Source organism: Rhodopseudomonas rhenobacensis (assembly GCF_014203125.1).
GTDB lineage: Bacteria > Pseudomonadota > Alphaproteobacteria > Rhizobiales > Xanthobacteraceae > Rhodopseudomonas_A > Rhodopseudomonas_A rhenobacensis.
The window spans coordinates 1-57,671 of the sequence record NZ_JACHIH010000028.1; the positions used below are offsets into that span (position 1 = coordinate 1).

At 65.4% G+C, this 57,671-nt stretch carries 47 protein-coding genes and 1 tRNA gene (1 of these 48 running past the window's edge); 20 read left to right on the forward strand and 28 right to left on the reverse strand.

Going from position 1 to position 57,671, the window contains the following annotated elements; genetic code table 11:
• Positions 1–190: 190 nt before the first annotated feature.
• The 10 genes from HNR60_RS18375 to HNR60_RS18420 form a co-directional block, all read right to left on the reverse strand.
• Positions 191–1,330 carry a GNAT family N-acetyltransferase gene (locus HNR60_RS18375; RefSeq protein WP_184260378.1) on the reverse strand — a complete coding sequence of 380 codons (1,140 nt, stop codon included), beginning with the start codon at positions 1,328–1,330 and terminating at the stop codon, positions 191–193.
• Between the two features lie 247 nt (positions 1,331–1,577).
• Entirely contained in the window at positions 1,578–3,677 is a 2,100-nt protein-coding gene (locus HNR60_RS18380; RefSeq protein WP_184260381.1) for an ABC transporter ATP-binding protein, read from the reverse strand.
• Between the two features lie 217 nt (positions 3,678–3,894).
• A complete protein-coding gene (locus HNR60_RS18385) occupies positions 3,895–5,949 on the reverse strand; it encodes an FAD-dependent oxidoreductase (protein ID WP_184260533.1) in 2,055 nt (684 codons plus the stop codon).
• Between the two features lie 286 nt (positions 5,950–6,235).
• Positions 6,236–10,441 carry a DNA-directed RNA polymerase subunit beta' gene (gene rpoC, locus HNR60_RS18390; RefSeq protein ID WP_184260384.1) on the reverse strand — a complete coding sequence of 1,402 codons (4,206 nt, stop codon included), beginning with the start codon at positions 10,439–10,441 and terminating at the stop codon, positions 6,236–6,238.
• Positions 10,442–10,580: 139 nt separating this feature from the next.
• Complete coding sequence (gene rpoB / locus HNR60_RS18395; protein WP_184260387.1) at positions 10,581–14,702, reverse strand: DNA-directed RNA polymerase subunit beta; 4,122 nt, start codon at positions 14,700–14,702, stop codon at positions 10,581–10,583.
• Between the two features lie 460 nt (positions 14,703–15,162).
• Positions 15,163–15,534 carry a 50S ribosomal protein L7/L12 gene (gene rplL, locus HNR60_RS18400; RefSeq protein ID WP_184260390.1) on the reverse strand — a complete coding sequence of 124 codons (372 nt, stop codon included), beginning with the start codon at positions 15,532–15,534 and terminating at the stop codon, positions 15,163–15,165.
• A gap of 54 nt (positions 15,535–15,588) precedes the next feature.
• Entirely contained in the window at positions 15,589–16,107 is a 519-nt protein-coding gene (rplJ, locus tag HNR60_RS18405; protein ID WP_011473887.1) for a 50S ribosomal protein L10, read from the reverse strand.
• 989 nt (positions 16,108–17,096) lie between these two features.
• Entirely contained in the window at positions 17,097–17,750 is a 654-nt protein-coding gene (locus HNR60_RS18410) for an Isoquinoline 1-oxidoreductase subunit (RefSeq protein ID WP_184260394.1), read from the reverse strand.
• On the reverse strand, positions 17,747–19,954 hold the full coding sequence (locus HNR60_RS18415) for a xanthine dehydrogenase family protein molybdopterin-binding subunit (RefSeq protein WP_184260397.1): 2,208 nt from the start codon (positions 19,952–19,954) through the stop codon (positions 17,747–17,749). Before HNR60_RS18415 ends, HNR60_RS18410 begins: the two co-directional genes overlap by 4 nt.
• A gap of 3 nt (positions 19,955–19,957) precedes the next feature.
• On the reverse strand, positions 19,958–20,422 hold the full coding sequence (locus tag HNR60_RS18420) for a (2Fe-2S)-binding protein (protein ID WP_184260400.1): 465 nt from the start codon (positions 20,420–20,422) through the stop codon (positions 19,958–19,960).
• A gap of 233 nt (positions 20,423–20,655) precedes the next feature.
• On the opposite strand from HNR60_RS18420, the gene HNR60_RS18425 reads away from it, so the two are divergent.
• Complete coding sequence (locus HNR60_RS18425) at positions 20,656–20,988, forward strand: DMT family transporter (protein ID WP_430694990.1); 333 nt, start codon at positions 20,656–20,658, stop codon at positions 20,986–20,988.
• Positions 20,989–21,394: 406 nt separating this feature from the next.
• On the opposite strand, the gene HNR60_RS18430 is transcribed toward HNR60_RS18425, so the two are convergent.
• The 6 genes from HNR60_RS18430 to HNR60_RS18455 all read right to left on the reverse strand — a co-directional run bounded on the left by HNR60_RS18430 (position 21,395) and on the right by HNR60_RS18455 (position 24,881).
• Positions 21,395–22,342, reverse strand: coding sequence for a 2-hydroxyacid dehydrogenase (locus HNR60_RS18430; RefSeq protein WP_184260405.1), 948 nt, complete (start codon positions 22,340–22,342; stop codon positions 21,395–21,397).
• 84 nt (positions 22,343–22,426) lie between these two features.
• Positions 22,427–23,119 carry a 50S ribosomal protein L1 gene (rplA, locus tag HNR60_RS18435; protein ID WP_184260409.1) on the reverse strand — a complete coding sequence of 231 codons (693 nt, stop codon included), beginning with the start codon at positions 23,117–23,119 and terminating at the stop codon, positions 22,427–22,429.
• Positions 23,120–23,125: 6 nt separating this feature from the next.
• Positions 23,126–23,554 (reverse strand): 50S ribosomal protein L11, encoded by a 429-nt coding sequence (gene rplK, locus HNR60_RS18440; RefSeq protein ID WP_184260412.1) that lies wholly within the window; start codon positions 23,552–23,554, stop codon positions 23,126–23,128.
• 128 nt (positions 23,555–23,682) lie between these two features.
• A complete protein-coding gene (gene nusG / locus HNR60_RS18445) occupies positions 23,683–24,213 on the reverse strand; it encodes a transcription termination/antitermination protein NusG (RefSeq protein WP_184260415.1) in 531 nt (176 codons plus the stop codon).
• Positions 24,214–24,237: 24 nt separating this feature from the next.
• Positions 24,238–24,429 carry a preprotein translocase subunit SecE gene (gene secE, locus HNR60_RS18450; protein ID WP_011473901.1) on the reverse strand — a complete coding sequence of 64 codons (192 nt, stop codon included), beginning with the start codon at positions 24,427–24,429 and terminating at the stop codon, positions 24,238–24,240.
• A 376-nt stretch (positions 24,430–24,805) separates the two neighbouring features.
• A tRNA-Trp gene (locus HNR60_RS18455) sits at positions 24,806–24,881 on the reverse strand.
• 210 nt (positions 24,882–25,091) lie between these two features.
• On the opposite strand from HNR60_RS18455, the gene HNR60_RS18460 reads away from it, so the two are divergent.
• The 3 genes from HNR60_RS18460 (at position 25,092) to HNR60_RS18470 (ending at position 30,648) form a co-directional block, all read left to right on the forward strand.
• Complete coding sequence (locus HNR60_RS18460) at positions 25,092–27,041, forward strand: methyl-accepting chemotaxis protein (RefSeq protein WP_184260418.1); 1,950 nt, start codon at positions 25,092–25,094, stop codon at positions 27,039–27,041.
• A 218-nt stretch (positions 27,042–27,259) separates the two neighbouring features.
• A complete protein-coding gene (locus HNR60_RS18465) occupies positions 27,260–29,185 on the forward strand; it encodes a methyl-accepting chemotaxis protein (protein ID WP_184260421.1) in 1,926 nt (641 codons plus the stop codon).
• 233 nt (positions 29,186–29,418) lie between these two features.
• A complete protein-coding gene (locus HNR60_RS18470; RefSeq protein ID WP_184260424.1) occupies positions 29,419–30,648 on the forward strand; it encodes a serine hydrolase domain-containing protein in 1,230 nt (409 codons plus the stop codon).
• Positions 30,649–30,994: 346 nt separating this feature from the next.
• Here the strand turns inward: HNR60_RS18470 and HNR60_RS18475 are convergent, their stop codons facing one another.
• Positions 30,995–31,762 carry an SDR family NAD(P)-dependent oxidoreductase gene (locus HNR60_RS18475; RefSeq protein WP_184260427.1) on the reverse strand — a complete coding sequence of 256 codons (768 nt, stop codon included), beginning with the start codon at positions 31,760–31,762 and terminating at the stop codon, positions 30,995–30,997.
• A gap of 57 nt (positions 31,763–31,819) precedes the next feature.
• Positions 31,820–32,575, reverse strand: coding sequence for a histidine phosphatase family protein (locus tag HNR60_RS18480; protein ID WP_184260536.1), 756 nt, complete (start codon positions 32,573–32,575; stop codon positions 31,820–31,822).
• Between the two features lie 169 nt (positions 32,576–32,744).
• On the opposite strand from HNR60_RS18480, the gene HNR60_RS18485 reads away from it, so the two are divergent.
• A complete protein-coding gene (locus tag HNR60_RS18485; protein WP_184260430.1) occupies positions 32,745–33,530 on the forward strand; it encodes an SDR family NAD(P)-dependent oxidoreductase in 786 nt (261 codons plus the stop codon).
• Between the two features lie 315 nt (positions 33,531–33,845).
• Here HNR60_RS18485 and HNR60_RS18490 read toward each other — a convergent pair whose 3' ends face one another.
• Both HNR60_RS18490 and HNR60_RS18495 read right to left on the reverse strand, forming a co-directional pair.
• The gene (locus tag HNR60_RS18490) at positions 33,846–34,904 is read right to left on the reverse strand and encodes a phosphotransferase family protein (RefSeq protein ID WP_184260433.1); all 1,059 of its coding nucleotides are present in this window, start codon (positions 34,902–34,904) and stop codon (positions 33,846–33,848) included.
• 207 nt (positions 34,905–35,111) lie between these two features.
• Positions 35,112–36,350 (reverse strand): acyl-CoA dehydrogenase family protein, encoded by a 1,239-nt coding sequence (locus tag HNR60_RS18495; RefSeq protein ID WP_184260436.1) that lies wholly within the window; start codon positions 36,348–36,350, stop codon positions 35,112–35,114.
• A gap of 236 nt (positions 36,351–36,586) precedes the next feature.
• Between HNR60_RS18495 and HNR60_RS18500 the strand changes: the two genes are divergently transcribed.
• The 5 genes from HNR60_RS18500 to HNR60_RS18520 all read left to right on the forward strand — a co-directional run bounded on the left by HNR60_RS18500 (position 36,587) and on the right by HNR60_RS18520 (position 40,093).
• Positions 36,587–37,243, forward strand: a complete 657-nt coding sequence (locus HNR60_RS18500; protein WP_184260439.1) for a TetR/AcrR family transcriptional regulator — start codon at positions 36,587–36,589, stop codon at positions 37,241–37,243.
• A gap of 52 nt (positions 37,244–37,295) precedes the next feature.
• The gene (locus HNR60_RS18505) at positions 37,296–37,769 is read left to right on the forward strand and encodes a MarR family winged helix-turn-helix transcriptional regulator (RefSeq protein WP_184260442.1); all 474 of its coding nucleotides are present in this window, start codon (positions 37,296–37,298) and stop codon (positions 37,767–37,769) included.
• Positions 37,766–38,233, forward strand: a complete 468-nt coding sequence (locus HNR60_RS18510; RefSeq protein WP_184260445.1) for a hypothetical protein — start codon at positions 37,766–37,768, stop codon at positions 38,231–38,233. Before HNR60_RS18505 ends, HNR60_RS18510 begins: the two co-directional genes overlap by 4 nt.
• A gap of 331 nt (positions 38,234–38,564) precedes the next feature.
• Positions 38,565–39,113: a DUF2087 domain-containing protein gene (locus HNR60_RS18515; protein WP_184260448.1), complete on the forward strand. Its 549-nt coding sequence runs from the start codon at positions 38,565–38,567 to the stop codon at positions 39,111–39,113.
• 107 nt (positions 39,114–39,220) lie between these two features.
• The gene (locus tag HNR60_RS18520) at positions 39,221–40,093 is read left to right on the forward strand and encodes an alpha/beta fold hydrolase (protein WP_347339357.1); all 873 of its coding nucleotides are present in this window, start codon (positions 39,221–39,223) and stop codon (positions 40,091–40,093) included.
• Here HNR60_RS18520 and HNR60_RS18525 read toward each other — a convergent pair.
• Positions 40,053–41,342 carry a serine hydrolase domain-containing protein gene (locus HNR60_RS18525; protein ID WP_246433005.1) on the reverse strand — a complete coding sequence of 430 codons (1,290 nt, stop codon included), beginning with the start codon at positions 41,340–41,342 and terminating at the stop codon, positions 40,053–40,055. The genes HNR60_RS18520 and HNR60_RS18525 overlap by 41 nt on opposite strands.
• Before the next feature lie 182 nt (positions 41,343–41,524).
• On the opposite strand from HNR60_RS18525, the gene HNR60_RS18530 reads away from it, so the two are divergent.
• The 3 genes from HNR60_RS18530 (at position 41,525) to HNR60_RS18540 (ending at position 43,917) form a co-directional block, all read left to right on the forward strand.
• On the forward strand, positions 41,525–41,800 hold the full coding sequence (locus HNR60_RS18530; protein ID WP_184260459.1) for a hypothetical protein: 276 nt from the start codon (positions 41,525–41,527) through the stop codon (positions 41,798–41,800).
• 189 nt (positions 41,801–41,989) lie between these two features.
• Complete coding sequence (locus HNR60_RS18535) at positions 41,990–43,237, forward strand: DUF763 domain-containing protein (RefSeq protein ID WP_184260462.1); 1,248 nt, start codon at positions 41,990–41,992, stop codon at positions 43,235–43,237.
• Positions 43,234–43,917: an alpha/beta hydrolase family protein gene (locus HNR60_RS18540; protein WP_184260465.1), complete on the forward strand. Its 684-nt coding sequence runs from the start codon at positions 43,234–43,236 to the stop codon at positions 43,915–43,917. The genes HNR60_RS18535 and HNR60_RS18540 overlap by 4 nt, the downstream gene beginning before the upstream one ends.
• Before the next feature lie 37 nt (positions 43,918–43,954).
• Here HNR60_RS18540 and HNR60_RS18545 read toward each other — a convergent pair whose 3' ends face one another.
• Positions 43,955–44,383, reverse strand: a complete 429-nt coding sequence (locus HNR60_RS18545) for a GTP-binding protein (protein ID WP_184260469.1) — start codon at positions 44,381–44,383, stop codon at positions 43,955–43,957.
• Between HNR60_RS18545 and HNR60_RS18550 the strand changes: the two genes are divergently transcribed.
• Positions 44,376–44,567 (forward strand): hypothetical protein, encoded by a 192-nt coding sequence (locus HNR60_RS18550; RefSeq protein WP_184260472.1) that lies wholly within the window; start codon positions 44,376–44,378, stop codon positions 44,565–44,567. The genes HNR60_RS18545 and HNR60_RS18550 overlap by 8 nt on opposite strands.
• Positions 44,568–44,585: 18 nt before the next feature.
• Here HNR60_RS18550 and HNR60_RS18555 read toward each other — a convergent pair whose 3' ends face one another.
• Positions 44,586–45,998: an aminotransferase-like domain-containing protein gene (locus tag HNR60_RS18555; RefSeq protein WP_184260475.1), complete on the reverse strand. Its 1,413-nt coding sequence runs from the start codon at positions 45,996–45,998 to the stop codon at positions 44,586–44,588.
• Positions 45,999–46,154: 156 nt separating this feature from the next.
• On the opposite strand from HNR60_RS18555, the gene HNR60_RS18560 reads away from it, so the two are divergent.
• Genes HNR60_RS18560 through alr form a run of 4 tightly spaced genes read left to right on the forward strand, consistent with a single transcriptional unit; the run spans position 46,155 to position 50,375 of the window.
• Positions 46,155–47,351, forward strand: coding sequence for a benzoate/H(+) symporter BenE family transporter (locus HNR60_RS18560; RefSeq protein WP_184260478.1), 1,197 nt, complete (start codon positions 46,155–46,157; stop codon positions 47,349–47,351).
• Between the two features lie 45 nt (positions 47,352–47,396).
• Positions 47,397–48,572, forward strand: a complete 1,176-nt coding sequence (locus tag HNR60_RS18565; RefSeq protein WP_184260481.1) for an NAD(P)/FAD-dependent oxidoreductase — start codon at positions 47,397–47,399, stop codon at positions 48,570–48,572.
• A 37-nt stretch (positions 48,573–48,609) separates the two neighbouring features.
• On the forward strand, positions 48,610–49,032 hold the full coding sequence (locus HNR60_RS18570) for a Rid family detoxifying hydrolase (RefSeq protein ID WP_184260484.1): 423 nt from the start codon (positions 48,610–48,612) through the stop codon (positions 49,030–49,032).
• A gap of 59 nt (positions 49,033–49,091) precedes the next feature.
• Positions 49,092–50,375 carry an alanine racemase gene (alr, locus tag HNR60_RS18575; protein WP_184260487.1) on the forward strand — a complete coding sequence of 428 codons (1,284 nt, stop codon included), beginning with the start codon at positions 49,092–49,094 and terminating at the stop codon, positions 50,373–50,375.
• 196 nt (positions 50,376–50,571) lie between these two features.
• Here alr and HNR60_RS18580 read toward each other — a convergent pair whose 3' ends face one another.
• The 3 genes from HNR60_RS18580 to HNR60_RS18590 form a co-directional block, all read right to left on the reverse strand.
• A complete protein-coding gene (locus HNR60_RS18580; RefSeq protein WP_184260490.1) occupies positions 50,572–51,096 on the reverse strand; it encodes a TIGR02444 family protein in 525 nt (174 codons plus the stop codon).
• A gap of 27 nt (positions 51,097–51,123) precedes the next feature.
• The gene (locus tag HNR60_RS18585) at positions 51,124–51,732 is read right to left on the reverse strand and encodes a UbiX family flavin prenyltransferase (RefSeq protein WP_210313675.1); all 609 of its coding nucleotides are present in this window, start codon (positions 51,730–51,732) and stop codon (positions 51,124–51,126) included.
• Positions 51,733–51,904: 172 nt separating this feature from the next.
• Positions 51,905–52,654, reverse strand: a complete 750-nt coding sequence (locus tag HNR60_RS18590) for an SDR family NAD(P)-dependent oxidoreductase (RefSeq protein WP_184260493.1) — start codon at positions 52,652–52,654, stop codon at positions 51,905–51,907.
• Positions 52,655–53,037: 383 nt separating this feature from the next.
• On the opposite strand from HNR60_RS18590, the gene HNR60_RS18595 reads away from it, so the two are divergent.
• Entirely contained in the window at positions 53,038–54,054 is a 1,017-nt protein-coding gene (locus HNR60_RS18595) for a 2,5-dihydroxypyridine 5,6-dioxygenase NicX family protein (protein ID WP_246433006.1), read from the forward strand.
• Between the two features lie 159 nt (positions 54,055–54,213).
• On the opposite strand, the gene HNR60_RS24415 is transcribed toward HNR60_RS18595, so the two are convergent.
• Positions 54,214–55,224, reverse strand: coding sequence for a 2Fe-2S iron-sulfur cluster-binding protein (locus HNR60_RS24415; RefSeq protein ID WP_210313677.1), 1,011 nt, complete (start codon positions 55,222–55,224; stop codon positions 54,214–54,216).
• A complete protein-coding gene (locus HNR60_RS18605) occupies positions 55,200–56,474 on the reverse strand; it encodes a cytochrome P450 (RefSeq protein ID WP_184260499.1) in 1,275 nt (424 codons plus the stop codon). The genes HNR60_RS24415 and HNR60_RS18605 overlap by 25 nt, the downstream gene beginning before the upstream one ends.
• Positions 56,475–56,931: 457 nt before the next feature.
• On the opposite strand from HNR60_RS18605, the gene HNR60_RS18610 reads away from it, so the two are divergent.
• On the forward strand, positions 56,932–57,671 hold the 5' portion of the coding sequence (locus tag HNR60_RS18610) for a hypothetical protein (RefSeq protein WP_184260502.1). Its footprint extends 373 nt past the window's final position; only the first 740 of its 1,113 coding nucleotides appear in the window; the start codon lies at positions 56,932–56,934; its stop codon lies beyond the right edge, outside the window.

The following is a 57,671-nucleotide window of genomic DNA, read 5'->3' on the forward strand; positions in this document are numbered from 1 at the left end:
ATTCCTTCTCGGCCATCGCAGCAACTCCCTGATCGCTGCAAAATTGAATCATGCCAAAGCAGACATGCCAACCAAAATGAAAGATTCACAGGCTCCGAGGAGCGCGCACTTGCGCGCGTCTCGAGGGATGTGGCCTCATGGTTCGAGACGACCGCCAAGAGGCGGTCTCCTCACCATGAGGGATCCCGCCTCAGGCCTCTCGCGGCACTGCCGGCTTCTTCGGCGCCGGCGGCGCTGACCGCCAGGCCCGCAGCCGGTTGCGCCATTCGCGCAGCCGCGCCAGGCCGAGCTGACGCGCGGTCTCTACCGTAAAGCCGAACGACCGCCCCGGGCCGACGTCGACCACCAGGTCGACCATGGCGCGCCGGCCGCTCCACAGCTGCGCCATGAAACTCTCCTGCACCGAGCACGAATCGATGGTGTCGATCTCACCCGCGGCGAACAGCTGCTCGGCGAGCTTGTCGATCAGCAGCGCGCCCGGGGAGAACTTGGCGAATTCGGCGTCGTAGCCGGTCTTCCAGGTGTAGGCGCTGGTTCCGCAATACATCAGCACCTGGGCGGCGATCGCCCTGCCCTCGACCCGCAGCAGCGCCACGCTGGCGTCGCCGCGCGCCGCCAGCGCCCGCAGAAGCTCGCGGGTGAAGCCGGCGTGGCGCGGATCGCAGGTCAGTGCGGTGCCCCGCTTGCCCTTCCAGCCGCCCGCCTCCAGCTCCAGGAATGTCTCGAACGCCGCGGCGGCGCCCGCGACCGAGCGGTCGTTGACCAGGTCGACGGCGCCCAGCGCCGACAGCCGGTTCCAGTCCTGCCGCAGCTTCTTGCGGGTGGAGCCGGAGCGCTTGATGCCGTGGTCGCGGGTCGCCAGCGGCCGGGCGAATTGTTTCAGCTCGAGCTGCTCGCCGCCCTTCCCGCTCAGCGCGGTGCGCAGCGCCGCATAGCTCGGCGCTTCGGCATCGAGCGACTTCAGCGTGATCACCTTGGGCAGCGCCGGATCGCGCTCGATCGCCGCCAGGAACGCCGGCATCACCTCTACGGCGAACGCCGGATCAACCACCGGGCTCGACAGGAAGGCATAATAGAACGGCAGCGCCTCGAGGATCGCCGGCAACAGCGGCGCGACGACACGGCGCTGCAGCGCCCACAGCCCGACCAGGCGCCGCGGCGCGGCGGCCTCGTCCCAGGCCAGCAGCACCCGGACATCGGCGAAGCCGCAGTCCTGCGCCGCCCGCAACGCCGCCGGATTCATGAAGACGTTGGGCGACGCGCGCCGCACCAGATCGTCCCACGGCGCGGCCGCGGCCCGTTCTGGTGAACAAATCGTAACCGAAATCATCCGCGGCGATCCGATGAGACGTGACCTGCGAGTGTGCTCGCAACAGCCTTGCGATCCGGTTAAGCCGCGCCGGCGCCGTCAAGCTGTGAGCTGTCATTCCGGGGCGCGAGGCCGTAGGCCAAGCGAACCCGGAATCCAGTATTCCAGGGCGGTGATTACTGGATCCCGGGTTCAATCGCGGCTCGCGCCGCTCATGCCCCGGGATGACGCGTCATGGGCGGAGGATCCTTGAGCCACACGGCCCGCCCTACTCGTCGTCGTCCTCATCATCATCGTCATCGTCCGCATCGGACGGCGTGTCGGCCTGATGCGGCACGTGGTTCTGATCGTCCCACAGCTTGCGATACATGCCGTTGGCCGCCAACAGCTGCTTGTGCGAGCCGCGCTCGATGGCGCGGCCGCCCGAGATCACGATGATCTCGTCCATCTCCACCACCGAGGTCAAACGGTGGGTCGAGAAGATCATGGTGCGGCCCTTGGCGACCTTCAGCAGCGTGCGGTTGATCGCGGCCTCGGTGGTCTGGTCGAGCGCCGAGGTGGCCTCGTCGAGCAGCAGCACCGACGGGTTGCGGATGATGGCGCGGGCGATCGCGATGCGCTGGCGCTGGCCGCCGGACAGCGTGTCGCCGCGCTCGCCGACCTGGGTGTCGTATTTGTCCGGCAGGCTCATGATGTAGCGGTGGATCTCGGCCTTGCGCGCCGCCTGCTCGACTTCCTCGTCGCTGGCGCCTTCCTTGCCGAGCCGGATGTTCTCGCGGATCGAGACGTTGAACAGCATGTTCTCCTGGAACACCACCGCCATCGAGCGCCGCAGCGACTCCCGCGTCACCTTGCGGATGTCGACGCCGTCGATAGTGAGCCGGCCCTCGTCCGGCAGATACAGCCGCAGGATCAGGTTCAACAGCGTGCTCTTGCCGGAGCCCGACGGGCCGACGATGGCGATGGTCTTGCCGACGTCGAGCCTGAGGCTGAGATTGTCCAACACCGGGGTCTGGCTGCCCTCGTATTTGAAGCTGACGCGCTCGAACGAGATGTCATGAGTGATGCGCGGCAATTCCGGCGCCGCCGGCAGATCGGCGCCGCGGGTCGGCTCGTCCAAGAGCTCGTCGATGTGGCGCACCGCGGCGGCCGAGGCGATCGACACCGGGATGAAATGCATCACATGGGCGATGTTGTACGACACCTCCCAGAACGCGCTCTCGAAGGTGACGAAGGTGCCGACCGTGATCTGGCCCTTGGTGGCGAGGTAGGCGCCGATCGCCAGCACGACGAGGTGCAACAGCAAAACCGAGATGGTGACGGTGCGCTCCACCATGGTCGATAGAAACGTCGCCTCGGCGATCTTGCGCCTCGCGTCGTCGTTGCGCAGCCGGAAGAAGCCGAGCATCTTGCGCTGCAGGCTGAACGCCTTGACCACCGCTTGGGCGGCGACGTTTTCCTGCACCATGCCGAGCAGCGCGGATTCCTGCTGCTTCTGCTCGTAATTGGCCTGCACCGCCTTCGGCGTCAGGATCCGCGGCCCGATCAGCGTGATCGGGAACACCAGCAGCGCCACCGCGGCGAGCTGCCAGTTCAAGAACAGCAACAGCACGATGCCGGCGATCAATTCCAGGAAAGGCAGCGCCGCGCTGTTGGAGAAGCTCTTCACCGAGCCTTCATAGGCCGACAGGTCGATCGAGAACCGCGACAGGATCTCGCCGCGCTTGGTGCGGGCGAAATACGCCGAGGGCAGATTCTGGATGTGCTCGAACAGCCGGCCGCGCACGTCGGCGACCACCGCGGCGGCGAGCCGGGCGTCCCAGCGCTCGTACCAGACTGCGACGATCGAGGTGACAATGCCGGCCACCGCCAGCACCGACAGGATGGTGATCAGCGCCTCGAAATCCTCTTCGCCGAGCGCGTCGTCGATCAGGTATTTCAGCGAGAGCGGCATGATGACGTTGAACAACGTCTCGATCACCACGCCGATGCCGACGAAGACGATGATCTTCTTGTAATTGGTCAGGAACGGCTTGGTGAAGCGATAGATCGTCGCCAGCGCGCCGGCGGCCTCTTTGGCGGTGAAGACGACCAGTTCCTCGTCCTCGTCATCGTCGTCGAGCTCCGGGCCGTCGTCGTCCTCGTCATCATCATCGTCGTCGGGCGCAGGCTTCGCCGCGGGCTTTTTCGCGGGATCTGCGACCACCTTGGCGGGCGCTGCGGGCTTGCCCTGCCCCGGCGGCTTCAGGCCCTTCACCGGGCTCGCGGAAACCCCGATCGGAATCGCGAATTTGTCGTCGAGCGGCGACGTCGGATCGGGCTTCGCCGCGCGATCTTCACTGTCCGACGGGGGTCGCTTAGGCGCCATGAGTGAAACCGATCAAACCGATGCTGAACGGCGCTGGCGCCGCGAAAGGAAGACGTGATGGGGATCGCGAGTTGCGATGCTACGCGATCGGCGCGGCTTCGGCAAAGCGCGCCGCTGTTCCATCGTCTGTTTCCGTGACAGTTCGATGAAGCCCGACGCCGAGCGCTGAAACTCGCTCGACCTTGCGCCGGCGCAGCAGCGTTGCTGCGACGGCCGACTACTCGGCCGCCAGCTTGTCGAAGAACGAGTAACGCAGGCTGTCGGCGTCGGCGTACCAGTTGCCCGGCCCCTTGTTGGCCTTGAGCGTCGCCGCCCACACCGCGTCGGTGCAGTCGTGGCGGTGCATCGACAGGTCGAAGCCGTTGGCGAAGAACAGTTCCGACCATTCCCACCAGGTGCCGAGCTTCTTGACGCCGCGCAACAGGTCGTAGCGGTCGATCACCGCCGGCGCCATGTCGCTGGTCACCGAGCCGAACACCAGGCCGGTCTTCACCACGCGGTTGAGTTCGGCGATCGCGCGCGAGACGCGATTTTCCGAGACGTGGCACAGGCAGGTCTCGAACACGAAGTCGAACTCGCCGTCCTTGAACGGCAGATCGACCACCGATCCGAGGTGGTTGAACTCCTTCAACGCGTCGGGGGTCTGGGCGTGGATGCCGCGGTTGTTCTCGATGCCGTGGGCGTCGATGCCGCGTTCGCGCAGCGCACCGACCAACTCGCCGCTGGCCGAACCGGCCACCAGCATCCGGGCGCCGGGCGCCGGATCCCACACGATCTTGATCAGCTCGAGCAGATAGTCCGGATTGGTGAACTGGCTCCAGACGTCACGATACGGCCCCAGCCCGCGATAGGTCTTGAAGTAGTCGCGGTCGATCTTGTCGGAGACCGGCTTGCCCTCCTGCTGCGATCGCACCCGGCGCAGCTTGATCATCTCGGTGAGGATGATGTCGGTGGCGGCGTCGGAGGAATCGAACAGCCCGTTCAGCGTGGAGTCGAACAGATAGTCGCCGACCACCACCAGGCCGGGGTGATTCTTCGGCTCCGGGCGATGGTTGGTCATCACGTCGCGGGTCGGCAGGCCGCCGGGAATCGCGTTCACCGACGACATCCAGCGATGGATCTTGCCTTCCATGAAATGCGACCGCGCGTCGCCGAGCGACGCCGGCAGCGATTTGATCGCGGCGTCGATCAGCTCGTCGTCGCTGAGGTTGGAGTAGGCCAGCGCGTCGCAGCCCGGAATCAGCCAGTTCAGCACGCCGTATTTGCCGACGTCGTGGCGCGAGCCTTCGTTGTAGATGCAGCAGCCGCCGAACGCTTCCGACATGAACCAGGAGCCGGGGATCTGCTCGCCCCAGAACGGACTATCGAACAGGATCGAGACCCGCAGATAGTGCGCCGGGCGATCGAAATAGGAAACGTGCTTGACCATCGCGCGGCGCAACTGCTCGTTGCCCCAGCCGATCGTCGCCAGCCAGTTGTGCGGCAGGCACATCAGCACCAGGTCGAAATCCTTGGTCTCCGGCCCCTTGCCGTTCATCATGTTGAGCTGGTAGCGGCCCTGATCGGTCTTGCCGACCTTGAGCACGCGGTGGTTGAGCTTCACCGTGGCGTCGACTTCGGAATGCAGGCAACTCACCAGCTGCTCGTTGCCGTTCTGGATCGAATACAGCCCGATATAGCCGTCGATATCCATCACGAAGTTCTTCAGCGCGTTGAGGCCGTTGGTGTTGTGGCTCTCGGTGGCGATGTCGGAGCGCGCCATCGCCTTGAAGAAGCGCTTGGCGGTCGGGTCGGCGACCTCCTGGTCGAGCAGCTTCTCGCAATTGGTCCAGGCCCAGGGGTGCTCGTTGTCGTGGGTGCCGACGCCTTCGTAATATTCGATCGGCGTGATCATCTTGCCGCACAGCTTGCGGAACGCCTCGATGGCGTCGGCGGTGACGTCGCCGTATTTCTTGCGCATCCCGGGCACGTCGTTGAGCAACTCGCCGTCGAGCATCACCTGCTCGGCATCCATCGGGATGGTCTGCAGGCCGAAATGCTGCACCAGTTCGCGCAACGGGTCGGGGCCGCTCATCGAGTAATCGTACAATTCGGCGACGCCGGCTTCATACATCGCCGGCGCGGTATCGAAGGTTCGGGTGACGATTTTGCCGCCGATCCGATCCGACGCCTCGTAGATGGTCACGCGGCACAGATCGCCAAGCTTCTTCTTCAAGTACCAGGCGCTCATCAGGCCGCCCGGGCCACCACCGACAATTGCAAGATCGAACATGTTCATCTTTCGCCGCGTCATGGCCGCGCAGCCTTCGGCAACGCGGCGCTCCATCCATCAGCGGTCCGGAGAATTCGGTTTCGGAGCAGCAGCCCCGATTCTTCAATCGTTTACCCGGGAATTCCGGCGGATTGGAGCCGGTGATTCCGGATCGCGTGAGGTCGACGCTAGCAAAAGCCCTTTCCACCTGAAGGGAAGATGAACAAACGGTAATCCAGCGACAAAAAGCGCCAGAAACGCAAAAAGGCCGGCTTGCGCCGGCCTTTCGCGAACAATTCGCGTAAAACTAGCCCTGTTCGGGCGTCGGCAGCGCCAGCGGCTCCGGTTCCGGAGCGCTCGGCACGATGGTCGCCTGCTTCTCGCGCTCGTCGAGAATCAGCTTGTCGCGCTTCACCGCCACTTCGCGGATCTTGGCCATCGAGGCGCCGGTGCCCGCCGGGATCAGCCGGCCGACGATGACATTCTCCTTGAGGCCTTCCAGCGGATCCACCTTGCCGTTGACGGCGGCTTCGGTGAGCACCCGGGTGGTCTCCTGGAACGACGCCGCCGAGAAGAACGAGCGGGTCTGCAAGCTCGCCTTGGTGATGCCGAGCAGAACCGGCGTCCCCGTGGCGATCTTCTTGCCCTCTTCCTTGGCCTTGGCGTTGATCTGGTCGAATTCGATCTTGTCGATCTGCTCGCCCGAAATCATGTCGGTCTCGCCCTGATCGGTGATCTCGACCTTCTGCAGCATCTGGCGAACGATCACCTCGATGTGCTTGTCGTTGATCAACACGCCCTGCAGCCGATAGACCTCCTGGATTTCGTTGACCAGATAGGCGGCGAGTTCCTCGATGCCCTTGATCGCCAGAATGTCGTGCGGCGCCGGGTTGCCTTCGACGATGAAATCGCCCTTTTCGACGATGTCGCCGTCCTGCAGATGGATGTGCTTGCCCTTCGGGATCAAGTACTCGCGGGTCTCCTCGGTGGTGTCCACCGGCTCGATCGAAATCCGACGCTTGTTCTTGTAGTCGCGTCCGAACCGGATGGTGCCGGCGATTTCCGCGATGATGGCGGCGTCCTTCGGCTTGCGGGCCTCGAACAGTTCCGCCACCCGCGGCAGACCGCCGGTGATGTCGCGGGTCTTGGCGCTTTCGGTGGAGATACGGGCGAGAATGTCGCCGGTCTTCACCTTGGCGCCGACGTCGACCGACAGAATGGCGTCGACCGACAGCATGTAGCGGGCTTCACCGCCACGCGCGAGCTTGAGGATCTTGCCGTCCTTGCCCTTGATGACGATCGCCGGACGCAGGTCAGCGCCACCGCGCTGGCTGCGCCAGTCGATCACCACGCGCTTGGCGATGCCGGTGGATTCGTCCAGCGTCTCCGAGATCGACTGGCCTTCGACCAGATCCTCGAAGCCGATGACGCCTTCCACTTCGGTCAAGACCGGGCGGGTGTAGGGATCCCACTCGGCGATGCGCTGACCGCGCTTCACCATGTCGCCTTCGTCGACGCGCATCCGCGCGCCGTACTGGATGCGATGGGTGGCGCGCTCGGTGCCGTCGGCGTCGGTGACCGCAACGACCATGTTGCGCACCATCGCCACCAGATGGCCTTCGCTGTTCTTGGCGATGGCCTTGTTCTTCATCGTCACCTTGCCGTCGAAGTTCGACTCGATGAACGACTGCTCGTTGATCTGCGCCGCGCCGCCGATGTGGAACGTGCGCATCGTCAGCTGCGTGCCGGGCTCGCCGATCGACTGCGCGGCGATGACGCCGACAGCCTCGCCGTGGTTGACCGGGGTGCCGCGGGCGAGATCGCGCCCGTAGCACTTGCCGCAGATGCCGTTGACCAGTTCGCAGGTCAGAGCCGAGCGGATCTTGACTTCCTGGATGCCGGCCTGCTGCAGCGCGTCGACGTGGCTCTCTTCCATCAGCGTGCCGCGCTTCACCACCACCTTGTTGGTCAACGGATCGCGCAGATCCTCGCCCGCGGTGCGGCCGAGAATCCGCGACGCCAACGACGCCACCACGGTGCCGGCGTCGATGATGGCGCGCATCTTGATGCCGAGCTTGGTGCCGCAATCGTCCGCGGTGATGATGCAGTCCTGCGCGACGTCGACCAGACGCCGCGTCAGGTAACCGGAGTTCGCGGTCTTCAACGCGGTGTCGGCCAGACCCTTACGGGCGCCGTGGGTCGAGTTGAAGTATTCGAGAACCGAGAGGCCTTCCTTGAAGTTCGAGATGATCGGCGTCTCGATGATCTCGCCCGACGGCTTGGCCATCAGGCCGCGCATGCCGGCGAGCTGCCGCATCTGGTCCTGCGAACCACGGGCGCCGGAGTTCGACATCATGAAGATCGAGTTGATCTGGGCTTCGCCGCCCTTCGGATTCTTTTTGACGGCGGAAATTTCCGTCATCATGTCTTCCGAGATCTTCTTGGTGCACTTCGACCAGGCGTCGACCACCTTGTTGTACTTTTCACCGTGGGTGATCAGGCCGTCATTGTACTGCTGCTCGAATTCCTTGGCGAGCGCGCGGGTGTCCTCGACGGTCTTCCACTTCGACGCCGGCACCACCATGTCGTCCTTGCCGAACGAAATGCCGGCCTTGAACGCGTTGTAGAAGCCGAGCGCCATGATGCGGTCGCAGAACATCACGGTCTCTTTCTGACCGCAGTGGCGATACACCTGATCGATGACGCCGGAGATTTCCTTCTTGGTCATCAGCTTGTTGATGACGTCGAACGGCATCTTCACCGACTTCGGCAACACCTGGCCGAGCATGGTGCGTCCGGCCGTGGTCTCGTACCAGCGGCTGACCTGCTTGCCATTCTCGTCGAGGCCTTCCCAGCGATACTTGATCTTGGTGTGCAGGTGGATGACCTTGGCGTGCAGCGCGTGCTCGATCTCGGCGGCCTCGCCGAACAACTTGCCCTCGCCCGGCAACCCTTCACGCAGGATCGACAGGTAGTACAGGCCGAGCACGATGTCCTGCGACGGCACGATGATCGGCAGACCATTGGCCGGATGCAGGATGTTGTTGGTCGACATCATCAAGACGCGCGCTTCCAACTGCGCTTCCAGCGACAGCGGAACGTGGACCGCCATCTGGTCGCCGTCGAAGTCGGCGTTGAACGCCGCGCAAACCAGCGGGTGCAGCTGGATCGCCTTGCCCTCGATCAACACCGGCTCGAACGCCTGAATGCCCAAGCGATGCAGCGTCGGCGCGCGGTTGAGCAGGATCGGGTGTTCGCGGATCACCTCGTCGAGGATGTCCCAGACCTCGGGACGCTCTTTTTCCACGAGCTTCTTGGCCTGCTTCACCGTGGTCGACAGACCCTTGGCGTCGAGCCGCGAATAGATGAACGGCTTGAACAGTTCGAGCGCCATCTTCTTCGGCAGGCCGCACTGATGCAGCCGCAGTTCCGGACCCACGGTGATCACCGAACGGCCGGAATAGTCGACGCGCTTGCCGAGCAGGTTCTGCCGGAACCGGCCCTGCTTGCCCTTCAGCATGTCGGCGAGCGACTTCAAGGGACGCTTGTTGGCGCCGGTGATGACGCGGCCGCGGCGGCCGTTATCGAACAGCGCGTCGACGGCCTCCTGCAGCATGCGCTTTTCGTTGCGGATGATGATGTCCGGCGCGCGCAGCTCCATCAGCCGCTTCAAGCGGTTGTTACGGTTGATGACGCGGCGATACAGGTCGTTCAGATCGGAGGTCGCAAAGCGGCCGCCGTCGAGCGGCACCAAGGGCCGCAGGTCCGGCGGAATCACCGGGACCACGGTCAGGATCATCCATTCCGGCTTGTTGCCGGAGAAGCGGAACGCCTCGACGATCTTCAAGCGCTTGGCGAGCTTCTTGTGCTTGATGTCGGATTCGGTTTCCTGCATCTCGACACGCAGCGAGGCGTCGAGCTTTTCAAGCTCCAAGCCCTTCAACAGCTCGCGGATCGCTTCGGCGCCGATCATGGCGGTGAAGGAGTCCTGGCCGTATTCGTCCTGGGCGCGCAGATATTCTTCTTCGCTCAGCAGCTGGCGGTCCTTCAGCGCGGTCAGACCGGGCTCGAGCACCACGTAGTATTCGAAGTACAGAATCCGCTCGAGATCCTTCAGCGTCATGTCGAGCAACTGCCCGATCCGCGACGGCAAGGATTTCAGGAACCAGATGTGGGCGACCGGGGCTGCGAGCTCGATGTGGCCCATGCGCTCGCGCCGGACGCGGGACAACGTCACTTCGACCGAGCACTTCTCGCAGATGATGCCCTTGTACTTCATCCGCTTGTACTTGCCGCACAGGCACTCGTAGTCCTTGATCGGCCCGAAGATCCGGGCGCAGAACAGCCCGTCGCGCTCCGGCTTGAAGGTGCGGTAGTTGATGGTTTCCGGCTTCTTGATTTCGCCGTAGGACCACGACAGAATCTTTTCCGGCGACGCGATCGAAATGCGGATCTGGTCGAAGACCTGAGCCGGCGTCGTCGGATTGAACAGATTCATAATTTCTTGGTTCATACTATTCTCCTTCGGAGAAGCGAATAGCGAATGGCGATTAGCGAGTAGTTCGCCTCAATCGCCATTCGTCATGATCCGCATTCTGTTCGGTATTCCCTATTCGCTATTCGCTATTCGCCGATGCGCGGCAAGCCGCGCATCACTCGGCCGCCTCGGAGGTCGGCGTCGCCAGCTTGGAATTGTGCAGGTCGACGTTGAGGCCGAGCGAGCGCATTTCCTTGACCAGCACGTTGAACGATTCCGGGATGCCGGCTTCGAAGGTGTCGTCGCCACGCACGATCGCCTCGTACACCTTGGTACGGCCGGCGACGTCGTCCGATTTCACGGTCAGCATTTCCTGGAGCGTGTACGCCGCGCCGTAAGCCTCGAGCGCCCACACTTCCATTTCACCGAACCGCTGTCCGCCGAACTGCGCCTTGCCGCCGAGCGGCTGCTGGGTGACCAGCGAGTACGGGCCGATCGAACGGGCATGGATCTTGTCGTCGACGAGATGGTGCAGCTTGAGCATGTAGATGTACCCAACCGTCACCTTGCGGTCGAAGGTGTCGCCGGTGCGGCCGTCATAGACGGTCGATTGTCCGGAGGCATCGAGACCGGCGAGCTTCAGCATCTCCTCGATATCGGCTTCCTTGGCGCCGTCGAACACCGGAGTGGCGATCGGGACACCAGGCTTCAGATTGCGGGCGAGCTCGAGCAACTCGGCGTCGTTCAGCGACTTGATGGTTTCATCTTCGCCGTAGATCTTCCGCAAGGTCTCGCGCATCGGCTTGAGATCCTGCTTCGAATAATAGGCGTCGATGGTCTGGCCGATGCGCTTACCGAGGCCTGCGCAGGCCCAGCCGAGATGCGTCTCCAGAATCTGACCGACGTTCATCCGGCTCGGCACGCCGAGCGGGTTGAGCACGATGTCGGCGTGGGTGCCGTCTTCCAGGAACGGCATGTCTTCGATCGGCACGATCTTCGACACCACGCCCTTGTTGCCGTGACGGCCGGCCATCTTGTCGCCCGGCTGGATCTTGCGCTTCACCGCGACGAAGACCTTGACCATCTTCATCACGCCGGGCGGCAATTCGTCGCCGCGCTGCAGCTTCTCGACCTTGTCGAGGAAGCGCTGTTCAAGGCCCTTCTTCGATTCGTCGTACTGCTTCCGCATCGCTTCGATTTCGGCCATCAGCTTGTCGTTCGGCGAAGCGAACAACCACCACTGCGACTTCGGATACTCCTCGATCACCGCGCGGGTGATCTTGGTGTCCTTCTTGAAGCCCTTGGGACCGGCGATGCCCTGGCGGTTTTCCAACAGGTCCGCGAGACGGCCGTAGACGTTACGGTCGAGAATCGCCTGTTCGTCGTCGCGGTCCTTGGCGAGCCGTTCGATCTCTTCGCGTTCGATCGCCAGCGCGCGCTCGTCCTTGTCGACGCCGTGCCGGTTGAAGACGCGGACTTCGACGATGGTGCCCTGCACGCCCGGAGGCACGCGCAGCGAGGTGTCGCGGACGTCGGAGGCCTTTTCGCCGAAGATCGCGCGCAACAGCTTTTCTTCCGGCGTCATCGGGCTTTCGCCCTTCGGCGTGATCTTGCCGACCAGGATGTCGCCGGCGCGAACTTCCGCGCCGATATAGACGATACCGGCTTCGTCGAGGTTCTTCAGCGCTTCTTCCGAGACGTTCGGAATGTCGCGGGTGATTTCCTCGGGGCCAAGCTTGGTATCGCGGGCCATGACTTCGAATTCCTCGATGTGGATCGAGGTGAAGACGTCGTCCTTGACGATCCGCTCCGACAACAAAATCGAGTCTTCGAAGTTGTAGCCATTCCACGGCATGAACGCGACCAGCACGTTGCGGCCGAGTGCCAACTCGCCGAGGTCGGTCGACGGACCGTCGGCGATGATGTCGCCCTTCGCCACCATGTCGCCGACCTTCACCAGCGGACGCTGGTTGATGCAGGTCGACTGGTTGGAGCGCTGGTACTTCATCAGCCGGTAGATATCGACGCCGGACTTGGTCGGGTCGAGATCGTCGGTGGCGCGGATAACAATACGCGTGGCGTCGATCTGGTCGATCACGCCGGTGCGCCGTGCGGCGATCGCGGCACCGGAGTCACGGGCGACCACGCCTTCCATGCCGGTGCCGACGAACGGCGCTTCGGCGCGCACCAACGGCACCGCCTGACGCTGCATGTTGGAGCCCATCAAGGCGCGGTTGGCGTCGTCGTTTTCCAAGAACGGGATCAACGCCGCGGCGACCGACACCAGCTGCTTCGGCGACACGTCCATGAAGTCGACCTTGTCGGCCGGGATCAGCACCACGTCGCGGGTGCCGCCGTCACGGCAGACGATCAGGTCTTCAACGAAGCGGCCCTTGGCGTCGAGCTGCACGTTGGCCTGCGCCACCGAGTAGCGGCCCTCTTCCATCGCCGACAGATACACCACCTCGTCGGTGACGTGGCCGTCCTTGCAGCGGCGATAGGGCGTCTCGACGAAGCCGTATTTGTTGACGCGGGCGAAGGTCGCCAGCGAGTTGATCAGGCCGATGTTCGGACCTTCCGGCGTCTCGATCGGGCAGATCCGGCCGTAATGCGTCGGATGCACGTCGCGGACTTCGAAGCCGGCGCGCTCGCGGGTCAGACCGCCCGGGCCAAGCGCCGAGAGACGGCGCTTGTGGGTGATTTCCGACAAGGGGTTGGTCTGGTCCATGAACTGCGACAGCTGCGAGGAGCCGAAGAATTCGCGCACCGCGGCGGCCGCCGGCTTGGCGTTGATCAGGTCCTGCGGCATCACGGTGTCGATATCGACACTGGACATCCGTTCCTTGATCGCGCGCTCCATGCGCAAGAGGCCGATGCGGTACTGGTTCTCCATCAATTCGCCGACCGAGCGCACCCGGCGGTTGCCGAGATGATCGATGTCGTCGATTTCGCCGCGGCCGTCGCGCAGACCCACCAGGGTCTTGATCACCGCGAGGATGTCTTCCTTGCGCAGCGTGCGATGGGTGTCGGGCGCGTCCAGCTCGAGGCGCATGTTCATCTTGACGCGGCCGACCGCGGACAGGTCGTAGCGCTCGCTGTCGAAGAACAGCGACTGGAACATGTTCTGCGCCGAATCGATGGTCGGCGGCTCGCCCGGACGCATCACCCGGTAGATGTCGAACAGCGCGTCTTCGCGCGTCATGTTCTTGTCGGCGGCGAGCGTGTTGCGGATGTAGGCGCCGATGTTGACGTGGTCGATGTCGAGCAGCGGCAGTTCCTTGTAGCCCTGCTCGTTCAAGCCCTTCAGCGACTTCTCGGTGAGCTCTTCGCCGGCCTCGGCGTAGATTTCGCCGGTCTTCGGGTTGACCAGGTCTTCGGCGAGATAGTTGCCGATCAGCTCTTCATCGGACAGCCGCAGCGCCTTGAGGCCCTTCTCCTGCAGCTGGCGGGCGGCGCGCACGGTCAGCTTCTTGCCGGCCTCGAGCACCACCTTGCCGGTGTCGGCGTCGATCAGGTCGTTGATGGTCGAATAACCACGGAAACGGCTGGAATCGAACGGAACGCGCCAGCCTTCCTTGATCTTCTTGTACTGGATCTTGTTGTAGAACGTGCTGAGGATCTCTTCGCCGTCGAGACCCAGCGCGAACATCAGCGAGGTCACCGGAATCTTGCGGCGACGGTCGATGCGCGCAAACACGATGTCCTTGGCGTCGAACTCGATGTCGAGCCAGGAACCGCGATACGGAATCACGCGGGCGGCGAACAACAGCTTGCCCGACGAATGGGTCTTGCCCTTGTCGTGGTCGAAGAACACGCCGGGCGAACGGTGCATCTGCGAGACGATGACGCGCTCGGTGCCGTTGACCACGAAGGTGCCGTTCATGGTCATGAGCGGGATATCGCCCATGTAGACGTCCTGCTCCTTGATGTCCTTGACCGAGCGGGCGCCGGTTTCTTCGTCGATATCGAACACGATCAGGCGCAGCGTCACCTTCAGCGGCGCAGCATAGGTCATGCCGCGCTGGCGGCACTCGTCGACGTCATACTTCGGCGGTTCGAATTCGTAGCGGACGAATTCCAGCATCGAGGTGTTGGAGAAATCCGAGATCGGAAACACCGAGCGGAACACCGCCTGCAAGCCTTCGTCCAGCCGCCCGCCGACCGGTTCGTCGACCATCAGGAATTGGTCATAAGATGCCTTCTGAACCTCGATGAGGTTCGGCATTTCGGCGACTTCCCGAATGTGACCGAAGAACTTGCGAACGCGTTTGCGACCGGTGAACGTCTGCTGCGCCATCGTGGCCTCTCATTTCGTCGCCCGCCGGGGCGATGCTTCCGAAGCGCGATTGGCATCGCCCCCGGGTTGAATACCGAACGTCTCGAGCGTCCCGCGCAGTCCCAGGAAACAAATCCCGAGTTCGCGCATTGGATTCCGAGAACGCAAAACGACGTGCGGAGCACCTAACTGCACCCGCCCGTCCAACCATCTCGTTACGGACCGAAAAAGCCCGAAATTGCAAATCTCCCAACGGCTTGCGCCAGACCACGTCGTCTTTGCTCAAAACCGTGCTTTCGTGCTGCCGACCCGATATGGGACGGCGAATATGGAGATTCGAGGGGCGAACCCCAATCATCCCCACACAATGCTGTGTTCCAGAGGAACCCAGCGCGGCGGCCGGGCAAGCCCGACCGCCGCAGTGGTGGTAGCAGTTGCCGGTCCGCGCGAGCGATCCGGCAACGCCGATCCAAGTAAAAGCTTACTTGAGTTCGACCTTGGCGCCGGCCTTTTCGAGCTGGGCCTTGATCTTGTCGGCTTCTTCCTTGTTGACGCCTTCCTTAACCGGCTTCGGTGCGCCTTCGACCAGGTCCTTGGCTTCCTTGAGGCCCAGGCCGGTGATCGCGCGCACTTCCTTGATCACTTCGATCTTCTTCTCGCCGGCGGCGGCAAGAACGACGGTGAACTCGGTCTTCTCTTCGGCGGGGGCGGCAGCGGCAGCGGCCGGGCCGGCAACCGCGACGGCGGCAGCGGCGGACACGCCCCACTTTTCTTCGAGCAGCTTCGCGAGCTCAGCGGCTTCGAGAACGGTGAGGCTCGAGAGGTCGTCAACAATCTTCTGTAAGTCAGCCATTGATCTGTTTCCTTAAGCGTATCAGTTCGAACCAGGGTTGATGTGCGAAGGGCGTCAGGCCGCTTCGCTCTTTGAGGCATAGGCCTGAACAACGCGCGCGAGCTTGGCCGCGGGCGCGGTCGAGAGCTGAGCGATCTTGGTTGCCGGCGCGACCAACAGGCCGACCAGCTTCCCGCGCAGTTCATCGAGCGACGGCAGCGCGGCGAGAGCCTTGACGCTGTCGACATTCAGGACGGTGGTACCCATCGAGCCGCCGAGGATGACGAACTTTTCGTTCGCCTTGGCGAATTCGACGGCCACCTTCGGCGCCGCCACCGGATCGTCGGAAGTGGCGATCACGGTCGGCCCCTTCAGCAGGGAACCGATGGCAACGACGTCTGTGCCTTCAAGAGCAATTTTGGCGAGCCGGTTCTTCGAGACCTTCACCGAGGCGCCAGCGAGCTTCATCTGCGTACGCAGCTTCTGCATCTGGGCAACGGTGAGGCCGGAATAGTGAGCCACGACCGCAACGCTGGTGGTCTTGAACAGACCGTTCAGCGATTCGACCGCCTCTTTTTTTGCCGCTTTTTCCACAGCAAGCTCTCTCCGGTTGGCGACCTTTGCCGAAAGGCAGGGCCGCCGGGTTGCACCCATCGTCCTGCCCGAACCTGACCTCAAGACACACGGTCTAAAGACACGTCGGGCACGACGAGTTTTGAAAAGCCTGCCCTCCCGAAACGCCGCCGGCTGAGCCGGCAAAGCCTCGGGGTGTCGAGGTTCGAACCTGATCCGTTGCCCGCGGCGAAGCCGCGCTGGCGAAATCCGGTCTTCACCCGTCTATGCAGGCAGTTAATTAAGCCGTTGGCAAAACACGAGGTTTCGCCGCGGGCGCCTGCAGTCTCGGACAGGATCGGGATCCATTTGGCCCCGCGCGCCGGCGAACCAGTGCGATGGACTTTTAAGACCCCTGCCCGCATTCTCCAAAGCGTCGGGTGTCCTTTCCTTCGAGATCCCTGCGGATGTCCTGAAGGAATAGTCTCCGTTCGATGTGGGTTTTCAGAATGCGCGCACAGACGTGCCAGCTACGGCCAGCACGTCCGGAAGGAAGTCTTTAACGAGTCTGAACGGGCTTGCCAAGGGCTTTTTGGTTCCCGGCACCGTTTATGCAAGAGCAAAGCCGGGGCCAAGCGCCGGAGGCCGGGGGAGCCGAGTGGGCCAAGGCAATCGGCAAGGCGACACCCGCATCCTCAGCGGCAACTGCTCCGGGCCACATCATCACCCAGGCGGCGGCGGTGTCGATCAACAAGGCGTTCTGAGGGTAGATCAAGCGCCTCGGCAACCGTGTCCCGGACAAGGGGCGGCGCGCAGCGCCGCTCCGCAGATCCGGGACCGTTACGGAGAAACTCCTCGACCAACTTGGCGATGAGTTCGTTGTAACAGGCACGATGCCGTCGTAACGGCCCCGGATCTGCAGCGCACCACGCCGCTTGCGCGGCGTATTGCACTGCGTCCGGGGCACGCGGCGCTCTTAGCGCGAAGTGCTGCCCAAGATAGCCGCCACCTGGCCGATACTTCCCGCCCGCCTACCCCTTCGGGCAGGCCGCCCCCGCCTCGGCCCAGGCCTTAATCAGCTCGCCGAATTGCTTTTGCGTGCCGGGCGCGGGGGTGCGGCCGGCGCCGGGATGCCAGCCCCAGCCGACCAATTCGTCGTCGGCCATGTGATGCACCAGGGCCGCCATGTCCTTGTCGCCGTTGCGGGCGCGGTCCTTAATCTGCACGCAGATCTCACCCAGCGACTTGCCCTGCCAGGCCATCTCCAGCGGGGCCACCGCCCATTTCGGATTGCCCGGCACGCCGGCGGCATCGAAATTGGCCTCGTGGTGACAGGTCGCGCAGGCGGTGCCGCCGACCTCGCCGGTGCCGTGCGGGCCGCGCACCACCAGCGGCTGATGCGGCCGCATTGAATCGCTCTGGGTCGGCCGCTCGCCGGCCGGATGGCAGTTCATGCAGCGCGGCGAACTAATCACCTTGCCGGCCTCCTGAAACAGCGCCGCCGCGCGCTGCTCCTTGTTCTTGATGCCGGCGAACGCCTTGACCGGCTGCAGCACCGCCGGATTGGTGGCAGGGTTGCTGGCCGCATCGGCCTCACCCTGAAACGACGGCGCCGCAACCGCCAGCACCACGGCCGCTAAACCGCCGGCGCCGAGCGCCAGCATGGATTGACGCAGCCGGCTCATGCGGTGGCTCCCGGCACGATCGGCAATTGCCGCGGCCGCGGCAGGCCGAGCTTGGCCATCGCATTGGCGACGGCGGGTCCGAGCGGCGGCACGCCGGGCTCGCCGACCCCGGTCGGCTTTTCGCCGGAGGCGACGATCACCACTTCGACTTCGGGCATTTCGTTGATGCGCAGCGAGCGATATTTGTCGAAATTGCCGGCCACCGGCGCGCCCGCCTCGATGGTCTGCTCGGCGTAGAGGATGTGGCCGAGCGCAAAGCCGATGCCGCCTTCCATCTGGGCGCGGATGATGTCCGGATTGACCGCGACGCCGCAATCCACCGCGCACCACACCTTGTGCAGCTTCGGCCCCTCCTCGGTCATCGACAGCTCGACCACCTGCGCCACGAAGGTGTTGAAGCTCTCGACAACGGCGACGCCGCGGACGCGGCCCGCTTCCAGCTTGGCGCCCTTCCAGTTCGCCAATTCGGCGACCGCCTTCAGCACGCCGGCATGACGCGGCTTGTTGTCGCCCATCAGCGCCAGCCGGCCTTCGACCGGGTCCTGCCCCGCCGCCTCCAGCAGCTCGTCGATAAAAGCTTCGACCGCATAGCCGGTGTGGGTGTGGCCGACCGAGCGCCACCACAAGACCGGGACGCCGACATCGACCTGATGCAGATCGCAGCGGAAATTCGCCACCTCGTAGGGAATCTCGTTGGAGCCCTCATAGGTGGTGGAATCCATGCCGTCCTTGAAGGTCATCGCCTCGAACGGCGTGCCCTTCATAATCGACTGCCCGACGATGGTGTCGGTCCAGCCCTCGATCTTGCCGTCGCGAACGACGCCTCGCATCCGATGCACGCCGAACGGCCGGTAGTAACCGCCGCGCATGTCGTCCTCGCGGGTCCACACCAGCTTCAGCGGCTTGCCCGGCCCGATCGCCTTGGCGACTTCGGCCAGTTCAATCGCCGCATGAACGGTCTGCTGCGCGCGGCGGCCGAAACTGCCGCCGGCCAGCAACACTTCGAGCTTCACCTTGTCGACGCCGATCCCCAGCACCTGCGCGATGGCGCCGTGATCGGGGGTCGGAAACTGGCAGCCGTAGCGCGCCAGCGCGGTGTCGCCGTCCCATTTGATGAAGCCGTTGAGCGGCTCCATCGCCGCATGCGCCAGATAGGGAAACACGTATTCGGCTTCGATCAGCCGGCCGCCCTTGGCGAATTCGGCATCGACGTCGCCGTGCTGCTTCACGGTCTTGCCCGGCGTCTTCGCCAGCGCGCGAAACTCCGACAGAATCTCGCGGGTGCCGCGGGTCTCCGCCTTGCTGTCGTCCCAAACGATCTTCAGCGCGTCGCGCCCTAGCTTCGCCGGCCAAAAACCCTTGGCATAGACCGCGACGCCGGTCGGCACCTGGCGGACGTCGACCACGCCGGCGATCTGCTTGGCCGCGGTCGCATCGAACGAACTCACCACGCCGCCGAATTTCGGCGAGCGCGCGATCAGCACGGTGAGCATCTCCGGCTCGTCGAGGTCGAGCGTGAAGATCGCCGAGCCGTTCGACTTCGCGGCACTGTCGAGCCGCTGCACCGCGCCGTCTCTGCCGATCAGCTTGAAATCGGCCGGATCCTTCAATTGCGGATCGGCAGGTACCGGCCGCAGCATCGCCTCGGTTGCGAATTCGCCGAACCGGCCTTGCTTGCCGGACGCGTGCTTGATCACGCCGTTCTCGACGCTGATCTCGGAGGCCGCGACCCGCCAGCGCTCGGCCGCAGTCGCCACCAGCATTTGCCGCGCGGCGGCGCCGACTTTGCGCATCTGCTCGTAGGAATTGGCGATCGCGCTGGAGCCGCCGGTGCCCTGCACGCCGAACAACAGGTTCTTGTACAGCGCCGGATTCGACGGCGCGTGCACGGCGCGCATCTGCGACCAGTCGGCGTCGAGCTCTTCGGCGACCAGCGTGGCGAAGCCGGTGAACGGCCCCTGGCCGAATTCGATCGCCTTGCACAGCACCGTCACGGTGTCATCCGGCGCGATGATCAGGAAGGTGTTCGGCAAGATGTTGACGCTTTGCGGCGCCGGCCGGTTCTGCGCGAACGACGGCGTGCGGCCGGCGATATAGACGCCGATCGCCAGCCCGGCGCCGGCTTGCAGCAGCGCGCGGCGCGACAACGTGGAGCCGGCTTCGGCGTGCGTCTTTTCGTCAAGGATCGAGCGGTCATGGATCATGGCTCAACCCTCCAACGTTTTTGCGGCGCCGTGAATCGCAGCGCGGATCCGCACATAGGTGGCGCAGCGGCAGATGTTGCCGGCCATCGCCAGATCGATATCGCGGTCGCTCGGTTTCGGATTGCGCGCGAGCAGCGCCGCGGCGCTCATGATCTGGCCGGACTGACAGTAGCCGCATTGCGGCACGTCGAGCTTGACCCACTCCGCCTGCACCGCCGCCGCCTCGCGGCCGCCGACGCCTTCGATGGTGGTGATCTGGCTGTCGCCGACCGCCGACACCGGCAGCGAACAGGATCGCACCGGCTGGTTGTCGAGATAGACCGTACACGCCCCGCATTGCGCGACGCCGCAGCCATACTTGGTGCCGGTCAGCTTGGCGCCGTCGCGGATCGCCCACAGCAACGGCGTGCCGGGATCGACGTCGATGGCGTGAGACTGTCCGTTGATGTTGAGCCTATAGGCCGTCATTGCCGTTCTCCCGCAGCGAGACCGGCAAACTAGATGCGAATGCTTCTAAACAGCAACTCACAAGAATTTGTGAGGGGGGGCGGGGAACGAAGTGGGGGGCGACTGTCGACGGCGCGCGCTTTGGTGACCGTCCAAAAGCGAGAGCACGGCTAAAACGCCAATTGCAATTCGAACATACCAAATGGCAAATTCGAGATCAGAACTCCAGCAATAGGTCGCCTGTGAATCCGCTCGTGATTTCCTATGCCGCCCTGACGGGGGCCATTGTCTGCGAAGTCATTGGCACGACATTTCTGCAGAAGTCCGAGCAGTTCAGCCGTCTCGTCCCCACGCTGATCATGGCGGCGTTCTACGCTGGATCATTCTTCCTGCTGTCGCAGGCACTGAAGAGCATCCCCCTTGGGATTGCCTATGCTATCTGGGGCGGCTTGGGCATCGTACTGACCGCCATCATCAGCGTGGTCGTTCTTAAACAGTCTCTCGACATGCCGGCTATCGCAGGGATCGCTATGATCGTGGGAGGTGTGGTCGTGGTGAACATGTTCTCCCAGTCGGTGTCGCACTGAGCATGAAGAGCAAGCGTAGCAAGCGTAGCCCGGATGGAGCGAAGCGCAATCCGGGTCTTCTGATTCAAGCGACGCAGCTCCCGGATTTCGCTTCGCTTCATCCGGGCTACGGGCTCGACCGCGGCACTCAGCTCTGCTCCGGCTTCCGCCCTCGGATCACTTGCCCGATCCGCCAGAGCACGCCGGTCGGATCGACCAGCAAGCGTAGCCCGGATGGAGCGCAGCGCAATCCGGGTCTTCTGATTCAACGACGCAGTTCCCGGATTTCGCTTCGCTCCATCCGGGCTACGGGCTGAACTAACCACTGCGCATTGGCGAAAGGCTCCCGGATTTCGCTTCGCTTCATCCGGGCTACGGGCTTAATAGAGACAGCGTCTGCCGGTGCAGGAATTGAGATTTTCGCGCTCTACCCCACCGGATAACGCAACGGCCTCCCCGCAAAAAACGCGCTCAGATTCTCGATCACGCAGTCCTGCATCGCGATGTGGGATTCGGCGGTGTGGCCGCCGAGATGCGGGGTCAGCACCACGTTGGACAAGGCGCTGAGTGCGCCCGGCGCGAGCGGTTCGACCTCGAACACGTCGAGCCCGGCGCCGGCGATGGTGTGATCCTGCAACGCCGTGAGCAAGGCGGCCTGATCGATCACCGAACCGCGGGAAATGTTGATCACGATGCCGCCCTGGCCGAGCCGCCGCAGCATCGCGGCGTCGATGACGTGCCGGGTGTCGGAGCCGGCGCGCACCGCGATCATCAGCACGTCGCACCATTCGACCAGCGCTTCCAGGCTCGCATGATAAGGATACGGCACGTCGTGCTGCGAGCGGCTGTAGTAACCGACCTCGGTTTCGAAAGCTGCTGCGCGCGCTGCGATCTTGCTGCCGATCTCGCCCATGCCGTAGACGCCGATGCGGCGGCCGGTCATTCCCCGCGGCGGCGCCAATCGCAGCGACGGCTGCCCCGCCGCCCAGCCGCCGCTGCGGATGTAAGCGTCGGCGGTTAGTAACCGCCGGACCGCCGCCAGCAGCAGCGTCATCGAGAGGTCGGCGACCGCCGCCGAATTGGCCGCCGGACTGTGGCCGATCACGATGTTGCGTTGGGCCGCGGCGGCGCGGTCGATGCCGTCATAGCCGGTGCCGTAGCAGACGATCGCGCCGAGCTTCGGCAGGCTCTCCATCACCGCGCGGCCGAGCGGTTCGCCGCCGGCGGTGATGATCGCGCGAACGTCACCGAGCTCGTCGGCGCTGAACGCCTCGCGCGGCGGTTTGCCCTGGGCGTCGATCAGTTCGAAGCGCGCGGCGATCCGCGTCAGCATCGCCTTCGAGAACGGGGAATAGATCAGAACCTTGCCGTCCATAGCCAGATACCTCCCTCGAGCATAAAAAAGGGGCGAAATCGGTTGGCCCGATTTCGCCCCTGGTTTGTCGCAAGATTTTCAGGCTCAGCCGAGGATGGTGCCCGGCTCGACCTTGACGCCCGGACCCATCGTCGAGGAGACCGCGACGCGCTGGATGTAGGTGCCCTTGGCGCCGGCGGGCTTGGCCTTGGAGACCGCGTCGGCGAGCGCCTTGATGTTCTCGACCAGCTTGTCCTCGCCGAACGAGGCCTTGCCGATGCCGGCCTGCACGATGCCGGCCTTCTCGACGCGGAACTCGACCGAACCACCCTTGGCGCCCTTGACGGCGTTGGTGATGTCCATGGTGACGGTGCCGATCTTCGGGTTCGGCATCATGCCGCGCGGGCCGAGCACCTTACCGAGACGACCGACCAGCGGCATCATGTCGGGCGTGGCGATACAACGATCGAACTCGATCGTGCCGCCCTGCACCTTCTCCACCAGGTCTTCCGCGCCGACCACGTCGGCGCCGGCAGCCCGGGCTTCGTCGGCCTTGGCGCCGCGCGCGAACACGCCGACGCGCAAGGTGCGGCCGGTGCCGTTCGGCAGCGTCACCACGCCGCGGACCATCTGGTCGGCGTGACGCGGATCGACGCCGAGATTGATGGCGATCTCGATGGTCTCGTCGAACTTCGAGACCGCGCGTTCCTTCACCATCTTGATGGCGTCGGCGAGCGGATAGAGCTTCTCGCGATCGACGCCTTCACGGGCCTTCTTCAAACGTTTTCCGATTGCCATGACCCGTTACCCCGCTACTTGAAGGCCCATCGAACGGGCGGAGCCCTCGACCATCTTCATGGCCGCTTCGACGGTGTCACAATTCAGATCCTTCATCTTCTTCTCGGCGATCTCGCGCACCTGGGCGGAGCTCACCTTGCCGGCCACGTCGCGGCCCGGCAGCTTCGAGCCGGACTTGATGTTGGCGGCCTGCTTGAGAAAGAACGACATCGGCGGGGTCTTCATTTCGAAGGTGAACGAACGATCGGCGTAGATCGTGATCACCACCGGAATCGGGGTGTTCTTCTCTTCCTTCTGGGTCTGCGCGTTGAACGCCTTGCAGAACTCCATGATGTTGAGGCCGCGCTGACCAAGCGCGGGACCGATCGGGGGCGAAGGGTTCGCCGCACCGGCCGGCACCTGCAATTTCAGGTATCCGGTCACTTTCTTTGCCATACGTCTCTCCTGTTGCGCCGATCGCAATCGGCTGGTTCAGGTGTCCGTGGTCGGGATCGGGACGGCTGGCGACCGCCCTCTTCCTCCCACGGCCTTTTCGCGCGAAACGAGTCTCGCGCTTAGTCCGATCAGACCTTCTCGACCTGACCGAATTCCAATTCCACCGGGGTCGCGCGACCGAAGATCGACACCGCGACCTTGACCCGCGAGCGGCCCTCGTCGATTTCCTCGACCACGCCGGAGAACGACGCGAACGGGCCATCGGCCACCCGGACGTTCTCGCCGATCTCGAACGACACCGAGGTCTTCGGCCGCTCCACGCCTTCCTGCACCTGGTGCAGAATGCGCATCGCTTCGGGTTCGGAAATCGGCATCGGCTTGTTCTCGGCGCCGAGGAAGCCGGTGACCTTCGGGGTGTTCTTGATCAGATGAAACGCCTCGTCGGTGAGGTTCATCTTGACCAGCACGTAACCCGGGAAAAACTTGCGTTCGGCGTCGACCTTGCGGCCGCGGCGGACCTCGGTGACCTTCTCGGTCGGGACCAGCACCTGCTCGAACAGGTCTTCCAGCCCGCGCTGCTTGGCCTGCTCGCGAATCGACTCCGCGACCTTCTTCTCGAAGTTCGAATAGGCGTGAACGATGTACCAGCGCATGCTCATGATGTGAATTCCGTGCGCCCGCGGTTAGTGGATGCCAAGTAGGAAGGTGATGAACAGCCGAATGATCTGATCGGCGAAAAAGAAGAAGATCGAAGCCAGCGCCACCATCACGAACACCATGATCGTGGTGATCGTGGTTTCGCGGCGCGACGGCCACGTGACCTTGGAGGTCTCGGTCCGCACTTCTTGCAGGAATTTGAACGGGCTAAAGGCCATCGTCGTGATCCGCGTCCGTCGTCAGTCTCAGGGTTTCGGGAATCCGAACAGCCCTCTTGCGCCCAATCCTTTGCCAAAGACAACCCTTTGCCAAGGATGAGCCGCCAAGCGGGCCCTTTTTTCGGGAAAACAAAGCCGCGTCGGAAATCCGTCAAAACGGGCCGACAGCGAGTGGCGCTGTTTACTGCGCCCGAGCCGCTAGGTCAAGATATCCGGCCGGCGCCCGCCGACCCTGTGGGCGGCCGCGTCGCCCGCCGCGATCGGACGAGGTGAACGCAGCGAAGCAGTGGCTGAAGAGCTGACGAATCGTCGCGCCGCGGCTCCGCGGGACGCGCTCGGACCAGTCTCGGAACCCGGCTTAACCGCCTGATTTCACTGGCAGGGGCGGTAGGGCTCGAACCTACGACAACCGGTTTTGGAGACCGGTGCTCTACCAACTGAGCTACACCCCTATCTGACGTCTCTATAGCGAAGGGAATTGCCGCCGTCACGCCCCCCTTTTGGCAAATTTGTCGCTCCTCGCGGCTGTTGAAAAACCCGGTGCGAACCCCGGCGCCACAGCTGAGACACAAGTCTTTTCAGAGCGTTAAGCGAAAGTTGACGCCGCTGCTCTAGAACCCGGGCGACATTGATCTTCGTTTTTACTCGCATTCGGGGGCACCATGCTCGGCATCAAATCCATTTCCGTCCGTATCATGGTGGCAATTTCGCTGGTCGGCGCGGTGTCCTGCGCCGCGCTGGCCGGCTTCGGCATCTGGCGACAGCAGACCACGGTCGATCTCGCGCTGGAGCGCGAGCTGCGCGACGACTACGCCACCATGCTGGCCGCCCTGGACAGCGAAACCCGCACCGCGCAGGCCGTCAGCAAGGCGCTGGCCACCATGCCGCAGCTGAAAGCCCTGGTCCGCGCCGGGGACCGCCCCGGCCTCCTCGCCATGATGGATGACACGCTGCGCGACATCAAACCGTTGGGCCTGGAATTGATCACCATTCAGGTCCCGCCGGCCCTGGCGTTGGCGCGGGTGCACAATCCGAAGGCGTTCGGCGACGACGTCTCTCCTCGCCGCAAGATGGTGGTGCAGGCGTTGCAGACCAAGCAGGCGATCGGCGGCGTGGAAACCGGACGCGACGTCCTCAACGTGTTCGCCACCACGCCGATCATGGACGGGGGCACCGTGATCGGCGCCGTCGATATCGGCGCGCCGTTCGGCGACACCTTCGTAAAAGCGATGAAAAGCCGATTCGGCGTCGACGTCGCGATCCATCAGCTCGAGTCCGGCACCGTCAAGACGCTCGCCACCACCCTCACCGAGGCCGCGCCGTCGATCGAGCTGATCCAGCGCGCGCTGTCCGGGCAAACCATCATCGAGGCGCGCGGCAGCGACGGCCGCACCTTCGGACCGATCAAGAATTTCTCCGGCGCCCCGGTCGCCGTGGTGGAGATCGTCCGCGACACCACCGCCTATCAGGCGGTGGCGCGGCAATCGATGATCTGGTTCGCCAGCGTCACCGCGGTCGCGGTGCTGATCGCCGCACTGGTCGCCGCCTGGCTCGGCCGCAGCCTCGGCCGGCCGATCCGCGCGCTGGAAGACGCGATGCGTCAGATCAGCTCGGGCCGGCAGGACGTCGTCGTGCCGGGCGCCAAGCGCAGCGACGAGATCGGCTCGATGGCGCGCGCGGTCGAAGTGTTCAAGGACGGCCTCGCCGAGACCGCGCGATTGCGCGGCGACCAGGAGCAGCAGCGCGCCCAGGCCGAGGCCGAACGGCAGAGCACCTTGCAGGCGCTGGCCTCGCGCTTCGAATCCGGCGTCGGCAGCATCGTTGCCGCAGTCGGCTCGGCTGCGGTCGATCTGCGCAGCACCGCGCAATCGATGGCCAGCAATGCCGAGGAAGCCTCCAGCCAGACCACCGCCGTCGCCGCCTCATCGGAGGTGGCGACGCAGAATGCGCAAGCCGTCGCCGCCGCGATCGAGGAGCTCAACGCCTCGGTCAACGAGATCGCGCAGCGCGTCAACGAATCCGCCAAGGTCGCGGGCTCGGCGCTCGATCAGGCCACCAGCACCAACGCCCAGATCAATGCGCTCGCCGAGGCCGCGCAACGGATCGGCGACGTCGTCAAGCTGATCAGCGAGATCGCGGCGCAGACCAATCTGTTGGCGCTCAACGCCACCATCGAAGCCGCCCGCGCCGGCGAAGCCGGCCGCGGCTTTGCGGTGGTCGCCTCCGAGGTCAAGGCGCTGGCCACCCAGACCTCGAAGGCCACCGACGAGATTTCCGCCCAGGTGCTGGCGATCCAGAGCGCGACGCAACTCTCGGTCGATGCGATCGGGGGCATCACCTCGACGATCGGCCAGGTCAGCGAGATCGCCTCGGCGATCGCCGCCGCGGTCGAGGAGCAGAGCGCCGCGACCCGCGAGATCGCGCAGAACGTCAGCGAAGCCGCGCGCGGCTCCAGCGAAGTGTCGGACAACATCGAGGGCGTCCGCCGCGCCGCCGAGCAGACCGGCGTCGCCGCCACCCGCGTCGTCGATTCGTCGGCGGAACTATCGCGCAACGGCGACATGCTGCGCACCCAGGTCGACGCGTTCCTGCGCGAGGTGCGAGCGGCGTAACAGCGACGGGATTCGCCGCCGCAACGCCCCTTCGGTCTATCTTACAGTTGTCCGCAGCCGCCGCGTCAGCATCCCCGCTCGCGCGCCACGTGAAGAACTGTTTCGTTTCCCTTAATTCGATGTTGACGACTGAGAGCTAAGACACCCGGCGAAAATCCTTGTTGAAGGTCTGTCGAGCCGTGTCCTTGCTAAGCCCTAAGTCCGTTTCCGTCCGAATTATGGTCGCCATCTCGCTGGTCAGCGCGGTGTCCTGCGTCGCCCTCGCCGGGTTTGGCGTCTGGCGTCAGCAGGAAGCCGTCGATCTGGCGTTACACCGCGAATTGCAGACCGACTACGCGAACATTCTCGGGGCCTTGGATGGCGAGACCCGGACCGCGCTGGCGGTCAGTCACAGCCTGGCGACGATGCCGCAACTCAAGGCCGTGGTCCGCGCCGGCGACCGAGCCGGCGTGCTGGCGCTGCTGAAGGACGCGCTGCGGGACATTAAACCGCTGGGTCTGGAATTGCTCACCGTCCAGGTGCCGCCGCTCGTGACCCTCGCCCGGCTGCATAAACCCGCCTCATTCGGCGACGACGTCAGGCGCCGCAAGATGATCGTGCAGGTGTTTGAGACCAAGAAATCCGCGGGCGGCGTGGAGGCCGGCTTCGAGGCGCTGAACATCTTCGGAACCGCGCCGGTGCTCGACGGCGACGCCATGCTCGGCACCGTCGACACCGGCGCGCCGTTCGGCGCGACATTCGTCAAAACCATGAAGGCCCGCTTCGGCGTCGATATCGCGATCCATCAGCTGAAGGACGACGCGGTCAAGACGCTGGCGTCCACCCTGTCGACAGCAGCGCCGCAAAAGGCCGTGCTGCAACGCGCGCTGAACGGCGAAACCATCATTCAGACCGACGACGCCGACGGCCGCCCGACCGCGGCCACGTTCGGCCCGATCAAGAATTTTTCCGGACAGCCGGTCGCCGTGGTCGAGATCGTCCGCGACACCAGCGCCTATCAGACGCTCCGGCACACCTCGATGCTGTGGTTCGCCGGCGCGACCTCGGCCGCCGTGCTGATCGCAGCGCTGATCGCCGCCTGGCTCGGGCGGGGCATCGGTCAGCCGATCCGAGCGCTCGAAGGCGCGATGGCACAGATCACCGCCGGGCACCGCGATGTCACCGTCCCCGGTTCGCAGCGCAACGACGAAATCGGCGCCATGGCCCGTGAGGTCGAGGTGCTCAAGGATGGACTCGGCGAAGCCGCGCGGTTGCGCGGCGCTCAGGAGCAGCAGCGCGCCGAGGCCGAGGCCGAACGGCGGAACACGCTGCAAACGCTGGCGGCGCGTTTCGAATCCGGCGTCGGCGGCATCGTCGCCGCGGTCGGATCGGCCGCGGTCGATCTGCGCAGCACCGCGCAATCGATGGCACATAATGCCGAGGAAGCCTCCAGCCAGACCATAGCCGTCGCGGCTTCTTCCGAGGTGGCGACGAAAAACGCACAAGCCGTCGCCGCCGCGATCGAAGAACTCAACGCTTCGGTCAACGAGATCGCGCAACGCGTCAACGAATCCGCCAAGGTCGCGGGCTCGGCGCTCGGTCAGGCCAACAGCACCAACGCGCAAATCAACGGACTGGCTGACGCCGCGCAACGGATCGGCGACGTCGTCAAGCTGATCAGCGAGATCGCCGCGCAAACCAATCTGTTGGCGCTGAACGCCACCATCGAAGCGGCCCGGGCCGGCGACGCCGGTCGCGGCTTTGCGGTGGTCGCCTCCGAGGTCAAGGCGCTGGCGACCCAGACCTCGAAGGCCACCGACGAGATTTCCACCCAGGTGCTGGCGATCCAGAGCGCCACGCAACTGTCGGTCGATGCGATCGGCGGCATTACCTCGACGATCGGCCAGGTCAGCGAGATCGCCTCGGCGATCGCCGCCGCGGTCGAACAACAGAGCGCCGCGACCCGCGAGATCGCGCAGAACGTCAGCGAGGCCGCGCGAGGCTCCAGCGAAGTGTCGGACAACATCGAGGGCGTCCGCCGCGCCGCCGAGCAGACCGGCGTCGCCGCCACCCGCGTCGTCGATTCGTCGGCGGAACTGTCACGCAACGGCGACATGCTGCGCACCCAGGTCGACGCGTTCCTGCGCGAGGTGCGAGCGGCGTAACAACGACGGAGATTGCGTCGGCGCCGCTCGCGGCGCCGGCGCGTCGCGGCGGCATGAAACGCGCTGCCGCGTTGCGGCGGAAATCAAGAAGGGTTTTCTCGGAACATCGGTGCCGGTCGAACGATCCAAGCGTTCGCGCGCCACGCCCTGTTCAAGCGCGCCATTTCGGTTCAAGTTAGCGAAGCGAAGAAGCTCATCGAGCCACGCATCAGCGATTTGAATCGGGAGACGCCATGACCAGCCACGCGACCGCGCACACCGCAACGCCTGCCGCCTCGCCGACTCCGCATTTGCCGCAGGGCAAACCCGAAGCGCTCGGGCTGTCGACGCCGCGCCTCGCCGCCATGTCGGACGCCTTCAAGCGCGAGATCGACAAGGGCAACATTCCGGGCGTCACCGTGCTGGTCGCCCGCCGCGGCGCGATCGGCTGGTTCGAGGCGCTCGGACGGCAGAACCCGGCCGCCGCCGCGCCGATGAGCCAGGACAGCATCTTCCGCATCTTCTCGATGACCAAGCCGATCGTCTCGATCGCCATCATGCAGCTCGTCGAAGACGGCAAGCTCTTGCTCGACGACGCGCTGGCGACCTTCATCCCGGAATTCGCCGGTCAGAAAGTCGGCGTCGCGCGCGACGGCCGGCTCGAGCTGGTGGCGCCGACCCGGGCCATCACCATTCAGGACCTGCTGCGCCACACTTCCGGCATCGGCTACGAGCACATCGGCAGCGGGCCGATCCAGACCGCGTATCTCGACGCCAAGCTCGGCAGCCGCAAGCTCAGCAACGCCGAACACGCCCGCCTCGTCGCCGGCATCCCGCTGCTGTGCCAGCCCGGCGCCGCGTTCAACTACAGCCGCTCCACCGATATTCTCGGCCGCGTGCTCGAAGTGGTCACCGGGCAGACGCTCGGCGCCGTGCTGCACGAGCGCGTGCTGGCGCCGCTGCAGATGAACGAGACCGCGTTCCACACCGGGCCGGAGAATGCCGCCCGCCTCGCCGAACCGTTCGCGAAAGATCCGTGGAGCGGCGAGCCGGTGAAGCTGTTCGACATGCTGGAACGGCCGGCCATGGAGTCCGGCGGCGGCGGGCTGACCTCGACCACGATGGACTATGCGCGGTTCTGCCAGATGCTGCTCAATGGCGGCACGCTCGACGGCACCCGCATCATCGGCCGCAAGACCCTGCAGCTGATGGCGTCGAACCACCTGGGCAGCCACGTGCCGGCCGACAGCTACATCCTGCCGCCCGGCCACGGCTTCGGCCTCGGCTTTGCGGTGCGCACCGAGCAGGGTCTCGCGCCATACGCCGGCTCGGTCGGCCAGTTCTTCTGGAGCGGCATCGCCGGCACCTTCTTCTGGATCGATCCCGCGGAAGATCTGTTCGCGGTGTTGATGTCGCAAGGCCCGGGGCAACGCGAGCACTTCCGCAACCTGGTCCGCAGCCTGGTCTACGCCGCGGTGGAGTAAGCGCGCCCGCTGCAGCACCAGCGTCATCCTGAGAGCCCGGCGAAGCGCAGCGAAGCCGGGCATCTCGAAGGCCGAGCCTCAGGCACCCGTCTCCCGTCATCCTGAGGCTCGCCGCAAGAGCGGCGAGCCTCAGGATGACGTCGCTAGAGCATTTTCGGTTAGGATTGATGCGGTTCAAGAGTCACGGGCCGTCATTCCGGGGCACGAGCAGCTTCGCTGCGAGTGAGCCCGGAATCCATAACCACCGCAGGGGTTATGGATTCCGGACTTGCTCGTTCTGACGAACTCGCAATCCGGAATGACGACGACATTTTGGTTGGATGATTCAGTCCTAACCAAAACGTCGCTAACTAATCGTCGCGCCGCCGTCGATCACGAGGGTCTGCCCGGTCATGAAGGTGCCGGCCGCCGAGGCCAGGAACACCGCGGCGCCGGCGATCTCGTCGGGCTCGCCGATCCGCAGCAGCGGCGAGCGCGCGGTGGAGGCTTTCAACGTCTCCGGATTGTCCCACAGCGCCTTGGCGAAATCGGTCTTGATCAGCCCCGGCGCGATGCAATTGACGCGCACATTGTGCGGGCCGTATTCGCAGGCGAGGTTGCGCGCGAGCTGCATGTCGGCGGCTTTCGAAATGCAATAGGCGCCGATCACGGTGGAGCCCTTCAGCCCGCCGATCGACGACACGATGGTGATCGAGCCGTCGCGGCGCTCGATCATCTGCGGCGCCACCAGGGCGATCAGCCAGTGATTGGCGACGATGTTGTTGTCGAGGATCTTGCGGAACTGATCATCGGAAATATCCGCCTGCGGCCCGTAATACGGATTCGACGCGGCGTTGCACACCAGCGTGTCGATCGGCCCGAACACCCGGTTGGTTTCCTCGACCAGATGCTTGAGATCGTCCTTGGTGGAGATGTTGGCGGCGACCGGCAACGCCACGCGGCTGCCGATCTTGTCGTTGATGGCGTGCGCGACCTCCTCGCAGGCCTGCTGCTTGCGCGACGAGATCACCACATTGGCGCCGTGCTCGGCCATCCGCTCGGCGATGGCGCGGCCGATGCCGCGCGACGACCCGGTGATCACCGCGACTTTTCCCGACAGATCGAACAAACTCATAAGTCTCTCCCCCAGATGGTCCGGCGGTTGCGCCGGTTGTTGATATCGCGCGACGCGTCACGCCAGCTTGTCGGGCGTTCCGACTTCCGCACCGGCCGGCTGATGCATCGCGGCGTGCGACGGATCGGCGATCCACGGCTGCTGATTGACCATCGGAATCCGCCAGCCGCTGTGCCCGGCGCTGGACAGATGATCGAGCCTTGTGATCGAGCAATTGTCGATCGTGAAGGCGAGCCCGCGCTCCGGCTGCCCGCCGAGCGCCAGACCGATCGCCGCCTTGATGGTGCCGCCATGCGCGACCGCGATCACGTCGCGGCCGGCGTGGGTTTCGGTGATGCGCTGAATGGCGTGGGCGACGCGATTGTACAGGTCCATGAAACTCTCGCCGTTCGGCGCCGGATCGTCGATCGGGGCGAACCAGTAGCTGCCGACCGCGATCGGACGGCTGGCAAAGAACTCCGCGCGGTTCAATCCCTGCCAGTCGCCGAGATGCTGCTCGGACAGCTCGGCCTCGTGCGACAGCTCGCCGGGCCTCGGAAAGCCGGCGTCCCAGATCGCATGCGCGGTCTGATGGGTGCGCCGCAACGTGCTCGCGTACCACACCGCGTTGCGCGGCAGCACTTTGCCGACCGCGTCGAACACCACCCGGTCGCTGGTATCGCAGCCGATGTCGGATTGACCGTAGATGCAGCCGCCGTCCTCGCGCACCGGGGCGTGCCGCACCCACCACCACCGCGTCGCGACTACGCCGGCCGGGATCGCGTGCTGCGCGACAAAGGGCGGCTTGACGCCGGACGGCTCGACCTCGGGCATCGTCACGTCAGCAGGCTTGGCGGGATCGGACATTCGCTATAACCCTTTTGCTGTTCCACGATCGCTGGACGTCATTGTATCTGTTGCCTCAAGTCGCAGGTACTGACAAATGCGAATTGCAATTCCGCGATGCGGCAAACGCCGCGCGCCAACAACAAGGGAGATCCGCATGGGCCGCCTGGAAGGCAAATCCGTCATCATCACCGGCGCCGGCAGCGGCATCGGCCGCGCCGCGGCGCTGCTGTTCACCAAGGAAGGCGCGCAGCTGATCGCGGTCGATCGCTCGGACGCCGTGCACGATACCGTCGAACTGGTGCACCGCGAGGGCGGCACCGCCGAAGCCGTGGTCGCCGATGCCGGCTGCGAGCGCGACGTCAAAGCCTTCATCGCCAAGGCGGTCCACAAGCACGGACGGCTCGACGCGATCTGGGCCAATGCCGGGATCAGCGGCGGCCTGGTGCCGCTCGAGGAGCAGACCGTCGAGCATTGGCAGGAGGTGCTGCGGATCAACCTGATCGGGCCGTTCCTGGCGATCAAGCACGCCATGCCGCAGATGATCGCGCAGGAGCACGGCGCGATCGTGCTGACCGCCTCGGTCGCAGGCTTGAAGGCCGGCGCGTCGGGGCATCCTTACGCCGCCTCGAAGGCCGGGGTGATCAGCCTGGTGCAGACCACGGCGTATTCGTTGTCCGGCACCGGGGTGCGGATCAACGCGGTGTGTCCGGGGCTGATCGAGACCGGCATGACCAAGCCGGTGTTCGACAACGCCAAGGAGCGCGGCACCGCGCACAAGATCGGCCAGATCAATCCGTTGAAGCGCGCCGGCCAGCCGCACGAACTCGCCGCGATGGGGCTGTTCCTGGCGAGCGACGAAGCCTCCTACGTCAACGGCCAGGCGATCGCGGTCGACGGCGGCCTGACCGCGTCGATGCCTTATGTCGGGCGGCCGATTTGAGTCTGCGCAGTGCCCTCGTCGCTCAATGTTTCGAGGCGCACGCTTGGCGATGACTTCGGGGAGCGTGCCGCGCGCTCCTCGGCCGCGAAGTGGCCACCGCATTTCAACGCGTCGTCCCTGCGCACGCAGGGACCCATAGGGCGCGGAGTCTCCTTTGCGCGATGGCTAAGGACATCGCTGATCTCGGACGCCAGGGGTGATGGGTCCCTGCCTGCGCAGGGACGACTCGTGGAGGCGCTATGCTGGATCGCGGCGACATGGCCAGCATGGCGCCGTCGAACAGGATGAGTTCGACGAGCCGCGCCACGCGCAGACCTACTCCGCTCCGGCCTTCTGCGCGTAGCCCCAGGCCGCCTTCGCCAGCGGCACGGTGCGCGCGGCGGTTTCCATCGCCTTCGCGCTCGCTGCGGTGCCGTCGCGAATCCGCCCTGCGATGCCTTGGGTAATGCCGGCGAGGCGGAACAGATTGTAGGCGTAGTACCAGTTCAGATCCGGCACCTCGGGGCGGCCGGACGCCTTGCAGTAGATCTCGGCGGCCTCTTCCATGGTCGGGATGTTCAGCCCGGCGAAATCCACCTCGGCGAGGCCCGGCATGGTCCATTGCATCAGCAAGTAAGTGAAATCCGCCATCGGATCGCCGAGCGTCGAGAGCTCCCAATCCAGCACCGCCTGCACCCGCGGCTTGCTGGCATGAAACACCATGTTGTCGATCCGATAGTCGCCATGCACCACGCAGACGCCGGCCTGCTGCGGCACGCTGCGCGGCAGCCATTCGATCAGCCGGTCCATCTCCGGAATGCTCTGGGTCTCCGAGGCGCGGTACTGCTTGGTCCAGCGATCGACCTGGCGGGCGAAGTAATTGCCGGGCTTGCCGAAGTCGCCGAGCCCGATCGTTTCCGGATCGTAGCTGTGCAACCTGGCCAGCGTCTCGATCTTGGCGGTGAAGATGGCGCGGCGCTCCTCGCGCGGCAATTGCGGCAGCGCCGGATCCCAGAAGATCCGGCCCTCCTCCATCGACATGATGTAGAACGCGGCGCCGATCACCGCGTCGTCGGTGCAGAGCGCGTAAGCGCGCGCGACCGGAAAGCCCTGCTTACCGAGCGCCGCGATCACCTTGAACTCGCGATCCACCGCATGCGCCGACGGCAGCAATTTGCCGAACGGCTTGCGCCGCATCACATAGCAGCGCCCCGGCGTATCCAGCCGATAGGTCGGATTGGACTGGCCGCCCTTGAACTGCAGCACGGTCAACGGCCCGGCATAGCCCTCGACGTACTCCGCCATCCAGCGATCGAGGCTTGCTTCATCGATACGATGCCGCTCCTCGACCGCCTTGGTGCCGGAGAATTCCTCATCCCGCCTTGACTCGACCAAATCGACGCTCCTTCCGAGACCTCTTGCTACCTCTCCCCGCTAGCGGGGAGAGGTCGGCGTTTCCGCGCCTGGCGCGGAAAGGCCGGGTGAGGGGGCGCCTCGTTCGTCTGCGACGCCTCAATCAACCTCAATGCCCCCTCACCCCAACCCTCTCCCCGCAAGCGGGGAGAGGGAGCGCGCTGCCGATGCCGCAACGCGCTCCCTCGACTAGTGCTTGGCCGGGGCGTTGGCGTATTTGCGCATCTCCAGCCGGGCGATGGCGCGGTTGTGCACCTCGTCGGGGCCGTCGGCGAGCCGCAGCGTGCGGATGTGGGCGTAGTCCTTGGCCAGCCCGGCATCGTCGGAGACGCCGGCGCCGCCGAACGCCTGGATCGCGTTGTCGATGATCCGCAGCGCCATGTTGGGCGCCGCCACCTTGATCATCGCGATTTCGAGCTGCGCGGTCTTGTTGCCGACCTTGTCCATCATGTCGGCGGCTTTCAGGCACAGCAGCCGGGTCATCTCGATGTCGGTGCGGGCCTCGGCGATGCGCTGCTCCCACACCGAGAATTCGATGATCTTCTTGCCGAACGCGGTGCGCGACGACAGCCGCTTCACCATCTTCTCCAGCGACTCTTCGGCCTTGCCGATGGTGCGCATGCAGTGATGGATGCGGCCGGGGCCGAGCCGGCCCTGCGCGATCTCGAAGCCGCGGCCCTCGCCGAGCAGGATGTTGCCGGCCGGGACGCGGACGTTCTCCAACAGCACCTGGCCGTGGCCGTGCGGCGCGTCGTCGAAGCCGAACACCGGCAGCATCTTCTCGACTGTGATGCCCTTGGCGTCACGCGGCACCAGAATCTGGGATTGCTGCTGATGCCGCGCCGCCGACGGATCGGTCTTGCCCATCACGATCAGCACTTGGCAGCGCGGATCGCCGATCCCGGACGACCACCATTTGCGGCCGTTGATGACGTAGTCGTCGCCGTCGCGTTCGATCCTGGTCTCGATGTTGGTGGCGTCGGAGGACGCCACCGCGGGCTCGGTCATCAGGAAGGCGGAGCGGATTTCGCCGTCCATCAACGGGCGCAGCCACTGGCGCTTGTGCTCCTTGCTGCCGTAGCGCATCAGCACTTCCATGTTGCCGGTGTCCGGCGCCGAGCAGTTGAACACCTCGGAGGCGAAGCCGATGCGGCCCATCTGTTCGGAGAGCAGCGCGTATTCCAGATTGCTGAGCCCGGCGCCGCGAAATTCGTCGTCTTCGTGCGACGACGGCGGCATGAACATGTTCCACAGGCCCTCGGCCTTGGCCTTCTTCTTGAGGTCTTCGAGGATCGGAATCACCTTCCAGCGATCGCCGGATTCGTCCTGCTCGCGATAGATCGGCACCGCCGGCCGGACGTGCGCGTCCATGAAGGCGTTGACGCGGTCGAGCCATTCGCGCTGGCGGTCGGACATGGTGAAATCCATGGAGCGTTCCTCAGGTTTTTTGCGGCAATTGTTTGGGCGGCACTGTCTCCCCGTCGCGCGGCGTCTGCAAGGCCCTTGTGCGCCACGCGCTCGGCCGCTGCGGCAACCGCCGGACGGAATTTCTTTGCGGAAGCGAGCCACGCACGGCGACGCGCATTGACAAGTCCCGCTGATCAAACGATGGTTTCATACAAGTGTTTGAATTGCAAGCTCCCCGCCCTCCGACCTTGGACGCCATGTTGAGCGACACCCGCAGCGCGATCCTCACAGCGGCCGAGCGGCTCTATGCCGCACGCGGCTTCGCCGACGTCACGCTGCGCGACATCGTCGCCGAGGCCAACGTCAACCTCGCCGCGGTGAACTATCATTTCGGCTCCAAGGACGAATTGATCACCGAATTGTTCGTCAGCCGCTCGCTCGCCACCAACCGCGAGCGGCTCAACGAGTTGAAGGCGGCGGAAGCGGCCGGCGGCGGCCGCGCGCCGATCGATCAGGTGCTGCGCGCGCTGGTCGGCCCGACCTTGCGCGGCTGCCTCGGCCCCGACGAGCAGCGCTCCGACGCCGCGCGCTTCATGATCCGCGCCTCGGTCGAGGCGATCGCGCCGATCCACAAGATCCGCAACCGCGAGATCGATCACTTGCGCAAATTCGCCGCGGCGATGCGCCGTTCGCTGGCGAGCGTCGACGAGGTGGAGATTTACTGGGGGCTGCATTTTGCCCTCGCCATGGCGCACCAGACCATCCGCGACAGCGAACGGCTGCAAAAGCTCTCGGAGGGACGCTGCGACCTCGACGACGTCGACGGCGTGATCGACCGCGTGGTCGCCGTCGCGGCGACCGCGCTCGGTGCCGCCGCGAAGGCCGACAAGCCGGCGGCGCGGCGCGGCCGCTAGACGGCGCCGCTCGAGATTTGACAGCATCCTGTCGTTATGACAGAATGCTGTCATGACAGATGCCCCGCGCCCGCCATTCGAACACCCTGCCAATGCCCTGGTGCTGGAGATTTTCCGGGCCAATGGCGCGCTGATCCGGCTCGGCGACGCGCTGGTGAAACCGCTCGGCCTCACCAGCGCGCGCTGGCAGGTGCTGGGCGCCGTCGCGCAGGGCCACGGCGGCCTTCCGGTAGCGCGCATCGCCGACAATATGGGGCTCACCCGGCAGTCCGTGCAGCGCATCGTCGACGAACTGGCCGAGGCCGAGCTGGTCGGTTTCGCGCCCAACCCGGCGCACAAGCGCGCCAAACTGGTGGTGATGACGCCGCGCGGCCAGCGCCTGTTCCAGCGCGCCAGCGAACGGTGGGCGCCCTACGCCGACGCGATCGCGGCGGCGCTCGATCCGCGCCGGCTGCGCAGCACCACCGACAATCTGGCGACGCTGCGTGGCTTCCTCGACCAGACCAACGACAGGAGCTCAGAATGATCAAACTGCTGCATCCCGTTGCCGGGATCATCGCGTTTCTCACCATCCTCGCCTTCTGGTTCTCGACGGTCATCGCCGAGACCGGCGGTGACAGGGCCACCATCGCAGCCGTCAAGCTCGGCATTCTGTGGGGCCTACTGCTACTGATTCCGGCGATCGCGGCGGCCGGCGCCAGCGGTTTCAAGCTCGGCGGCAAGTCGCAACATCCCGGCGTGGTGAGCAAGCGGAAGCGAATGCCGTTTATCGCGGCGAACGGCATTTTGGTGTTGGTCCCTTGTGCGATCTTCCTGCAGCAACGCGCCAGCGCCGGGCTGTTCGACCAGACGTTTAGCGTCGTGCAAGCCGTCGAACTGCTGGCCGGCGCGGTCAACCTCGCTTTGCTCGGCCTCAACATCCGCGACGGTTTCAGACTGTCGCGCCGCTTCGAGGCCGCGGCCGGCAAGACGTCGAGAGCCGCGGAATAACCGCCGCCGGCATGCGCTCTATAGGCAGTCCGCTATGCTACTGAGCAGCACGCCCGATCGTTCCGGTTTGGTAGCACCAGAGGATCGAACGAGCGTGCGCACCGTGGCCTGCAACGGCATCGCGCGCGACGCGGCGCAAGAGGCTTGCAATTTTTCACGTTCGGGAGTAGTTGCACTCCCGGTCGGCAGTTCACCGAGGCGTCGCCGCCCCGCAAGGGGAGCTAAACCTGCCAGTTAAAATACTTCGACGGACACCTTATCCCGTGCCTTTGTCGTAAGCCGGCGACCACCGACGTTTCCGATCTGGAAAGGCACATCGTGAGGATAAGCGATGTCGAGATCCCAATTCCCCTTCGCCGTGGGCGATATTTCGGTGCTGGCGCGCTCGCTGCATGCGCAACTCGCGCAGGCTGACGATAGGCCCGGCCATGTCGCATGGCTGAACATGCTGGCCCGCGCCGCCGGCTTCCGCAACTACCAGCATTTCCGCGCCTCGCATGAGGCCGAGGAGCGGCTGCAAGCGCCGCCGCCGCCCGCGCCGGCCGCGATCGATCATGCCAAGCTGGAAAAGCTGGCGCGCTATTTCGATGCCGAAGGACAGCTCGCGCGCTGGCCGTCCAAGGCCAGCCACCGCGTGCCGTGTCTGTGGCTGCTGTGGTCGCGGCTGACGCCGCGGCAGTCGTTCAGCGAAAAGGCGATCAACGCCCAGCTCGAGGCGCGGCATCGGTTCGGCGACTACGCGCTGTTGCGGCGCGAGCTGGTCGACGGCGGCTGGCTGACCCGCAAGCCGGACGGCAGCGACTATCGCCGCATCGAGCGCGAACCGCCGCCCGACGCGCTGGCGCTGATCCGGCATTTGAGCGCGCGGCTGGCGGCCTGAGCGGCGCCGTCTCACTCCTTTTCAGAATTGGACATCTCATGTTGGCTTCTCAATCCGAGAGGGCGGCTGCGCCCTCGCCTACTCTGTTATCAGCCCGGCTGGGCCTCGTGGAATGCGTCAGCAGCGGCGAAGGCCCCACCGTCGTCGCGCTGCACGGCGGCATGGGCGGCGTCGATCAAAGCCTGCTGCTGGCTGAGGCCGCGCTCGCCCGGCCCGGCTTTCGCGTGGTGGCGCTGTCGCGGCCGGGCTATCTCGGCACCAAGCTCGAGCTCGGCCGCAGCCCGCAGCAGCAGGCCGATCTGATCGCGGCGACGCTCGACGCGCTTGACCTCGCGCAGGCGGCGGTGATCGCGGTGTCGGCCGGCGGGCCGTCAGCGCTGCAATTCGCGCTGCGCCATCCGCAGCGCTGCTGGGGCGTGGTGCTGGTGTCGTGCTGCAGCGGCCACATGGCGACGCCGCCCGAGGTGGCGCGGCGGCTGCCGCTGATGCTGCTGATGGCCAGGCTGCCGCTGCTGCCGGCGCTGCTGGCGTGGCAAGCCGCGCGTCAACCCGAGAAGGCCGCGGCGCGGTCGATCGCCGATCCCGCGGTGCGGACCCGCACGCTGGCCCATCCGCAGGCCGGGCCGCTGTTCCGCGTGCTGCTCGCGAGCTCCATGGACCGGCTGGCGCAACGCCTGCCCGGCACGCTGAACGACATCGCGCAATTCGCCGCGATCGATCGCTATCCGCTGGCGCAGATCACGGCGCCGCTGCTGGTGATCCACGGCAGCGCCGACCGCGTGGTGCCGTTCGCCCATGCGGCGCGGGTCGCCGCGGAAGTGCCGCGCGCCGAGCTGATGCGGATCGAGGCCGGCGAGCACGTCTGCCTGTTCACCGCGCTCGACGCGGCGCGGGAACGGCTCGGCGTCTTCCTCGCCGCGCACGCGCCGCCGGCGCGCGCTACGGCATCGCCTGCACCGCGTCATACAACAGCTTCTTGAACGCCACGGTGGTCTTGCCGCGTTCGGCCTGGGTCTGCTGCATCAAGACGAACACCATGTCGAGCTTGGGATCGACGCCGAACAAGGTGCCGCTGCCGCTGTCCCATTTCAATTCGCCGAGCGAGCCCGGCGGCGGCGGATGCGCGGTGCCGGGCTCGACCCGCACCGCGAGGCCGTAGCCGAAGCCGAAGCCGTCGCCGGGGAAATAGAAGAAGTCGCGCGCCACGCCCGAGCCCGGCCCGATCTGATCGGTGGTCATCGCCTTGAACGAAGCCTCGCTGATCAGGCGGCGGCCGTCCCACACCCCGCCATCGAGCAGCATCTGCGCGAAGCGGGCGTAATCCGGCGCGGTGGAGACGAGGCCGCCGCCGCCCGCCTGCCATTCCGGATGGGCGCGGCGCATCGCTTCGGCGCGCTGCAGGATGCCGTCGCCCGGCAGCGGCTCCGCCATCCTGGCGCGGGCGGCGGGATCGCGCATCCCGAAGCTGGTGCTGGTCATGCCGAGCGGCGCGAAGATCCGCTGCTGCAGGACATCGCCGAGCGGCTGTCCGGAAATGATCTCGATGACGCGGCCGAGCACGTCGGTGGAATGGCCGTAGCGCCACAGCGTGCCGGGCTGCCGCGCCAACGGCAGCCGGGCGATGCGGTCGGCGAAGGTCGCGTTGTCGAACGCGCCGTCGAACAGGTGACCGGCCGCATAGGCCTGCTTGATCAGGTCGCCGCCGATATATCCGTAGGTGATCCCCGAGGTGTGGCGCAGCAGGTCGGCGATGCTCACCGGCCGATCCGGCGCCACCCGCTGCAGCGAAGGCTTGCCCGCAGCGTCGACGGTCTCGACGCCGACCGTCACCGCGGCGAAGGCCGGGATGAATTTCGCCACCGGATCGGCGAGCGCGAGCCGGCCCTCGTCGATCAGCATCATCGCCGCCACACTGGTGATCGGCTTGGTCATCGAATGCAGCGCGAAGATGGTGTCCGGCGTCATGGCTTGGCCGGTAGCGGTGTCGCGCACCCCGAAGCAGCGCAGATAGACCGGCTGGCCGTGGCGCTGGATCAGCACCACCGCGCCAGGCAGCCGGCCGGCGGCGACTTCGTCGTCGAAATAGCGGGTGATGCCGGCGAACGCTTGCGGCGGCGGCTCGGGCGCGGCTGCGGCGCGGCCGCTGCCCCAGCACAACGCGACCACCAGCGCGGCAGCGACGGCGGCCGATTTCAGCCATGCGGCAAACATCATAGGGCGGCGCGGCATCTGCACTCGACTGGCATTTCCAGCAGCGATCATGCGGGCCTTCGCCGGGAACGGAAATCAAATCTCTGACAGAGCGCCGGGCGCCGCGGGTTAGGCTGAAGCCGTATTGCAGACCGCGGCGGGCCGCGCCTAACTGCGTCGCACACCGCGTAGCCGGCTCACGCGCTGGTTGGGAGTGGACGATGCACGAATTTTCCAAGTGGTTTCTGCGCCTGATGATCGTGGCCGGCGTGATCGGCTTCAGCGGGTTGTTCCTCTACCGCAACCTCGGCAGCCTGATCGAGACCGCGACCGCGCCGCCGGCCGCGACCGCCGCCGCGCCGGCGAGCGCCGAGCTCGGCGATCGCTTCCCGCCGTGCCAGCCGATCGGCCGCACCGCGCGCGGCGAACTGGTGTTCTCGATGGATTGCCAACGCGCGGCACCCGCCGCCGAGGCCGCGGACGGCGACGGCAAATAGCGCGCGCAGCGACGCGCCCCGCCGCGGGCGGCTTACAAATACGCCTTACAAATACGCCTTGCTCCCAGCCGTTGCGCGGCGCCTCGCTCGGCCGCTTCGCCTTCACGCGGGTCGCGCTGACGGCGCGTGGCCACGCCGGGCATCCGATGCTAAGATGACGCGCATGATGTCCCCGCAGCATCCGAACGCATGACCCGGCGCAGCGGCAGCGCCGATCTCCCGCTGCATGGCGGCCGAGTGCCGCAATGGCTGGCGGAGCGGATGTCGACGCTCGGCGCGGTGGTCTGTCAGGCCATCGTCCACCATTACGGCCGCGACGAGTTGCTGGCGCGGCTGGCGCATCCGTTCTGGTTCCAGTCGTTCGGCGCGGTGATGGGGATGGACTGGCATTCTTCCGGCATCACCACCAGCGTGATCGGCGCGCTGAAGCGCGGGCTGGCGCCGCTCGGCAACGAACTCGGCGTCCATGTCTGCGGCGGCCGCGGCCGGCATTCGCGCCGCACGCCCGACGAACTGTTGGCGCTCGGCCATCGCGTCGGCTTCGACGGAGGCGCCCTGACGCGGGCGAGCCGGCTGGTCGCCAAGGTCGACAGCGCCGCGGTGCAGGACGGCTTCGATCTGTATCTGCACGGCTTCTTCGTCACCGACGACGGCAAATGGACCGTGGTGCAGCAGGGCATGAACGAGGCCAAGCGGCAGGCGCGGCGCTATCACTGGCATTCGGAGAATCTCTTAAGCTTCGTCGAGGCGCCGTACAGCGCGATCGACGGGCCCCGGCAGGGCGAGATCGTCAACCTCACCGACAAGCGCGCGGCCCCCTCGCGCGGCGCGCAGCTCGAACTCATCACCGATCTCGGCCCCGACGCCATCGTGCGCGAATACACCGCGCTGACCACGGAGCCGCCGGCGCAAGGCATGCTGCCGCATCTGGTGATGCCGGCGCATCACGACGTGCGCTCTGGCGACGTGTTCACCCGACGGCTGCACGGCACGCTGGCCGCCGCTGCCGAGCGCGGCCCGGTCGATTTTCCGGAGTTGCTGCTGACGCCCGGCGTCGGCGCGCGCACCGTGCAGTCGCTGGCGATGGTCGCCGAGGTGGTGCACGGCGCGCCCTATCGCTTCGCCGATCCGGCGCGGTTCTCGCTGGCGCATGGCGGCAAGGACCGTCACCCCTATCCGGTCCCGATCAAGGTCTATGACGAGACCATCCGGGTGCTGAAGTCCGCCGTGCAAAAGGCCAAGCTCGGCCGCGACGAAGAGATGCAGACCTTGCGGCGGCTCGACGCCCACGCGCGGCAGCTCGAGCACAGCGCGCGCGGGCCGTCGTTCGAGGGATTCGTCGCCGGCGAACGTAAAGCTTCGCCCACGCTCGGCGGCCGTTCGGTGTTCGGATGGGAACAGGATTTGTTGTCCGAGCCGAGCCTGCCCGAGAAATGACCGACGCGCACGCGACAGCGCTGACGATCGCCGGCGCCACGCCGCTCTCGGCGCTGCTGATGAAGCCCGCGAAAGCACGCGCCTGCTACGTGTTTGCGCACGGCGCCGGCGCCGGCATGACGCACGTCTTCATGGAACAAGTCGCGAGCGGGCTTGCCGAGCGCGGCATCGCCACGCTGCGCTATCAGTTTCCGTTCATGGAGAAAGGCAGCAAGCGCCCGGATACGCCGGCCGTGGCCCACTCCGCGGTGCGCGCCGCGGTCACTGAGGCCGCGCGGCGTTGCCGCGGCCTGCCGCTGATCGCCGGCGGCAAATCCTTCGGCGGACGGATGACCTCGCAGGCGCAAGCGATGCTGCCGCCCGACGGCGTGCAGGGCCTCGCCTTTGTCGGCTTTCCGCTGCATCCGCCGGACAAGCCGTCGGTGACCCGCGCCGAACATCTCGCCGACATCACAATCCCGATGCTGTTCCTGCAGGGCAGCCGCGACAAGCTGGCGGAGCCAGGCCTGCTCGGTCCCGTCGTCGACGGTCTCGGCGCCCGCGCGACGCTGCACTGGATCGCGCACGCCGATCACGCGTTTCACGTGCTCGCCCGCTCCGGCCGCACCGACGCCGAGGTGATGACCGAAATCCTCGACAGCTTTAACGACTGGCTCGATAAAGTCGTCGCGGCACCCTAACGCCTCTCCGGTACAGCCGCGAACAAGGGAGTTTCCGTCATTGCGAGCCGAGGCCGGCGCGCAGCGCCGGCCGAAAGCGAAGCAATCCAGGGGCTTCACACGGAGCCCTGGATTGCTTCGTCGCAAGAGCTCCTCGCAATGACGCGTCCGGGATCAGTTGCTCGAGCAGGGCCGCGGGGTCGGACAGCCCGCTGGTCTCGACCACAATGCGGCGAAACGGCGGCAAAACGCCGTCACGACTTTGCCGCAACAATTTCTCGAGCGTCGGCGCCAGGCTGCCCTTGGCGCGGCAGCACAGACAACCGCCGTCGAGCAGCGTCACCGGCTCGGCGCCCCGCTCGACCAAAAGATGATCGAGACCGAACTCGCCGGCCTCGTTGATCACCACCGCGGTGTCGCGAAAATCCTCGCCCGCCAAGAGCGCATTGAAAGCGATGGCGCGCGCCCGCAATATCGGGGTGTACACCGTGCAATCCGGCGGCGGCCACGAATATGACGGCGATCAGTTCGAAAGCAACTGGCTGCTGCTGGGCTACGCCTCGCTGTCCGAGGATCAGCTCCGCGCCGGGATCGACCGGCTGGCGGAACTGCTGACCGACAACGATCTGCTGCAACCGCGCGGCTATCGCGCCCCGTTGGCGCCGAGTTAGCACCGCTCTATTCGACGATCAGGTCTTGGCGAGTTCGCCCAACATGCGGATGGCGCGTCTGACTTCGGGCGTCAACCGACGTCCGACAGATAACCTAAAGGCATGCGGAAACCGGCCGCTCGCCGAAAAGATCGGACCGGGCGCGATCGAAATGCCGGCGGCGAGCGCGCGACGATAGAACCGCATCACATCGAACGGCGGCGGCACTTCGATCCAGAACAGAAATCCGCCGTCCGGAATCGTCGCGGTCGTTCCCTCCGGGAAATGATCTTTTATCAGCTGCCTGACGGCGTTGCGCTGCCGTGCAAAGATATCCGTCAGCTTGGCGACGTGCTTGGCGTATCTGCGGCCGGACAGATACTCCACCAGGGTGAACTGCGATAACGTCGACACGGTCGCGGGCCGGCGGGCCTGAAGATCCATGATCTTCGCCCGATATTTGCCCGGCACACACCAGCCGACGCGCAACCCCGGCGACAGCACCTTGGAGAACGAGCCGCAATAGATCGTGTTGCCGGCGCGATCGAAGCTGGCGAGCGCCTTCACCGGCCGGCCGCGAAAATTCAGATCGCTGTAGACGTCGTCCTCGATGATCGGAATCGCGCGCTGCGTCATCGCCTCGGCCACGGCACGCAGCGCGTCGGGCTCCATGCAGCACCCGAACGGATTTTCAAATGTCGGATTGAGCACCACGGCCTGGAATTTGTTCTGATCGGCGGCACGAATGAGATCGACGAGGTCGATTCCCGTGATCGGATGGGTGGCGATCTCGATGGCGCGCAAGCCGGCTTCCTCGATTACTTGCAGCACGCCGAAAAAGGTCGGCGACTCCACCGCGACCGCCTGACCCGGCCGGGTCACCGCGCGCAACGCCAGCGCCATGGCGTCGGTCTCGCCGCCGGTGACGATGACGTCGTCGGTCGAGATCGACAGCCCGCGGCGCTGCAGCAGGATCGCGATCGCTCGTCGCAGCTCCTGGACGCCGTAAGGGCCCGCGGTCTGAAACACCGTCGGGCCATGAATGCGCACCGCCCGCTTCATCGCCGACGTCAATTCGGCAGTCGGCAGCAGGCTCTTGGCGACGTCGGCGGCGCCGAGCGCGACCAGTCCCGGGGTCTTGAAGGCGCGAAACAGGTCCTGGATGAGATGCTGGATAGTCACCGCAGAGGCCTCGTCCGACGACAACGTCGCCGCCGGAATATCGAGCAGGCCGGACGAGGCGGCGGACTTCGCCGCCAACGGCGGACGCCGGGCGTAGAAGCCCGAGCGGCTGCGCGAAACCGCGAGCCCCAGCGCTTCGATCTCGATCATCGCGCGTACCGCGGTGGATTGGCTGACGCCCTCGCTGGCCATCAGTTCGCGCACCGACGGCAGCCGTTCGCCGTGCTGATAGACGCCGTTGGCGATCGCGGCTGCGAGCCGGTCGGCCAACTTCCGATACCTCCATCGACGAACCATCCGCGCCATGCTCCGCAGCTATCTGTGTCTATGAGATAGTCTCGATCTGTGTCTATCGCGTTGCAACAAGTCTGGCTATCCCTGAGCTGGGCCGCCCTGGCGGGCCTCATGCGTTTCAAGCGAGGAGCAATGCAGAAAGATCTTTCGATCTCGGCGGTGGTCGCCGGTTTCATCGCCGTGATCGTCTCCTACGCGGGCCCCCTGGTGATCGTTTTCCAGGCCGCCAACGACGCTGGCCTCTCGCACGATATGATCTCGTCGTGGATCGGCGCGATTTCGATCGGGTCGGGTATCGCCGCAATCGTGTTAAGCCTTGCTTACCGCGCCCCGGTGATCACCGCGTGGTCGACGCCCGGCGCCGCGCTGTTGGTACTGGCGCTGCCGTCGACCCCCTATCCGGAAGCGATCGGCGCCTACATCTTCGCCGCCGGCGTCTGCACCCTGATCGGCGTCTCCGGCCTGTTCGACACCGTGGTGTCGCGGATTCCCAGAGGCATCGCCGCCGCCATGCTGGCCGGCATCTTGTTGCGGTTCGGCTCCGAACTGTTCGGCGCCTTTCGCGCCAGTCCGCTGCAGGTCGGAGTGATGGCGCTGAGCTACTTCGTAGTGAAGCGGATTTCGCCGCGCTACGCCGTCAGCGCGGTGCTGTGCGTCGGCCTGCTGTTCGCCTTTGCCTCCGGCGACATCCACACCGACACGCTGGCGCTCGATCTGGCGACGCCGGTGTTCACCGCGCCGAGCTTTTCCTGGCAGTCGATCATAAGCCTCGGCGTGCCGCTCGCCATCGTCAGCCTCACCGGACAGTTCGTGCCGGGCGTCGCGGTGCTGCGCACTTACGGCTACAAGACGCCGTCGAATCCGCTGGTCTGGGTGACCTCGGCGATCGCCATGCTGGCGGCGCCGTTCGGATCGCACGGCATCAATCTCGCGGCGATCACCGCCGCGATCTGCTCCGGCCATGAAGCCCACCCGGACGCCAGCAAGCGCTACGTGGCCGGCGTCGCCTTGGGGGTCTTCTACATCATCGCCGGACTGTTCGGCGCGACGCTGGCGACGCTGTTCGCGGCCCTGCCGAAGACCATGATCGCGACCGTCGCGGGGCTGGCTTTGCTCGGCGCCATCGCGGCCGGGCTGACCGCGGCGATGGCCGACGAGAAGGTGCGCGAGAGTGCGCTGATCACCTTCGTGGTGACGGCCTCCGGGGTGTCGTTCCTCGGTCTCGGATCGGCGTTCTGGGGGCTGATCGTCGGACTGCTGGCCTATTTCATCTGGAGCGTGCAGTTCGAACGCCCAGGCTTCCTGCAGCCGGCCACGCCAAAAAGCTGAGCGATTACGACCCGCGTTGTTGCGTCAATTGTGGAGTGAGTTGCGATGGCCTCGGCAACGTTTGATTTCGTCATCGTCGGCGGCGGCATTTGCGGGGTCGCGGCGGCCTACGAACTCGCCGGGCATGGCTCCGTCGCGTTGATCGAACAAGAGTCACACTTGTCCTATCACACCACGGGGCGCTCCGCGGCGATTTCGATGTCGAGCTACGGCAATGCCACGATCCGGCGGCTGACCACCTGGTCGACGGAAGCCTACAAGCGCCGCACGCCGCCGTTTTCGAATGATCCGGTGTGGAGCCCGCGCGGCGCCGTCATCCTGTCGGACGCGGTCAACCGATCGAACCTGCAGCGCCGCATCGACGCGGTTCGCGCCTTGGTGCCGAATGTGGAAACGCTCGGCGAGCGCGGCATCCTCGAACTGGCGCCTTACCTCCGCCCCGGCCGCTGGGTGGCGGCGCTGTACGAGCCTGACGCCTTCGACCTCGATGTCCATGCCATTCACTCCAGCTACGTGAAGGGCCTGAAGCATCGCCGCGGCGCGATTTTCCGGAACAGCGAGTTGGTCAGCGCGCTGCGTCACCCTGGCGGGTGGGACATCACGCTCGCCGACGGCGGCCGACTCGGCGCCGGCGTGCTGGTCAATGCGGCCGGCGCCTGGGCCGATCAGGTCGCCGCGCAGGCGGGCGTGGCGCCGTGCGGCGTTCGACCGCTGCGGCGGACCGTGGTGCTGGTCGATCCGAAGCAGGACTTCCGGGCGACGCCCTATGTCGGCACGGTCGACGAAGACATCTTCATCAAGCCGCAAGCCACCGGACTGCTGGTTTCGCCGTGCGATGAGACGTTGAGCGAGCCGTGCGACGCCATTCCGGAGACGCTGGATATCGCGATCGCGATGGCGCGCTTCCTCAGCATGACGTCGTTCGATTGCCATAGCATCCGGCAAAAATGGGCCGGCCTGCGAACCTTCGTCGCCGACCGCACCCCGATCGTCGGTGCTGACCCGGCCGAGCCGAGCTTCGTCTGGTCGGCGGCGGTGGGCGGCTACGGAATCCAGGCAGGGCCGGCCATTGCGCGGCTGTGCGCGGCCGCGGCGCTCGGCCAGGACCCGCCGGCGGAAATCGCCGGCAACGCCATCCATGCGGCCGACCTCAGCCCTGAGCGCTATCGCTTTTCCTCGTTCCTGTCCGCCAACATCCGCGCCGTGGCGGAGCTGCACTGATCACCCCCCGTCATCTGTCCCCGTTCGGAGAAGTACAATGAGTTCGCAACTGCTGGCCGGCCTGAACCGCACCACGACCACCAAGGAAGTGATCTTCACCGAGAACGCGCCGCTGCCGCTCGGCACCTACTCGCAGGCGATCCGGGTCGGCGAAACGGTCTATCTGTCGGCACAGACCCCGGTGTCGCCCACGACGGGGCAAGTCGAAGAGACGTCGTTCGACGGCCAGATGCGGCAGACCATGGACAATCTCAAGGCGATGACCGCCGCCGCCGGCGGATCGCTCGACGACGTCGTGAAGGTCACGGTGTTCATCGCCAATATCGACGACTTCGCCCGGATGAACACCATCATGGAAGAGTATTTTTCCAGGCCCTATCCGGCGCGCACCACCGCCGGCGCCAACGGCCTCGCGCGCGGCACGCTGGTCGCGATCGATGCGATCATGGTACTTCAATAGAAGGCCGACGCTCGGTCCCTTGCCCGGCCCCGTCATGGCTTGCCAATTCGAGGCGACCAATGTTCGCGCAGCACGGCCTAACAGTGACGATCCAGCTCTCCGGGGTGAAGCACAACTACAAGGTGTTCCGCGAGCTTTGCCGGGACGTCGAGGTGGCGGCCGTGGTGAAGGCCGACGCCTACGGCTGCGGCTTGAGCGGCATCCTGCCGACGCTGTGGGGGCTCGGATGCCGCACCTACTTCGTGGCGCACCTGCACGAGGGCATCCTGCTGCGAAACCGGCTGAACTCGGCGGCGGTCTATGTCCTCAACGGACTGCTGCCGGGGTCGGAGGCGGCGTATCGCAAATACAACCTGCGCCCCGTCATCACCTCGCAGCAACAACTCGATGATTGGTGTCGCTATTGCCGGCAACAGGGTTGGAGCGGCGGCGCCGCGCTTCACCTCGACACCGGCATCAACCGGCTGGGCTTCCGATTGGACGAGGTGGCGGACATCGCCGATCTGTCGGCGCGCGATCTCGCCTGCTTCGACCTGATCCTCAGCCACTTCGCCTGTGCCGACGAACCGCAAAATCCGCGCAACACGGCTCAGATCGACAGCTTCACCTGGGCCCGACGCACCTTGTGCAAGATCCCGAAGGCGTCGTTGGCCTCCTCCGCCGGTTGCTTCCTGGGGCCGGGCGCGCATTTCGACATGGTGCGGCCCGGCGTCGGGCTGTTCGGAGGCAATCCGTTCACCGCACCAACGCATCCGTTCAAGGCCGTCGCCCAGGCCTTCGCGCCGCTGCTTCAGATCAAGCTGCACCGGGCCGGGGAATTCGTCGGCTACGGCAGCGGGACTCGGCTGGAGAAAGACACCCTGGTCGGCACCATCTCGGTGGGCTACGCCGACGGCCTGCCCCGCGCCGTCTCCGGGCTGCCGCTGCGGGTGTATTTCCAGGGCGTTCCGATCAGGATCCTGGGCCGCATCTCGATGGATATGACGCTGGTGGATTTGACCTCGGTCGGTCGGCTGAGCCCGCAGATCGGCGACGATGTGGAGATCTTCGGCCCGCACCGCGATCTCAACGCGTTCGCCCGCAGCATCAGCACCATTCCCAACGAAGTCCTCACCGCGCTGGGAAAGCGCGCGTCGCGGCGCTACGTCGAGGACATGGCGACCGCGGACGCGGCGCGCAACGACGCAAGGCCCGAGATGTTCGACTTCGTGAGCAACGACAGTGCTGGCCTGCTCGAGGACGCCTCAGGAACGCTCGTCGCCCCCGCAGGCTTCGGCACCGTTTATCCCAACCCGCAGTTTTCGCTCGAATCGAGCCTCAACGCCGCACGGCCCGAGGGGTAGAAGCGCGCTTGCGGTTGATGCCAAGGCACGAAGCCTGGCAACCCGCGGGCCTTCGAGATGGTCGGTCTCTGGATCGAGGACGGCAGCGCGCTGCGCTTCCTCGAAGCCCAGATCGAGGAATCGTTCGACGGCATTTTGTTCGAGAAACCGCCCCATCATCGGCGTGCGGCTGCGTAACGCGGCTATGCCTCGGCTCTCATTCGTAGGCCATCGACGCCAGACTCTCGATGGCATTTGCGACATCGATGGCTTCGCCTTGCCGGCGCTGCGCCGCAGAAACGACGTCGCCAATCACGCGGCGAATGTCGCCCAAGCCGGCGGGCTGCGAACCGCGCGGTTTCGCAGCGAGCCAGCGCGCCAACAGATCATTTTCCAGCCGTTCGGCGGCGAGCTCACTGGCCTTGATCTGGCCGCGCAGCGACTCGATCCCCGCCCCCGAGGCGAACGGGCCACCGGCCTTCAAGATCGTGCGGACCCGGCGCAGCGGCTGCACGATCTGTTCGCGCCACGGCTCGCAGACCGCGCTCATCTCCGCGATCTCCACCGGCGACAGCCGGAGGCCGCGTCGCGTCACCGCGAATATCGCCACCAGCAGCATCATGACGTCGACGCCGACCTCGGCTTGCAGCTTCAAACAGATCGCCGAGGCGGAAGGCCGTTGATAGAGCTGAAGCGCAAAAGCCCAGCATGCCTCCGCGATATCCGTTGCGTCGTCTGTCATCACGCCCTCGCGCGCGGCGCCGTTGCGTCAAAGCGCATGCTGTCTGGTCCCCGCCGACAGACCGTTCCAGCGCGTCACCAAGCCCGCGTCGACGCCGAACAGGTCGAGCACGCGTCCCAGCGTCTGATCCACCATCTGCTCGAGGCTGTCGGGTTTCGCATAGAACGCCGGCACCGGCGGAAACACGATCGCGCCGATCTCGGTGACGGCGGTCATCGATTTCAGATGCCCGAGATGCAACGGGGTTTCGCGCGCCAGCAACACCAGCCGCCGGCGCTCTTTCAGGGTCACGTCGGCGGCGCGTGTCAGCAGCGACGCGGTCGCGCCGGTGGCGATTTCGGACAGGCTGCGCATCGAACACGGCACGATCACCATGCCGAGCGTCCTGAACGATCCGCTGGCGATCGACGCCCCGATATTGTCGGCGCGATGCACGACGTCGGCCAAGGCCGCGACGTCGGAGACCGCGAGATCCAACTCCTGATGCAAGGTGATCGCCGCAGATTTGCTCATCACCAGGTGGCTCTCGATGTCCAACCCCTGCAGGATCTGCAGCAGTCTCACGCCGTAAATCGCGCCGGAAGCGCCGGTGATCCCGACGACGAGCCGCGGCCTGGAGGAATCGGAACCTGGCAAGATAATCTCGCTTCTCTCTGCTCGCCTCGCCGAGCGGCAACCGGCCGCCCTGCCCGATGTCTAGCGCAACACCCGTGCGTCCGCTGCCCATGATCGCGGCGGCAGCTGCATCAATTGTCGGCGCCCGCACGGCGTCGGTGCGGCCGCCCACCCTGTTCACCGCGGCCGTCGCTCAGTTAAAGACGCCGCCGCCGTCGACGTTGATCTGTTGCGCGGTGATGAACCGGCTCTCGGGGCTGGCGAGGAACGCGACAATGCCGGTCAGATCGTCCGCCGTCACGACGCTTTGAATGAACTTGCTCTTCGCTCTCTGCTCGAGCTGCTCGCGGGTGAAACCGCCGGTGTCGGTCTGCCCGGGATGCACCATGTTCGCCGTGATGTTGTTCTTGCCGAGCTCCTTGGCGACGCATCGCATCAATCCGATCAGCGCGGCCTTCGAGGCGGTGTATTGCGTGATATGGGCGAGCGCTTCGCCGATCGACGACGACCCGATGAAGATGATGCGGCCGCAATCCTGCGCGATCATCTGCGGCGCGACAGCGGCGGCGCAGTTGAAGGCGCCCTCGGTGTTGACGCTGAATGTCCGCTGCCACTCCGCCGGCGCGATCTGCCAGAACGGCCCGCGCGAAAGATCTTTCCAGATCCCCGCGTTGCTCACCAGCACATCGATGCGGCCGAATGCGGCGATCGTCGCCGCCACCAGACGATCCACCGACGGCCGCGACGTCACATCCAGTTCGACCGGCAGGCACGTCGCATCGGCAATCTCCTGCCGAAGCGCCGCGACCGCGGTTTCAAGCTCGGTCGAATTGATGTCGGCCAGAACCACGGCGTAGCCGTCGCGGCAGAACCGCCGCGCGATCGCCTGCCCGATGCCGCGCGCGGCGCCGGTCACGATGGCAACCTTCTGTATCGTGCTCATTGGTCAAATCCAGCAGTTGGTGTGAAGGGTGAACCGATCGCCGCGGCTGCAACTGCGCTATCGGTTTTGACCGACCATCGAAGGCGATGTGAGTCTCGCCAGTGAATTGTCAGGTGGGTCTTCATCGACGCGGCGGGCTCTGCAGCTGGCGTTCCAGCTTGACACCCGAGAGCATATACCTACAATATGTACATATGTCCAGATGCCGGACGACGACTGCCTCCTCACACGCCTGCGATGCGGCAATCACCACGACATCTGTTACAGCTGCCTGACTTGGGTCCGGCATCCGCTGATGTAACGCAGAATGAGCGCCGATCGGCGCTTGGCCTCGCGCAGGCCGAAACTACCGGAGCAAAATGAAGATGGCTATAGATCGGGATATGGTTGCGCTCTTTCGCCAAGAGCTCGAACTCTGCAAGGTGAAGCCGGGCGAGCGGATCGGCGTTCTGTCCGAAGACCGCATCCGGATCGACTACGCCGAAGCGTTTCTGGCCGCCGCCGAGGAACTCGGCGCCGACCCGGTGCACGTCAATATCCGCAAGCGCAAGGGCAGCTTTTTCGGGCCGGGGAATTCGCTGCGCGGCCGCCAGGCCGCGATCGACACGCTGAAGACCATGGACATGGTGATCGACATGATCGGCCTCTTGTGGTCGCAGGAGCAGACCGAGATCACCGACGCCGGGCCGCGGATGTTGCTGGTGCTCGAGCCGATCGACGTGCTGTCGCGGATGCTGTCGTCGCCGGAGTCCCGTCGCAGGGTCGAGGCCGCCGTCGGCGTGCTGAGGACCGGGCGCGAGTTGCGCGTAACCTCGCCAGGCGGCACCGACGTCACCTACCGGCTCGGTCAGTATCGCGTCGTCGGCCAATATGGCTACACCGATGAGCCGGGTCGTTGGGACGCATGGCCGGGCAGTTTTCTGTGGACCGGGGCCGAAGAAGACGGCGTCGACGGCACGGTGGTGATCGACAGCGGCGACATGCTGCTGCCGTTCATGCGCTACGTCTCCTCACCGATCACCCTGACCATCAAGGCCGGCTACATCACCGAGATTTCCGGCGGCGGCACCGAAGGCGTGCTGATGCGCGACTTCATGCAGAGCTTCAACGACCCGAAGGCCTATGCGGTGTCGCACATCGGCTGGGGCCTCGACGAAAAGGCCAGCTGGACCTACATGGGAACGACGCCCGACGGCGCCCACACCGTCGGCCAGGACGGTCGCGCCTATTACGGCAACGTGCTGTTCTCCACCGGACCGAACACCGAGGTCGGCGGCACCAACCATACCGAATGCCATCTCGACATTCCGCTGAAGGGTTGCTCGCTGTATCTCGACGGTCAGCCGATCGTCGAAACTGGCGTCGTCATTCCAGAGGCGATGCGGGTGGCCGGACGTTGAGCTGACCGATCTGCATCGGCAGGGTCGTCGAGGGGTTTGCCGGGCTGAGGCGCGGCGATGACGTGATACAAAAGATGCCGCCGATTGCTTGCGCAATCGGCGGCATCTTGGTTTTGGCGGCGATCTCAGCCGGGCTTGATGGCTTGCCGTGGGCCGCGATCAGAGATCGAGCACCAGCCGCGGCGAACAGGATCGGCCGACGCAGACCATCATGATCTTGCCGCCAGCCTTTTCCTCGTCGTTCAAGATCGTATCGCGATGCTCCGGCACGCCTTCGAGGACGCGGGTCTCGCAGCTGCCGCAATAGCCTTCCTGGCACGAAAACGTCACCGGGATGCCGGCGTCCTGCAGCACGTTCCCCAAACTGGCGTCCGCCGGCACGTGCAGCACCACGCCCGAGCCACGCAGCTCGACGTCGAAGGCCCGGTCCTCGCAAACTTTGACAGGCGCCGCAGGGGCTTCGGCCGCGGCGAACCGCTCGATGTGCAGCGACGCCGAGCGGCCGTGCCGCGCGGCCGCAGCCTCGAGCGCCGCAAGCATGCCGCCTGGGCCGCAGCCATAGACGGCCGTCTCGGCCGGCAAGGTCGCGAACAGCGACTCCAGGTCGGGCAACCCGCAGTCGTCTTCCGGAAGCAAGATCACCTCGCCGCCTTTGCGATCGCTGATTTCCCCGAGAAACCCCATCGCGCCGAGCGAGCGCCCGCCATAAACCAACTGCCAGGGACGACCGGCCCGCTCCGCGGCGCGGATCATCGGCAGCATCGGCGTGACGCCGATGCCGCCCGCGACGAACATGTATTGCGGCGCGTCGACCAGTTTGAAGTGGTTGCGAGGGCCGCGGCTCGCCACGGAGAAGCCGGCGGCGAACACGCTGTGGATCTCCGCCGACCCGCCGCGGCCTTTCGCGTCGCGCAGCACGGCGACGCGATAGGTGGTTGTATCGACGGGATCGCCGCACAGCGAGTACTGCCTGACTTTGCCGGACGGCAGCAACAGGTCGATATGCGCCCCCGGGTCCCACGCCGGCAAGGTCGATTGGTCCTCCGCCGCGAGGTCGAGCACCGCGATCTCCGGCGTCTCGCGGTGGACCCGGCGCACCGTGAGCCGACTGCTCCCATCGTTCGACATCGCGCCCCCGATCCTGCTCACTGCGCCGCCGGCGGCGTCCACTGCACTTCCAGGTGATTCAGCGCGGTGACGGTGATCGCGGGCAAGTAATCCAGCGACTGTCCGGCCACCACGTGCAGATCGGGCAGCCGCCTGAACAACTCTTCAAACGCCACCTTGGCTTCGAGCCGGGCGAGCGGATTGCCGAGGCAGGAATGCCGGCCATGGCCGAATGCCAGATGCTTCTCCTTGTTGGGCCGGTGGATGTCGAATCTCTCGGAGTCGGGGAAGCGGCTCTCGTCGAGACCGCCGGCGATGAACAACAGGTAGATCAGCGACCCTTCCGGAATCGTCACGCCGCTCAGTTCGGTCTCTTTGGTGGAGAGCCGGAACAGCCCGGGCGAAGTGCCGCGGCGGCGCAAGGTCTCTTCGACGACGTCCGGCAACAGCGCGTGATTGCCGCGCACCTCTTCGTCCTGGTCCGGATTGTCGCCGAGAAACATCAGCATCTGCGCCATCAGGTTCGCGGTGGTGTCGTTTCCGGCCGCTACCAATTCATGGATCTGGCGAATGATCCGACGCGGCGGAATCGCCGGATTGCCGGCCGGGTCCTTGGCTCCCAACAACGTGCTCACCAGATCGCCCATCGGGCATTTGCCGCGATCCGCGACCAGCTCTCCGAAGAACTCCTGGCAGGCGGCGAGCCGGGTCCAGCGCTCGCGGCGCTCTTCCTCGCTCATCGGCTTGGTCACCGCGTCCTTCGACTTCGGCGTCAACACCGCGAACAGGTCCTCGGTCCAGATACGGTAGTTCGCCGCATTGTCGGTCGGCACGCCGAGCAACCCCATGATGACGCCGAGCGACAACGGATAGCAAAACTCCTGCATGAAATCGCAGGAGCCCCTGGCGATGAAGCCGTCGATCAGTTCGTTGGCGATCCGCCGGATGTTGCCCTCCTGCTTCTGCAATTCGCGCGGCAGGAAGCTGCGCGCCACCGCGGTACGATCCGCGGTGTGCTCGGGAGGATCGAGCGAGATGTAGTGGTCGCCGACGAAGCTGTCGGGAATCAAATGCTTCAGATCATCCGGCGGCGGCACGAAACCGACGGCTTTCGACGAGTAGCTTTCCCAGTCGCGCGCCACCTTGCAGATGTCGTCGTAGCGGGTGACCACCCACATCCGCAGCGGCTCGTAGTAGAACACCGGCGCGGTCGCCTGCGCGCGCTTGATGATCCGCGCCGGGTCGCTGAGAAACTCTTCGCTGAAGGGATCGAAGCCCTCGAGCACGGGAAACGAGGCAGAGACGGTCGACATAATGGAAGCGTCCTATGGTCGGGGCATCGGGCGATCTTGCCGAGCTAACATGTACGAGTCGTATATTCTTTGAAGACATTTCCGGCGTCAAGCGCAAGCGTGCTTCCAGGGGCGCCAGCTTAACCAAAAGCCGCCGACCCGATTGTTGCATTTTTGTTACAAGCTGTAGCAATCCGTTCGGCGCGGCGCTCCGCCGTCGCCGCCGCTAAATAATTGAGCAGACCCGAACCGAAGGTTGCTGCACCGCGCCCGCGCCGGACAACGACGCCGTGGTTATGCGGAAATACACGCTTTGCGATGCAGCGATTTGCCCGTGCCGAGCGACGCCGGCGCCGCGGCGCGGCGCAGGCCGCAAGATTATTGTGCGGCCGACTGCCGCTAATTTGGACTTCCCCAATGATTAATGTACGTCTCTTATATTCATGTTGTACGTATTTGTCCTTTGGGGGGATTTGCAATGTCCACTGGCTACCGAGCGATTACTGCGGCGGCGATCAATCTGCTGGCGGTTGCTACGATGTCTTCAACCGGCAGCGTCCACGCCGCCGACTTTCCGGCAAAGGCCGTCAAGGCCGTCCCGGACCTGCCGTTCTTCTTGGTCATCGACAACCGGCTGACCTACTCCTGGATGCCGAGCGGCACCGATCCCGGCGCCTTCAGCGTCCGTCCGGACGGCAGCGTCAACGGCAAGACCGCCAAGCAGGTGTATTCCTTCACCCACTTCGACGCCTGGGCCTACGGCACCAACTTCTTCAACGTCTCGATGTTCAAGTCCGACCACAACGATCCGGCCGGCCCGTGCGTCAACGCCGGCGTCCTGCTCAACGGCGCTGCCGCCGACTGCGCCGGCGCGACCGAGGTCTACGGCCTGGTCCGCTCGACCTTCGGCTGGAATCAGCTGTTCAACACCAACGCGTTCTCGGTCGGACCGCTGCACAACATCTCGTTCGAGGTCGGCGCCGACGTCGAGACCGAGAACACCTTCGTAGCCCCGGGCAAGCGGGATTTCGTCGCCGGCCTGCAGTTCGCGTTCGATCTTCCCTACAAGGGCTACTTCAACGTCGCGCCGCTGTATTACAAGGAAATCAACCACAACGCCTTCAACCAATGCGGCGTGCTCGGTCCCGGCACCGCGGGGGTGACCTGCACCAACGACGGCAACGTCGACTACAAGGGCACCTGGGCGATCGAGACCAA

Excerpts from the sequence above, each read along its gene's own strand:
- rplL (WP_184260390.1), bottom strand. The coding sequence starts at position 15,534 with ATGGCTGACTTACAGAAGATTGTTGACGACCTCTCGAGCCTCACCGTT.
- HNR60_RS18580 (WP_184260490.1), bottom strand. The coding sequence starts at position 51,096 with ATGACAGACGACGCAACGGATATCGCGGAGGCATGCTGGGCTTTTGCG.
- HNR60_RS18525 (WP_246433005.1), bottom strand. The coding sequence starts at position 41,342 with ATGCCGCGCCGCCCTATGATGTTTGCCGCATGGCTGAAATCGGCCGCC.
- HNR60_RS18605 (WP_184260499.1), bottom strand. The coding sequence starts at position 56,474 with ATGTCGACCGTCTCTGCCTCGTTTCCCGTGCTCGAGGGCTTCGATCCC.
- rpoC (WP_184260384.1), bottom strand. The coding sequence starts at position 10,441 with ATGAACCAAGAAATTATGAATCTGTTCAATCCGACGACGCCGGCTCAG.
- alr (WP_184260487.1), top strand. The coding sequence starts at position 49,092 with ATGTTCGCGCAGCACGGCCTAACAGTGACGATCCAGCTCTCCGGGGTG.
- rplK (WP_184260412.1), bottom strand. The coding sequence starts at position 23,554 with ATGGCAAAGAAAGTGACCGGATACCTGAAATTGCAGGTGCCGGCCGGT.
- HNR60_RS18590 (WP_184260493.1), bottom strand. The coding sequence starts at position 52,654 with ATGAGCACGATACAGAAGGTTGCCATCGTGACCGGCGCCGCGCGCGGC.
- HNR60_RS18565 (WP_184260481.1), top strand. The coding sequence starts at position 47,397 with ATGGCCTCGGCAACGTTTGATTTCGTCATCGTCGGCGGCGGCATTTGC.
- nusG (WP_184260415.1), bottom strand. The coding sequence starts at position 24,213 with ATGAGCATGCGCTGGTACATCGTTCACGCCTATTCGAACTTCGAGAAG.
- HNR60_RS18515 (WP_184260448.1), top strand. The coding sequence starts at position 38,565 with ATGTCGAGATCCCAATTCCCCTTCGCCGTGGGCGATATTTCGGTGCTG.
- HNR60_RS18430 (WP_184260405.1), bottom strand. The coding sequence starts at position 22,342 with ATGGACGGCAAGGTTCTGATCTATTCCCCGTTCTCGAAGGCGATGCTG.
- HNR60_RS18460 (WP_184260418.1), top strand. The coding sequence starts at position 25,092 with ATGCTCGGCATCAAATCCATTTCCGTCCGTATCATGGTGGCAATTTCG.
- HNR60_RS18385 (WP_184260533.1), bottom strand. The coding sequence starts at position 5,949 with ATGTTCGATCTTGCAATTGTCGGTGGTGGCCCGGGCGGCCTGATGAGC.
- rplA (WP_184260409.1), bottom strand. The coding sequence starts at position 23,119 with ATGGCAATCGGAAAACGTTTGAAGAAGGCCCGTGAAGGCGTCGATCGC.
- HNR60_RS18480 (WP_184260536.1), bottom strand. The coding sequence starts at position 32,575 with ATGCCCGAGGTCGAGCCGTCCGGCGTCAAGCCGCCCTTTGTCGCGCAG.
- HNR60_RS18470 (WP_184260424.1), top strand. The coding sequence starts at position 29,419 with ATGACCAGCCACGCGACCGCGCACACCGCAACGCCTGCCGCCTCGCCG.
- HNR60_RS18375 (WP_184260378.1), bottom strand. The coding sequence starts at position 1,330 with ATGATTTCGGTTACGATTTGTTCACCAGAACGGGCCGCGGCCGCGCCG.
- HNR60_RS18465 (WP_184260421.1), top strand. The coding sequence starts at position 27,260 with ATGGTCGCCATCTCGCTGGTCAGCGCGGTGTCCTGCGTCGCCCTCGCC.
- HNR60_RS18415 (WP_184260397.1), bottom strand. The coding sequence starts at position 19,954 with ATGATCCATGACCGCTCGATCCTTGACGAAAAGACGCACGCCGAAGCC.
- HNR60_RS18475 (WP_184260427.1), bottom strand. The coding sequence starts at position 31,762 with ATGAGTTTGTTCGATCTGTCGGGAAAAGTCGCGGTGATCACCGGGTCG.
- HNR60_RS18410 (WP_184260394.1), bottom strand. The coding sequence starts at position 17,750 with ATGAGCCGGCTGCGTCAATCCATGCTGGCGCTCGGCGCCGGCGGTTTA.
- HNR60_RS18570 (WP_184260484.1), top strand. The coding sequence starts at position 48,610 with ATGAGTTCGCAACTGCTGGCCGGCCTGAACCGCACCACGACCACCAAG.
- HNR60_RS18540 (WP_184260465.1), top strand. The coding sequence starts at position 43,234 with ATGACCGACGCGCACGCGACAGCGCTGACGATCGCCGGCGCCACGCCG.
- HNR60_RS18560 (WP_184260478.1), top strand. The coding sequence starts at position 46,155 with ATGCAGAAAGATCTTTCGATCTCGGCGGTGGTCGCCGGTTTCATCGCC.
- rpoB (WP_184260387.1), bottom strand. The coding sequence starts at position 14,702 with ATGGCGCAGCAGACGTTCACCGGTCGCAAACGCGTTCGCAAGTTCTTC.
- HNR60_RS18595 (WP_246433006.1), top strand. The coding sequence starts at position 53,038 with ATGGTTGCGCTCTTTCGCCAAGAGCTCGAACTCTGCAAGGTGAAGCCG.
- HNR60_RS18495 (WP_184260436.1), bottom strand. The coding sequence starts at position 36,350 with ATGGATTTCACCATGTCCGACCGCCAGCGCGAATGGCTCGACCGCGTC.
- secE (WP_011473901.1), bottom strand. The coding sequence starts at position 24,429 with ATGGCCTTTAGCCCGTTCAAATTCCTGCAAGAAGTGCGGACCGAGACC.
- HNR60_RS18485 (WP_184260430.1), top strand. The coding sequence starts at position 32,745 with ATGGGCCGCCTGGAAGGCAAATCCGTCATCATCACCGGCGCCGGCAGC.
- HNR60_RS18530 (WP_184260459.1), top strand. The coding sequence starts at position 41,525 with ATGCACGAATTTTCCAAGTGGTTTCTGCGCCTGATGATCGTGGCCGGC.
- HNR60_RS18510 (WP_184260445.1), top strand. The coding sequence starts at position 37,766 with ATGATCAAACTGCTGCATCCCGTTGCCGGGATCATCGCGTTTCTCACC.
- HNR60_RS18500 (WP_184260439.1), top strand. The coding sequence starts at position 36,587 with ATGTTGAGCGACACCCGCAGCGCGATCCTCACAGCGGCCGAGCGGCTC.
- HNR60_RS18380 (WP_184260381.1), bottom strand. The coding sequence starts at position 3,677 with ATGGCGCCTAAGCGACCCCCGTCGGACAGTGAAGATCGCGCGGCGAAG.
- HNR60_RS18535 (WP_184260462.1), top strand. The coding sequence starts at position 41,990 with ATGACCCGGCGCAGCGGCAGCGCCGATCTCCCGCTGCATGGCGGCCGA.
- HNR60_RS18420 (WP_184260400.1), bottom strand. The coding sequence starts at position 20,422 with ATGACGGCCTATAGGCTCAACATCAACGGACAGTCTCACGCCATCGAC.
- HNR60_RS18505 (WP_184260442.1), top strand. The coding sequence starts at position 37,296 with ATGACAGATGCCCCGCGCCCGCCATTCGAACACCCTGCCAATGCCCTG.